Below are 56331 nucleotides of genomic sequence, written 5' to 3'. Positions count from 1 at the left end.
TGCGGCGATGCTGCGACGGCGGCGGGCGCGCGGCAATGGAACGACGCGAATGTCCTTGCGCTCAGCCTGCGTTCGACCTCGCGCGCGGAACTCCAGGAAATCCTGGATGCCTGGTTCGCCGGCGAGCCGAGCACCGAGGCCGACGACCAGGCCAACATCGCGCACCTGTCGGCGATCGAACGCGCCGACGAATCCTGAATTACGCCCGGTGCAGGGCGAAGATGCGCAGTTCGCGGGTGGTGCGGTCCTTATAGGCGGCGTACGCGCCGGTGATCTCGACGAAGCGGGCGAAGATCGCGTCCTTGGCGTCGGCCTCGACCGGGGTCGCCTGCACCGGGAGCCGTTGGCCCGCGATGGCGACCGTCGCGGCCGGGGTGGCGAGCAGGTTGGCGGTCCAGGCGGGGTGACGTTCCTGCCCGAAGTTGCTGCCGATCACATACAGGACGTCGCCGTCGTGCACGTAGAGCAGCGGCTGGGTGCGCGGCTGGCCGGACTTGCGGCCGATGGTGGTCAGCAGGATCACCGGGGCGCCGATCGGGCCGAGCACCGTGTACTTGGCGTCGGTGCGCTCGAGCAGGGCGCGATCCAGCGGGGTGATCTTGCGGATGAACCAGGAACCGGGCTTGGTCGCCGCGAACTTGTTTGCTAGTCGGGACACTGCGTTGGTGCGCGAACCCCACTGCCGGTTCGGAAACTGCTCAGCCATGCCCGAACTCTAACCCGATCGCGTAACTGATCTGGGCCGCGTGAACTAGGTGATCCGCGAACCGGGTGATCACAGTCTCGCCGGACGGCAGCAATATCGCTTGTTCAACGTCGCGCCGAACTTGTCTCACCCCTCTGCCATGATCTGTTCGCAGCGGGTCGGTATGGGGTCGGTGGAGGGTGGGATTGTGAAGCGGATCGTTGTTGTGAAGCTCGCGCCGAGCCCGGGGCAGTATGCGGCACTGAAAGCGACACTCGACTTGTGCAATGCGGGGGCAAACATGGTCGCGCGGTTCGCGCACTCCGCGACCGATCGTCGCCCGTTCGCGCTACAAAAGCAGGTATACGGCCACCTCAAAGCATCCGGGTTGTCCGCACAACCGGCGATCCGGGTGATCAAGAAGGTCGCCGACGCGTATGCGACCCGGCAAGCGAACTTGACCAACGGGAATTACGGTCCGCCCGGATCGAAACGATATGTCGCAGTCACCGGCAAGGCGATCAGGTTCCGTCAGGACGCGGGCCAACCGTTTGACGACCGGTGCCTGTCGTGGCAGATCGATCAATCGACGGTGTCGATCTGGACGACGGCCGGACGCCTGCGCGGCATCGGATTCGTATGCGCGCCATGGCAGCTGAAACAGCTGGCCGACCGCAAAGGCGAGTCGGATTTGATCCTCCGCAACGGCCAGTTCTACCTACACGCCACCGTCGACACCGACACACCGCCCCCGCTGATCCCCGCCGATGACCCCACCGGCTGGTTGGGGGTGGATCTGGGGATCGTGAACCTGGCGGTGACCACTGCCGATGACCCCGCCGACCTCGACGCTCGGTGGTCCGGTGGTGCGGTCACCGCACGGAGGAAGAGGCACCAAGCCTTGCGGAGCGCCCTACAGCGGGTAGGGACGAAGTCCGCGAAACGGAAACTGAAGGCCCGGCGCAGAAAGGAAACTCGGTACGCCACCGACATCAACCATCAACTCTCGAAAACTGTTGTTGCACAGGCGCAACGCACCGGTCAAGGAGTCGCGATAGAAGACCTGTCGGGAATCCGGGACCGGGTACGGCTCGCCAAGGACCAGCGGCAGCAACTACATTCCTGGGCGTTCGCACAGCTGCGTGACCAGATCACTTACAAGGCGCAAGCCGCGGGGCTGCCTGTACAGGTGATAAACCCGTGCAACACCAGCAGAACCTGTCACCGCTGCGGATACTTCGACCCGGCGAACAGACCCAGCCAAGCGTTGTTCCGGTGCCGCGATTGCGGGTGGACCGGCCACGCCGACCATAACGCGGCCATCAACATTGCCGCACTCGGACATCACAGCTATCGGGCCGCCCAATCAACCGCGCCTAAAGCAGCCACCCCTCTGACAGCCAGTTAGAACGTGAGCAGCAAACCCTCCGCTTTCCGGACTGGGTAGTTGATTAAGCTTTCGGACATGGCCGATCACACTCCGTCCACCGTCTACATCGCCTCGCCCGAAGGCGACACCGGGAAGTCGACGGTGGCCCTCGGGGTGTTGCAGATGTTGTGCGCGACTACCGCGCGGGTCGGCGTGTTCCGCCCGATCACCCGGTCGACCACCGAACCCGACTACATTCTCGAGCTGCTGCTCGAACACAGCACCGCCGACATCGACTACGCGCAGGCCACCGGCGTCACCTACGAGCAGGTGCACGCCGACCCGGACGCCGCGATCAGCGAGATCGTGATGCGCTTCCACGAGGTCGCGAAGGTGTGCGACGCGGTGGTGGTGGTCGGCAGCGATTACACCGATGTCGCCAGCCCCAGCGAGCTGCGCTTCAACGCGCGGATCGCGGTGAATCTCGGCGCGCCCGTGCTGCTGGTGGTGCGCGGCTCGGGCCGCACGCCCGCCGAGGTGAAGCACCTGGCCGAGCTGTGCCAGAGCGAGCTGATCCTGGAGCACGCGCAGTTGGTCGCGATCATCGCCAACCGCTGCGACCCGGACCACATCGACGACGTCGCCGACACATTGCGGACCTTGCCGGTGCCGACCTGGACACTGCCCGAGGTCCCGCTGCTGATCTCGCCGACCATGGCCGAACTCTGTAGCGCCATCGACGGCGAAATGTACAGTGGCGACCCGGAATTGCTGCAACGCGAGGCGCTCAAGGTCATGGTCGGCGGCATGACCGCGGAACACATTCTGGAGCGACTGGTCGACGGCGTCGTGGTGATCGCCCCGGGCGACCGCTCCGACGTGCTGCTCAGCGTGGTGAACGCGCATGAGGCAGAAGGCTTTCCGTCGCTGTCCGGCATCATCATGAACGGCGGCATGCTGCCCCATCCCGCGGTGGCGCGGCTGATGAGCGGCCTGAAGCCGAAGCTGCCGATCCTCACCACCGAACTCGGCACCTACGACACCGCGAGCGCCGCCTACCGCACCCGCGGCCGCATGTCGGCAGGCAGCCCGCGCAAGGTGGACACCGCGCTCGCGCTGATGGAGGAGCACGTCGACGCGGCGGAGTTGTTGCGCCGCATCGAGGTTCCGCTCACCACCGTGGTCACGCCGCAGATGTTCGAGTACCAGCTCATCGAACGCGCCAGGGGCGACCGCAAGCGCATCGTGTTGCCCGAGGGCGACGACGACCGCATCCTGCGCGCGGCCGGAAGGGTGCTGCAACGCAAGATCGCCGACCTGGTCATCCTCGGCGACGAGCAGTCGATCCGGGCCCGCGCCGCCGAACTCGGCGTCGACATCTCCGCCGCGCAGGTGCTCGATCCCCAAACCTCCGGGCACTTGGACGATTTCGCCAAGGAATACACCGAGATGCGCAAGCACAAGGGGATGACCGTCGAGCGGGCCCGCGAAACCATGGCCGACATCTCGTATTTCGGCACCATGATGGTCTACCGGGGGATCGCCGACGGCATGGTCTCCGGGGCCGCGCACACCACGGCGCACACCATCCGGCCGTCGTTCGAGATCATCAAGACGGTACCCGGTGTCTCCACCGTGTCCAGTGTGTTCCTGATGTGCCTGGCCGATCGGGTGCTGGCCTATGGCGACTGCGCGGTGGTGCCCGATCCGACGTCGGAGCAGCTGGCCGACATCGCCATCTCCTCGGCGGCCACCGCGGCCCGGTTCGGCATCGAGCCGCGGATCGCCATGCTGTCCTACTCGACCGGCGAGTCCGGCAGCGGCGCGGACGTGGACAAGGTGCGGGTGGCGACCAAGCTGGTCCGCGAGCGCGCGCCGCAGCTGCCGGTGGAAGGGCCGATCCAGTACGACGCGGCGATCGAGCCGACCGTCGCGACCACCAAGCTGCCCGATTCCGAAGTGGCCGGTAAGGCAACGGTATTCGTGTTTCCCGATCTGAATACCGGCAACAACACCTATAAGGCGGTGCAGCGCAGCGCTGGCGCGATCGCCATCGGCCCGGTGTTGCAGGGTCTGCGCAAGCCGGTCAACGACCTGTCGCGCGGCGCGCTGGTCGCCGACATCGTCAACACCGTGGCGATCACCGCGATCCAGGCGCAGGGTGAGTGACGGTGTCTATCGCGACACAGCCGGTTCGGGCCGCGGAACAGGCGGTCCGCGCGCGTGGTTGCTGAGGGAGTGCGGGAACACCGCCGAACACGGGAGGCGTGATGACTGAGGCTGCCGACGACCTGGTGCTGGTGATCAATTCCGGCTCGTCGTCGATCAAGTACCAACTCCTGGACCCGGAGTCGGGCGCGGTGACCGCGTCCGGCATGGTCGACCGGATCGGTGAGCACAACGCCGGAATCGAGCATCAGGCCGATGGCGCGACCACCGAGCGGCGCAGTGCCGTCGCCGATCACACCGCCGGGTTGCGACTGATCTTCGACATGTTCGCCGAGACCGGACACGACCTGGCGGCGGCCGGGGTTCGCGCAGTCGGGCATCGGGTGGTGCACGGCGGTGAGGTGTTCTATCAGCCGACGTTGATCGATGACGAAGTCGTCGCGGCCATCACCGAACTGTCTTCGCTTGCCCCACTGCATAATCCGGCGAACGTCGCGGGGATCGAAAGCGCGCGCGAGCTGCTGCCGGACGTGCCGCAGGTCGCGGTGTTCGACACCGCGTTCTTCCACGGCCTGCCCGATGCCGCCAAGACCTACGCCATCGACGCGAAAGTCGCTGCCGCGCATGGAATTCGGAAGTACGGTTTCCACGGCACCTCGCACGAGTACGTGTCCGGCCAGGTCGCCGAGTTCCTCAGCCGCGATCCCGCGGACTTGAATCAGATTGTCTTCCACCTGGGTAACGGCGCGTCGGCCTCGGCAATCCGCGGCGGCCACCCGACCGACACCACCATGGGCCTGACCCCGTTGGAGGGCCTGGTGATGGGCACCAGGTCGGGCGACATCGACCCCGGCATCATCGCGCATCTTGTGCGCTCGGCCCACCTCGACATCGACCAGGTCGACCAGCTGCTGAACCGCGACTCCGGCCTCAAGGGCCTGTCCGGCGTCAACGACTTCCGCGAACTCCAGGGCCTCATCGAAAACGGCGACGCCGCAGCGAAACTCGCCTATGACGTCTACATCCACCGCCTGCGCCGCTACCTCGGCGCCTACCTGATCGACCTGGGCGGCGTCGACGCCATCACCTTCACCGCGGGCGTCGGCGAGAACAGCCCCCAGGTCCGCGCCGATGCCCTCGCCGAGCTGTCCCGGTTCGGCATCGAGGTGGATCCCGCCGCCAACACCGCGAAATCCCGTACTGCTCGCCGCATTTCGCCGCCGGACGCAGAGGTGGCGGTGCTGGTGGTCCCCACGAACGAAGAACTGGCCATCGCCCGCGCCGCGCACCGCGTCGCCGAAACCGTCTGACCCGGAACGCGGCGAAGCCCGGTCGGGAGGGAATTGCCGACCGGGCCGGATCTGCCGCTGGGGCAGGCACATCGGCGGGCCCCGCTCGCCGCGCGGTCTCCGGAGGGCAGTCCGGTGACCTACCTCGGGAGCGGCGAGGGCATCGCTGTCCCGGTGGCATGCGGTGGTCCGGTGCGGGGTCTCGGTGGGCCTGCGCGAACCTGATCCGAGGGAGATTCTGCCGAACCCATCATGAGGATTTCGTGAGCGGGCTACACCCAGGTCTTGGCGCGGATCGAATTGGCCAGGTCTACCAGGGCATAGCGGTGATTGCGGCCGGGGGCGCTGCGGGCCAACGCGCGCAGACCCGCCTCGGTCCCCTCCCGTAGGCAGCGTTCGGTGAAGGGTGCGCCGAACAGCGTTGCGTCGGAACGTTTCGGCGTGTTGCCCGCCTGCAACCAGGCCAGCGCCGCACCGAGCACGAGGACCCGCATCTGCACTGTCCGACCCTCGCCTGTCGGCAGACTCGACACCCGGGACGCGGAGATATGCAGCGTGGACTCGTCGAGTTCGGCCACCGGGGCGGCGGTGAGCAGCAACAGCACCGCGGTCATCCGAGCGGTGGTGAAATGCCTTGATGCGGCCGGTACTTCGTCGAGCGCGTGCACCGCGTCCACCACCCGATCGACCGCCGCCAGCTGCCGCGCCAGCCCGAAGGCGGCGCTCACCACCGCGCGATCGGTCCGCCAGACGGTGTCGTAGAACTTCTCCGCGTAGGCCCGCCACTGCTCCGGATCGGCCGAATCCCACTGTTGCAGGACGAGTTCCGCGGTCGCGGCCAGCGCGAGCTTCGGGCCGATCTCGCCAGGCAGCACCCGCAGTACGTCGTCGAAGCTGGCGAAGGCCTGCTCGTACTCCACATCGAGCAGCAGGGCCAGGCCCCGATACCAGCTGACCCGCCAATCGTTCTCGGGTAATCGAGTGAGCAGATGCAGCACCGAGGACGACTCGCCGAGATCGAGGCGGACCCGCGCCTCGGCCAGCCGCAGCTCCAGATCCAAGGTCTCCGGCGCGTTGGCGGGGTCGGCCTCGGCCCGCGCCATGGCGGCCCGCAACGCCTCCAGCGACTCCGCAGGCTCGGCGTGCACCGTCGTCGCCAGCAGCGGCGCTGACGGATCGGCCGAGTCGAGCAGCGGAATAGGCAGTGCCGCAACCACATCCCGCGCCTCGAGCTGCTTGCTGCGGGCCCGTCCGTCGGCGTACGCGTCGGTCTGCCGGATCAGTTCCTCGGTGCCGAAACTGGCCCGCGGCGGGCTGAACACCGTCGACAGCTGAGGATGCTCGGTGGCGGTCTCCAGCGCGAGGATCTCCCGCAGCACCCCGGACAGCTGCGCAGACATGGCTCGGGCGGAGGGGAATCGGCGGTCCGGATCCGGATCGGTCGCGCACAGCAGCAGCCGATGGAAGAACTCGTAACGCGCCAGCACGGGATGGTCCGCGGGGTCCGGGATGCCGTCGAGATAGCGGCCCTGCTCCATCGGCATCTCGAGCGTGAGCACGGCCAGCGTGCGCCCGACGGTGTAGATGTCCGACGCGACGGTCGGTCCGGTCTTCGCGATCTCGGGTGCCTGAAAGCCCCTGGTGCCGTACAGGTTTCCATACGACTCGATGGTCGCGACCGCGCCGAGGTCGATCAGCTTCACCTGGTCCTCGGTGACCATGATGTTGTCCGGCTTGAGATCGTTGTAGGTCAGCCCGATCGAGTGCAGGTACTCCAGCGCGGGCAGGATCTCCAGCAGGTAGGCGATCGCCTCGGCGACCGGCATCCGGTACGGGCGCTGATAGGAGTTGAGGATCTCGCGCAGCGAGCGCCCGCCCACGTACTCCATGACGATGTAGCCGATCGGCGCACCGTCCTGATCGGTGTGCTCGACGAAGTTGTGGATCTTGACGATGCTGGCGTGCGCCACCTCGGCGAGGAACTGGCGCTCGGCGACGGCGACCGCTTGTGCCTCCGCGTCACCGGTGTGCAGCAGGCCCTTGAGCACCACCCAGCGATCGCTGACATTGCGATCGATCGCCAGATAGATCCAGCCGAGCCCGCCGTGCGCGATGCAGCCCTGCACCTCGTACTGGCCGGACACGACGTCGCCCTCGTGCAGCGACGGCCGGAAATCGTAAGGGGCGCCGCAGGTATCGCAGGTGCCGGTGGTCACCGCGGGCCGGATGGCGGTGGCCCGGCCGACCGGGTTGCCGCACCGCCAGCAGAACCGTTTGCCTTCGGAGACAACGGGATCGACCAGCACGGCGGCCCGCGGATCGGCCGGCTCGACCGTCGGGATCGGCACCAGCCCGCCGCCGAGCTTGCGCACCGTGGGCCGGGACCGGGCCGTGCGCACGCTGCGGCCGGAGGTCCGCATGGTCGCCGCCGAGTCCGGTTCGGAGTCGGTTCGCCAAGCGCCGATGATGGTTTCGGCCGAGGCCGCCTGGCTCGGCGTCGGCCGGGTGCCGCGCGCCAGCTCCGTGTGCACCGGCTCTTCGGACTCGTCGCCTGCCTTGCTCGGCGCAGGCTGACGACCTGGCGTCAGCTCGGTGCGCATCGGTTCCACGGCACCGTCGCCTGCCTCGCTCGGCGTGGGCCGACGACCTCGGGACAGTTCGGTATGGACCGGCTCCGCCGACTCGTCGGCCGCCGGCGGGGCGGCGGTGGCTTCGTCCGCGTCGGGGGTGGCGTCGTCGGCTGCGTTCATCGGCCGTCAGTCCACATAAGTCGGGGCGGGCGGACCGGGGGACGGGCCGAGCACGGACAACCACTGGCGATAGATGCGATCCCAGGTGCCGTCGTTGCGGATGCGATCCAGGGTGCCGTTCACGAAGCGCACCAGATCGTCGTCGCCCTTGGGAATGCCGATGCCGTACGGCTCGACGCTGATGCTGTCGCCGACCACCTGGGTGTACGGGTCCTGCGCGGCCAGCCCGGCCAGGATGGAGTCGTCGGTGCTGGCCGCGTCGACCTGGCGCTGCTGCAAGACGACCAGGCAGTCGGCCCAGGTCGGCACGGTGAGAATGGTGGCGGCGGGCTGATCGTGGCGCATGTGATCCAGCGAGGTGGTGCCGCGCACGATGCACACCCGCTTGCCCGCGAGATCGGCGATGCCGTTGATCCCGGAGTTCTTCATCGCCAGCACCCGCTGGTTCGAGCGCAGGTAGACGGTGGAGAACGTAACCTTCTGGCGCCGTTCGCAATTGATCGTCATGGTCTTCACGACGATGTCCACTTCGCGGTTCTGTAGCGCGCGTTCCCGGTCGGCCGAGCCGAGGGTGCGATATTCGATCAGGTCCGGACTGCCGAGCAGGTCGCGGGCGACCTCCCTGGCGATGTCCGGGTCGAAGCCGACGATGGCCCCGGAGGTCGGATCGCGGAAGCTGAACAGGTTGCTGCCCGCGTCCAGCCCGACCACCAGGCGGCCGCGGGCCCGGATCGCGTCGATGGTCGGCCCGCCGGCGCTGCTCGGGCGCAGGCTCGCCGTCGGATCGCCGCACTGCGGCGGCGCGGCCGTCGGCGTCGGCGAATCCGTCAGCACCGGAATGACTTTCGCAGGCAGCGGCGGTTCGGTGTACTTGGCCGTGCTGCTCGGCAGCGACGTCGGCGCGCCGCTGCTACAGCCGCCGACCAGGGCGACGGCGGCGAGCGCGACGGCGAGCAGGCCGTGCCCGGCCCTCATCGGTACTCCCGCAGCCGCGGCCACAGTCCCAGTCCGACACAGGCGGCCGCGACGATGCCGAGCACCAGCGCGCCCGGGCCCATGAAGGCGAGTACCTGAGCCGCCTGGGAAATGTTGTCGCGCAATGTGTTCCGTGTCTTGTCGATGCCCTGCTCCAGTGCCTTGTCCAGTGCGTCCACCTGCGCCGCGACGTCGGCCGCGCCCGGTCCGGTGGCCACCGCCGCCGCGCCGTTGAAGTCACCGCGCGCCAGCGTGTCGTTCATCCGCTGGTGCGCGACCCGCCAACGGCTCAGTGCCGGAATGGCATTGCGCACGTCGTCGGCGGCGGGCGCGGAACTCGGGTAGCCGCCGAGCAGGTCGGCGAGGCGGGCGATGTTCGCGTCGTAGGTCCGGTCGTAGTCGCCGGTGGCGTCCCGGCTGACCAGCTTCAGCGTTTCCGCCGAACGGGCCTGCTGGGCCAGGATCCGGCTCTCGGTGAGCCGGGAGGCGGGCACCGCACCGTCGTCGCGGCCGTGGATCATCGAGGTGGCCGACACCGCGCCCGCGATCACGGTCCAGGTCAACAGGATCAGCACCGCCGCCGACGCGAGCAGCAGTCCGGGATTGAGCACCCGGCGCCACCGCTTGGCCAGATCGAACTGGGCCCACACCAGCGCGCCCAGCGCGAGGATCACCAGCACGATGGCGGTCCACGGCGGCCGGACGTGATTGCGCTGCGCCTCGGTCACCGCCGCCTGCCGCCGGTTCTGTAGTTCCTCGGCCATCGGCAGCACGGCGGTCTGCATCTGGTTGGACGCTTCGCTCAAATAGGCGGCGCCGACCGGATATCCGCTGCGATTGTTCGCCCGGGCCGTCTCCACCACCCCGGTGTACACCGGCAGGCTGGTGGCGATCCCGGTGCGCAACTGGGTATCGGTGTTGTCGATCCGGCTGGGCGCGGTGCCCGAGGCCCGGCCGGTCTCCGCGACCAGTTCCGCGGCGGCCTCGCCGATCGCCTGGCTGTAGCGATCGCGCACCGTCTTGGGCTCCAGGCCGCCGGCGATGAACGCGGTGCTCGCCGCGGCGTCCGCGATGGACAGCGAGGTGTAGAGGCGGTGCGCGGAGTACGCGTCCGGCTCGGTGTCGTCGAGCAGCACATTCAGTGTCTGCTGCCGGTCGCCGACGGTCGCGCCGGTCACCCAGCCCGCGGCCACGCAGACCGTGATGAGCAGCAGCCCGATCGCGATCAGCCGGCCGGGCGAGGAACCGGCGAACAGGCGCAGCCGGGCCGGGTCGAACTGCTCGCGCACGAAGGCGACTCGCAGCGCGCCTGGGCTGTCCCGCGCGGCGAGCTCGGCGGTGGGCGAGGGCCGAAGTACCGCCGTCGCCTGCTCGATCCGAGCCATGTCCACCTCCCCAGTCTGGGCCGCATTCGCGGATTTCTCGACGGACCGACCGGATAAACGGTCACCCCGTGTGTGTCGTTGCGGAGTTTATTGTGGTCGTAGCGGTGCCGTGGCGTGTGAAATACCCCTGCTTGGCAGCGGGACGCGGCCCGGCGGCGGCAGATCGAGGATGGGTAGCAGATGCGTGGTGACGGTGACGGGTGGTCGCGCGACCCCGGTGGGTTGCGGCGTTGGGGCCGGTTCGGCGCCGCCGGACTGCTGCTGCGCGCCCCGCTCGCCGACGGCGGCTCGGCCGTGCTGATGCAGCATCGCGCGCCGTGGAGTCATCAGGGCGGCACCTGGGCGCTGCCCGGCGGCGCCCGCGACAGCCACGAGACCCCGGTGCATGCCGCGGTGCGCGAGGCGTGGGAGGAGGCGGGGATCGATCCCGCCGACGTCCGGGTGCGCAGCGAGCGGGTGACCGCGTCCGCGCCGAGCGGCTGGACCTACACCACCGTGATCGCCGACGCCGTGCTGACGTTGCCGACCGTCCGGAATCGGGAGAGCTCCGAGGTCGCGTGGATTCCGGAGGCCGAGGTCGACGCCAGGCTGCTGCATCCGGGCTTCGCCGTCGCCTGGCCGGTCTTGCGCGCCGCGCCCGCCCGGATCTGCCTCGACGAACTCGCGGAAGATCGGGACGTCGCCGCCGCACTGCCCCGCACCATCGACCTGGCCGACCAAGGATTCTTCTGGCTGCACACCGACCCCGACGGACCCGGCGGCTACGCGCGAATCGTCGATCCGGCGGCGATCGCCCCGCCCGAACCGGCACCGGGCAGCAGCACGGCTGTCGTCTCGCTCACCCGCGGCCAAGTCCTGTCCTGACCTCGGTATCCGCCCCATCGGATGCCCGGCCATCGGCTACCCGTTGGCGAGCAGCGCCGTCTTGAGTTGCCGCGCTGCGGCTTCCGGGTCGCGCGCCTCGGTGATCGCGCGCACCACGACGATGCGGTTGGCGCCGGCCGCGAGCACGTCGGGCAGGTTGTCCGGGTCGATCCCGCCGATCGCGAACCACGGGCGGGTCGGGTGCGCGTCGGAGGTGGAACGCACCAGCTCGATGCCGGCCGCCTGCCGTCCCGGCTTGGTCGGGGTCGCGTAGACCGGCCCGGTGCAGAAGTAATCGATGTGTTCGTCGATCGCGGCCAGTCCGGCCTGCGCGCGATTGTGCGTGGATCGCCCGATCACCACGTCCTGGCCGAGGATGCGCCGCGCGTACCAGGGCGGCAGGTCACCTTGTCCGAGGTGCAGCACGTCTGCGCCCGCGGCCAGCGCGATATCCGCGCGGTCGTTCACCGCGACCAGCGCGCCGTGCCTGCGGGCGGCGGCCTTCAACTCGGCCAGCGCGCCGAGCTCCGCGCGCGCCTCGAGCGGGCCGAACTTCGCCTCGCCGGGCGATCCCTTGTCCCTGAGCTGGATGATGTCGACCCCACCCGCGAAGGCCGCTTCGGCGAACTTGGCCAGATCGCCCTTGTCCCGTCTGGCGTCGGTACAGAGATAGAGGCGAGCGGAGGCCAGGCGCTCCCGGGGCGATGCGGGTCGGGCAGGGTGGGAGGGTTGCACGTCTTCGACCGTAGCCGCGCTACCGTGGGGAAGCGAACGGCGGCGCCACGCGAACGCCGCGCATCGGAGACAGAGGCAGGTGGAAAAGGATGCGGACGCTGGCCGTCGTGGGTGGCGGCGTCATCGGGCTCGGGGTGGCCTGGCGGGCCGCCGAGGCGGGCTGGTCGGTCACGCTGTTCGACCCCGCCGTCGGCTCCGGCGCCTCGTGGGTGGCCGGTGGCATGCTCGCTCCGCTGTCCGAAGGCTGGCCGGGTGAAGACCGGGTGCTCGCGTTCGGCGCGGCCGCGCTGGCCCGCTGGCCGGAATTCGCCGCCCGGGTCGAGACCGCCACCGGCCAATCGGTGTTCGTGGCCGACGCCACCCTGACCGTCGCCCTGGACGCCGCCGACGCCGCGGACCTGCGCACGGTCGCCGAGTGGGTCGGCGGCCGCGGCCACGAACTCCAGGTGCTCGATCGCGCGGGCGTCCGCGCGCTGGAACCGAACCTCGCGCGCACGGTCCGCGCCGGGCTGCACGCGCCCGCCGAACCCGCGATCGACAATCGACGCCTGGTCGCCGCGCTCCGCAGGGCCGCGACGGCCGCCGGCGTGCAGATCCGCGCCGAATCGGTCGACGCGCTGGACACCCTCACCCACGATCAGATCGTCCTGTCCGCTGGCGCGGCCTCCGCTCGGCTCTGGCCCGACCTGCCGGTCCGGCCGATCAAGGGCGAGATCCTGCGCCTGCGCCAACGCCCCGGCGTCACCCCCGCGCCACAGCGCGTCGTCCGGGCCAGGGTGCACGGCCGGGCCATGTACCTGGTCCCGCGCGCCGACGGAATCGTGGTCGGCGCAACCCAATACGAGGCCGGTTTCGACACCGCGGTGACCGTCGCGGGCGTGCGGGACCTGATCGCCGACGCCGAGGCCATCTTCCCCGGCATCGGCGAATACGAGCTGGCCGAGGCGAGCGCGGGCTCGCGCCCCGGCACCCCGGACAACCTGCCGTTGCTCGGCAGGCTCAGCGACCGGGTCGTCGCGGCCACCGGCAACGGCCGCAACGGCATGCTGACCCTGCCGCTCACCGTCGACGCGGTGCTCGCCCAGCTCGCCGGAACACCGTTGCCCGAGGCGGAACCCGCCGACCCGCAACGCTTTACGACGGCGCACCCGCCGTCGCCTTCGTCATCCGCAGGAGGAGTTCGATGACTTCGACATCCGTCCCCATCGGCGTCAGCGTGAACGGCACAGATCACGAATTCGCCGAAACCCTCACCGTCCGAGAGCTGCTCGGCCGCCTGGAGCTGCCGACGCAGGGCATCGCGCTCGCGGTGGACGGCGCGGTGTTCCCCAAGTCCCGCTGGGACGAGCCGGTCGGTCGCGGCTGGCAGATCGAGGTGCTGACGGCGGTCCAGGGTGGCTGAGTCTTACGCGCCGCTGCGGATCGCGGACCGCGAGTTCGGATCTCGCCTGATCATGGGCACCGGCGGCGCGGACAACCTGGCCGTGCTGGAGGAGGCGCTGGTCGCCTCGGGCACCGAACTCACCACCGTCGCCATGCGCCGGGTGGATGCCGCGGGCGGCACCGGCGTGCTGGATCTGTTGAAGCGCTTGAACATCGCGCCGCTGCCCAATACCGCCGGCTGTCGCACCGCGGCCGAGGCGGTGCTCACCGCGCAATTGGCTCGCGAGGCGCTCGACACCAACTGGGTCAAGCTCGAGGTGGTCGCCGACGAGCGCACCCTGCTGCCCGACCCGATCGAATTGATCACCGCCGCCGAGCAACTCGTCGACGACGGCTTCGTCGTGCTGCCCTACACCACCGACGACCCGATCCTCGCGCGCCGGCTCGAGGACGCGGGCTGCGTCGCGGTGATGCCGCTCGGCTCGCCGATCGGCACCGGACTCGGCATCGGCAACCCGCACAACATCGAGATGATCGTCGCCGAGGCCAAGGTCCCGGTGATCCTGGACGCGGGCATCGGCACCGCGAGCGACGCCGCCCTGGCCATGGAACTCGGCTGCTCGGCGGTCCTGCTGGCCACCGCGGTGACCAGGGCTCGTCAACCGGAGTTGATGGCGCAGGCCATGGCGTCCGCGGTGCGGGCAGGCTATCTGGCGCGCCAGGCGGGGCGCATTCCGAAACGATTCTGGGCACAGGCTTCCTCGCCTGCGCTCTGAGCTGGTCGGCTACCGAAAATCCCCGCTCAGGACGTCTATCAGGGTGGCGCTACCGGGTAGTAGGGGTAGCTGTCATCCCTGAGGATGATCGAACACGACACTTTGTAGTGACGCGCGTCGCGGCATTTTCGGGAATGCTGGTCACCATGATCGAGCTGAGAGGGCTGACCAAGCACTACGGGCAGACCGTCGCCGTTCAGGATCTTTCCTTCACCGTTCGACCCGGACAGGTGACGGGGTTCCTGGGCCCGAACGGAGCCGGTAAGTCGACGACGATGCGCATGATCCTGGGGCTGGACAAGCCAACCGCAGGCACCGCACTCATCCAGGGCAAGCCATACCGCGAATTGGACCATCCGCTGCGCACCGTCGGTGCGTTGCTCGACGCCAAGTGGGTGCATCCGAACCGTTCGGCGCGCGCCCACCTCGAGTGGATGGCCGCCTCCAACGACATCGCCAAGTCCCGGGTGGAGGAGGTGCTGCGGCTGGTCGGCCTGTCCGAGGTGGCGGGCAAGACCGCGGGCGGGTTCTCCCTCGGCATGTCCCAGCGGCTCGGCCTGGCCGGCGCGCTGCTCGGCGACCCGCAGGTGCTGCTGTTCGACGAGCCGGTCAACGGCCTCGACCCGGAGGGCATCCTGTGGATCCGCCGGTTCATGCAGCGACTGGCCACCGAGGGCCGCACCGTGCTGGTCTCCAGCCACCTGCTCTCCGAGATGGCGCAGACCGCCGAGCACCTCGTGGTGATCGGTCGCGGCCAGCTCATCTCCGACACCACCACCCAGGAATTCATCGAGCGCGCCTCCGAACAGTCGGTGCGCGTGCGCAGCCCGCAGCTCGACCAGTTGCGCAGCGTGCTCACCTCGAACGGGATGACCGTCCGCGAGGACGGCACCGGCACCGACGGCCCCGCGCTCGTGGTGGCCGGCGTGCCCAGCGACGCGGTCGGCAAGCTGGCCGGCGCGAACGAGATCACCCTGTTCGAGCTTGCGCCGCAACGTGCTTCGCTGGAAGAGGCGTTCATGCGGATGACCGGCGGCGCCGTGCAGTACCACGGCGAAGGCTTCGATCAGGCGATGGGAGGTGCGCTCTGATGGGCGTGCTGGCAGCAGAACGAATCAAGCTCACCTCGACCAGGTCGCCCTGGTGGTGCTCGGCCATCGTGGTCGCGCTCGCCCTCGGGCTGGCCGCGCTGTTCGCCCTGGTCACCAAGTCCGCGGGGGACAACCCCGCGGAGGGGACCCCGACGCTGGACGTGAGCACCGCGACCGCGGGCGTCGTCGGCTTCGGCGTGATGGTCCTGATGATCATGGCCGCGTTGACCGTGACCAGCGAATACCGCTTCGGCGTCATCCGCACCACGTTCCAGGCGGTGCCCAATCGCAGCAAGGTGCTGATCACCAAGACGCTGCTGGTCGGTGTCTTCAGCGCCGTGCTCACCACGATCCTGGCCTTCCTCGCGATCGGGGTGGCCAAGGCGATCGGCGGGTCCGCCCCCGCGGCGAACCTGACCCTGGACGGGCAGTGGCGCGCGGTCTACGGCATCCCGATCTACGCCTTCCTGATGATCGCCGTCGCGATCGGTGTCGGTGTCCTGGTCCGCCAGTCCGCCGCCGCGATCTCGCTGATCGTGTTGTGGTCCTTGCTGATCGAGCCGCTGCTCGGCGCGTTCGGCAGTTTCGGCCGCAATGTGGGACCGTTCCTGCCCTTCCAGAACGCGAGCCACTTCCTCGCCGTCTCGGAGTCCGGCGCCAACTGGCACTGGGGTCCGTGGGGCAGCCTGCTCTACTTCCTCGGCTTCACCGCGATCGTCTACGGCGCCGCGCTGATCATGATCAACCAGCGCGACGCGTAGCGACCCAAAATCGACCCGAGTTGCCTTCCCTCGCCACTCGGGTTCGGGGCGCCGACCTTGTCGGGAGGTCCGCGCGCCCCGTCACCGCCCCGCCACTGCCCGGCGGACGGTGTCACCATCGGCCCGGTGCGATCCCCTTCGCACCGGGCCGATGGGCTTTTTTCACGAGGGCGTGCCGCGCCCGCGCGGGGCCGCATTATTACTGGTCAATGGGGCATGTGAACATCACGGAAACTGTGAAACAGGTCGCTTCATCAGTGCTGGATCCGCGAGTACAGTTCGACTCAGCAACCAGCTCGTTATCCATCGGCGGCCCCAATGTTGTGCCCGCTCCGTCCGTCGGGAGGTAGCAGGTGGCGATGATCAGTGATCCGCCGACGACAGGTCGGCTGAGATACCCTCTGGGCGTGAGCGAAACACCTTCCGGCGGTGCTGCGCCCGGGTCGGAGCCGGAAGACCGAAACGGCCTCCCACCCGAGGTCGTGATCCCGCTGGTACCCGCGGACGGGGACGGACCTATCCGTCGTCCCGGGGCAGGCCTGCGCAAGGGCCAGCTGTCCGCGTTGATGAACGCGGCGAACAATCGGACGGACTTCATCGGCGTGCTCCGCAAGGCGCGCGAGCAGCTGCCCGGTGATCCCTCCTTCGGCGACCCGCTCTCGGTCACCGGCCCCGGCGGTGCGCGCGCGGTCGCCCGCGCCGCGGACAAGCTGGTCGGCGACACCCCGAGCGCGGCCAGGGAGATCGGCTTCGGCGCGCTCCAGGTCTGGCAGGCGATGCTGGAACGAGTCGGTCGCGGTAAAGGTAACGCGGAAGTAACTGTGATGTTCACCGACCTGGTGGCCTTCTCCAGCTGGTCGCTCTCCGCGGGCGACGAGGCGACGCTGGAGCTGCTGCGCCGGGTGGCCAAGGCCATCGAGCCGCCGATCGCCGAGCGGGGCGGCCAGGTGGTCAAGCGGATGGGCGACGGCGTGATGGCCGTGTTCCCGTCGGCCGAGCGGGCCGTGCGCGCCGCGATCAACGCCAAGCGCAACCTGGCCGAGGTCAAGGTGCGCGACTACCGCCCGCAGATGCGGATCGGGCTGCACACCGGCTCGCCGCGCGAGATCGGCGGCGACTGGCTCGGCGTCGACGTCACGATCGCGGCCAGGGTGATGGAGGCGGGCGGCAACGGCAACACCATGCTCTCCGAGGCGACGTTGCAGTCGCTCGAGCCCGAGACCCTCGCCGAGCTGGGTCACGCGGTCAAGCCCTACCGGCGCAGCTTCTTCGCCGCGCCGCTGAGCGGGGTCCCCGAGGACCTGCGCATCTTCAAGCTCTCCGAGCTCTGAGTCAGGCGCCGACCCACCAGAACACCGCCCCCGCGATGGCGAGCGCGGCCAGCACCGCCAGCACGATCGCGAACTTGCGCGCGGTTTTCCAGGTCGAATAGACGCCGCCGAGCAAGAAGCCGGCCAGCGCGAGCAGGATGATCACAGTGACGTCGGTGGACACTGTGCTTATTTTGCAGCGCCTGCGGCGCTGCGTGTTCGCGGCCCCCGGGAGACGGGCCGCGAACGGCGCTCGCAAAACTCGCGCGTGGTGGTCGAGTCGGAGGCGCTCGATCGACATCTGCCTGCTGCTATCTGACCCACAGGCAATTAACAAGCACGCATGCTTGCTTTTTTCTGGCGAGGGTGTGATGCTGGTCTCCGGAACGCGGACTTCACGGGTGCGGCACGCGGCTGCGCCCTGACGGTTCGCCGTTACAGGAGGCATTCCCGCTGATGAGTGTGCTGGCCGCCAACCCGGACGTGCTCCGGATCGGCAACTGTTCCGGTTTCTACGGTGATCGATTGAGCGCCATGCGCGAGATGCTCGAGGGCGGGCAGCTCGACGTGCTCACCGGCGACTATCTCGCCGAGCTCACCATGTTGATCCTCGGCCGCGACCGGATGAAGGATCCGAGCCTCGGCTACGCCAAGACCTTCGTGAAACAGATCGAGGACTGCCTCGGCCTCGCCCTGGAACGCAACGTGCAGATCGTCACGAACGCGGGCGGTCTCAACCCGGCCGGGCTGGCCGAACGCCTGCGCAAGGTGGCCGCGGACCTCGGCCTGGACGCGAAGATCGCGCACGTCGAAGGCGACGACTTGGTCGCGCGCGCAGGCGAACTCGGCCTCGGCGCACCGCTCACCGCGAACGCCTACCTCGGCGCCTGGGGCATCGTCGAATGCCTGAACGCGGGCGCGGACATCGTGGTCACCGGCCGGGTCACCGACGCCTCGGTGATCGTCGGCCCCGCGGCGGCCCACTTCGGTTGGGGCCGCACCGATTACGACGCGCTGGCCGGTGCGGTGGTCGCCGGGCACGTGATCGAATGCAGCACCCAGGCCACCGGCGGCAACTACGCGTTCTTCACCGAGCTGCCCGATCTGGGCAGGCCGGGCTTCCCGATCGCCGAAATCCGCAGGGACGGCAGCAGTGTCATCACCAAGCATGACGGCACCGGCGGCGCGGTCACGGTCGACACGGTCGAAGCGCAGCTCATGTACGAGATCCAGGGGACCAGGTACGCCGGACCCGATGTCACCTCGCGGCTGGACTCCATCGCGCTCAGCGCGGACGGCCCGGACCGGGTGCTGATCAGCGGCGTCGTCGGCGAGGCCCCGCCGGCCCAGCTCAAGGTCTCGCTGAACACCCTCGGCGGCTTCCGCAACGAGATGGAGTTCATCCTCACCGGCCTCGACATCGAGGCGAAAGCCGCTCTGGCGCAACGGCAGCTGGAATCCTGGCTGGCGGTGAAACCGGCCGAACTGGACTGGACGCTGGCGCGATTGGACCGGCCGGACGCCGACACCGAGGAGCAGGCCAGCGCGCTGCTGCGCTGCGTGGTGCGCGACCCGGACCCGAACAAGGTCGGCCGCGCGTTCTCCAGCGTGGCCGTCGAACTGGCGCTGGCCAGCTACCCGGGGTGCAGCTTTACCACGATGCCCGGCAACGGTTCTCCCTATGGCGTGTACTCGCCGGGGTTCGTCGACGCCACCGAGGTGCCGCACATCGCGGTGCTGCCGGATGGCTCCCGGGTCGACATCGCGCCGGCCACGGACACGCTGCCGCTGGCCGAGGTCGCCGAACCCGAGTTGCCGGAACCGTTGGCTGCCACCGAAACCCGCCGCGCCCCCCTCGGCGCCATCGCCCTGGCCCGCAGCGGCGACAAGGGCGGCAACGCCAATATCGGTGTTTGGGTGCGCACCGACGCGCAATGGCGTTGGCTGGCCCACACACTCACCGTCGATCGGGTCAAAGAGCTACTGCCCGAGACCGCCTCGCTGACGGTCACCAGGCACGTGCTGCCCAACCTGCGGGCGGTGAACTTCATCATCGAAGGCCTACTCGGTCAGGGCGTCGCCTATCAGGCGCGCTTCGACCCGCAGGCCAAGGGGCTCGGCGAATGGCTGCGGTCCCGTCATCTCGACATCCCATTGGAGCTGTTGCCATGACCGTGAGTCCTTGGAATTCCCCCGAGCGGCGCGAATTGCGTGCCACCGTAAGGGGTTTCGCAGAGCGGGATGTCCTGCCCTATATGGACGAGTGGGAGCGTGACGGGGAGATCCCGCGCGAGCTACACAAGAAGGCCGGCGCGCTCGGCCTGCTCGGCATCCAATTCCCCGAAGCCGTAGGCGGTTCCGGCGGCGACGGCATCGACGCGATGATCGTCTGCGAGGAACTGCACCAGGCGGGCGCCTCCGGCGGCCTGTTCGCGTCGCTGTTCACCTGCGGCATCGCGGTGCCGCACATGATCGCCTCGGGCAACCCCGACCAGATCGAGCGTTGGGTGCGACCGACGCTGGCCGGGGAGAAGATCGGCTCGCTCGCCATCACCGAGCCCGGCGGCGGCTCCGACGTCGGCCACCTCACCACCGCCGCGCGCCGCGACGGCGACCACTACATCGTCAACGGCGCCAAGACCTACATCACCTCCGCCTGCCGGGCCGACTACGTGGTCACCGCGGTGCGCACGGGCGGCCCGGGCTCCGGCGGGATCTCGCTGCTCCTGGTGGAGAAGGGCACGCCCGGCTTCACGGTCAGCCGCAAGCTGGACAAGATGGGCTGGCGCGCCTCCGACACCGCCGAACTGTCCTATGTCGACGTGCGGGTACCCGCGGAGAACCTGGTCGGCCCGGAGAACTCCGGCTTCTTCCAGATCGCGGGCGCGTTCGTCAGCGAGCGCGTCGGCCTTGCCGTGCAGGCGTATTCGAGCGCCCAGCGCTGTCTCGACCTCACCCTCGACTGGGTGCGCAGCCGGGAAACCTTCGGCCGCCCGCTGATCAGCAGGCAGGCCGTGCAGAACACGGTCACCGAGATGGCCCGGCGCATCGACGTCGCCCGCGTCTACACCCGGGATGTGGCGCAGCGCAGCGCGAACGGCGAGACCGACCTGATCGCCGAGGTGTGCTTCGCCAAGAACACCGCCGTCGAGGCGGGCGAATGGGTGGCCAACCAGGCCGTGCAGCTGTTCGGCGGACTCGGCTACATGCGCGAGTCCGAGATCGAGCGCCAATACCGCGACATGCGCATCCTCGGCATCGGCGGGGGCACCACCGAGATCCTCACCGGCCTGGCCGCCAAACGATTGGGGTACCAGTCATGACGACACTGCGCAGCACGCTGGACACCGCCTCGCCGGAGTACGCCGCGGCGGCCGAAGCCATGACGGCCAAGCTCACCGAGGTCGAGGGCGAGTTCGCCAAGGCGATCGACGGCGGCGGACCGGACAAGCTGGCCCGGCATCGCAAGCGCGGCAAGCTGACCGCGCGGGAGCGGGTCGAGCTGCTGATCGACGAGGACTCGCCGTTCCTGGAGCTGTGCCCGCTGGCCGGCTGGGGCAGCGAATTCCACGTCGGCGCAAGCACTATCGCCGGCATCGGCGTGGTCGAGGGCGTCGAATGCATGATCGTCGCGCCGGATCCGACCGTGCGCGGCGGCACCTCGAACCCGTGGACGCTGCGAAAGACGTTGCGCATCAACGACATCGTCCGGGAGAACCGGCTGCCGGTGATCTCCCTGGTGGAGTCCGGCGGCGCGGATCTGCCGACGCAGAAGGAAGTCTTCGTCCCCGGCGGCCGGATGTTCCGCGACCTCACCCAGGCCTCGGCCGCGGGCATCCCGACCATCGCGCTGGTCTTCGGCAACTCGACCGCGGGCGGCGCGTACATCCCCGGCATGTCCGATCACGTGGTGATGATCAAGGAACGCTCCAAGGTGTTCCTCGGCGGCCCGCCGCTGGTCAAGATGGCCACCGGCGAGGAGTCCGACGACGAATCGCTCGGCGGCGCGGACATGCACGCCCGGGTCTCCGGCCTGGCCGACTACTACGCGCTCGACGAGCAGGACGCGATCCGCATCGGCCGCTCTATCGTGCGCAGGCTCAACTGGCGCAAGCAGGGCCCCGCGCCGCGCGCCGAGGTGATCGAGCCGCTCTACGACCCCGAGGACCTGCTCGGCATCGTCCCGAACGACCTGAAGATCCCGTTCGACCCGCGCGAGGTGATCGCGCGCATCGTCGACGGCTCCGACTTCGACGAGTTCAAGCCGCTCTACGGCGGCAGCCTGGTCACCGGATGGGCTGAGCTGCACGGGTATCCGATCGGCATCCTGGCCAACGCGCGCGGCGTGCTGTTCTCCGAGGAGTCGCAGAAGGCCACCCAGTTCATCCAGCTGGCGAACAAGTCGAACACGCCATTGCTGTTCCTGCACAACACCACCGGCTACATGGTCGGCAAGGAGTACGAGCAGCGCGGCATCATCAAGCACGGCGCGATGATGATCAACGCGGTGTCCAACTCGAAGGTGCCGCACATCTCGGTGCTGATGGGCGCTTCTTACGGCGCCGGCCATTACGGCATGTGCGGCCGCGCCTTCGACCCGCGCTTCGTCTACGCCTGGCCCAGTGCGAAATCCGCCGTCATGGGCGGCGCGCAGCTGGCCGGCGTCATCTCGATCGTCGGTCGCGCGGCGGCCGAGGCCAAGGGCATGCCGTTCAACGAGGAGGCCGACGCCGGGATGCGCGCCATGATCGAGGCGCAGATCGAGGCCGAGTCGCTGGCCATGTTCATGTCCGGTCGCCTGTTCGACGACGGCGTCATCGATCCGCGCGATACCCGCACCGTGTTGGGAATGTCCTTGTCGGCCATTCACAATGCCCCGATCAAGGGCGCCGATGGCTTCGGCGTCTTCCGAATGTGAGGCCGGGGATGACCATTACGAATGTCTTAGTTGCCAATCGCGGGGAGATCGCCCGCCGCGTCTTCGCCACCTGTCGGCGGATGGGGATCGGCACCGTCGCGGTGTACTCCGACGCGGATGCCGCTGCCCCGCACGTCGCGGAAGCCGATGCGGCAGTGCTGCTTCCGGGTAATACACCCGGCGAGACCTACCTGCGCGGTGAACTGATCATCGAGGCCGCGCTGGCCGCCGGTGCGGACGCGATCCACCCCGGCTACGGATTCCTTTCCGAGAACGCCGATTTCGCCAAGGCGGTGCTCGCCGCCGGTCTGGTGTGGATCGGCCCGCCGGTCGAGGCCATCGAGCAGATGGGCTCCAAGGTCGCCTCGAAGAAGATGATGGACGCCGCCGGTGTCCCCGTGCTCGCCGAGCTCGATCCGGCCGAGGTCACCGACGCGCACCTGCCGGTGCTGATCAAGGCGTCCGCCGGTGGCGGCGGCCGCGGCATGCGCGTGGTGCGCGAACTCGGCGAACTCGAATCGCAGATCGAGGCGGCGCGGCGGGAGGCCGCGTCCGCGTTCGGCGATCCCACGGTGTTCTGCGAGCGATACCTGGAAACCGGTCGCCACATCGAGGTTCAGGTGATGGCCGATACGCACGGCACCATCTGGGCGGTCGGCGAGCGCGAGTGCTCCATCCAGCGCAGGCATCAGAAGGTGATCGAGGAGGCTCCCTCGCCACTGGTCGAGCGCACCGAGGGCATGCGGGAGCGGCTGTTCGAGGCGGCCCGGCTCGCCACCGGCGCGATCGGCTACACCGGTGCGGGCACGGTGGAGTTCCTCGCCGACGAGCGCGGCGAGTTCTTCTTCCTGGAGATGAATACCCGCCTCCAGGTGGAACATCCGGTCACCGAGTGCACCACCGGCCTGGATCTGGTTCGTCTGCAACTCGAGGTGGCCGCGGACGCCAAGCTGCCCGCCGAATCCCCGGGCATGTACGGACATTCGATCGAGGTCCGGCTCTACGCCGAGGACCCGGCGCACGACTGGCAGCCGCAGAGCGGCACCGTGCATCGCCTCGACATCCCGTCGGTGGTCACCGAATTCGATCTGCTGGACCGGCCGGGCGTGCGCCTGGACACCGGCGTGGTGGACGGCTCGGTCGTCGGCGTGCACTACGACCCGATGCTGGCCAAGGTCATCTCCTACGCCGAAACCCGGAGCGAGGCAGCCCGTTTGCTCGCCAACGCGCTGCACCGGGCGAAGATCCACGGCCTGGTGACCAACCGCGATCTGCTGGTCCGGGTGCTGCGCCACCCCGCGTTCCTGGCCGGCGACACCGACACCGCGTTCTTCGCCACCCACGGATTGGACACGCTGGCAGCGCCTTTGGTGTCCGCGGCCGATGAGGCGTTGTCCATCGTGGCCGCCGCACTGGCCGACGCGGCCGCCAACCGGGGCGCTGCCCGAGTCGGCGGCGGGCTGCCGAGCGGATGGCGCAACCTGCCGTCCCAGTCGACGCACAAGCTGTTCGAGAGCCGCACCAGCGGGACGCACGACGTCGGCTATCGCTTCACCCGCGGCGTCGTCTCGGTGGACGGTCACGACGGACTCGAACTGATCGAGGCCACCCCCGACCGCGTGGTGCTCGCCGTCCCCGGCGAACGCGGCTCGGTCCGCAGGCATTTCGCCGTCGCCCGGTACGCCGATCTGGTGTGCGTCGACTCGCCGCTCGGGCCGGTCAGCGTGCGCAAGCTGCCCCGATTCAGCGATCCGGCCGACCAGGTGGCCACCGGTTCGCTGCTCGCGCCCATGCCCGGCAGCGTGATCCGGCTCGGCGCCGAGGTCGGCAGCCGGGTCGAACAGGGCCAGCCCATTCTGTGGTTGGAGGCGATGAAGATGGAGCACACCATCGCCGCGCCCGCCGCCGGTGTGCTCAGCGCCGTCAACGTCACCGTCGGCCAGCAGGTCGAAGTCGGTGCCGTCCTCGCCGTAGTCGACCCTGCCGAAGGCACGGAAACCCAGGAGAACAAATGAGTTTCATCGAAACCGAAGAGCAGACCGCGCTGCGGTCCGCGGTCGCCGCGCTGGCCGCGAAGTACAACTACCGCGACTACGTGCTGCCGAAGGCCAGGGCCAACGAGCCGCTCACCGAATTGTGGGACGAGGCAGGCAAACTCGGCTTCCTCGGGGTGAACCTGCCGGAGGAGTACGGCGGCGGCGGTGCGGGCCTGTACGAGCTGGCGCTGGTCATGGAGGAACTCTCCGCACAGGGCGCGGGCCTGCTGCTGATGGTCGTCTCCCCGGCCATCTGCGGCACCATCATCACCAAGTACGGCACCGACGAGCAGAAGCAGCAGTGGCTGCCCAAGCTCGGCGACGGCTCGGCCAAGATGGTCTTCGGCATCACCGAGCCGGACGCGGGCTCCAACTCGCACCAGATCACCACCACCGCGCGCCGGGACGGCGACGACTGGATCCTCAACGGGCGCAAGATCTTCATCTCCGGCGTGGACCAGGCCGAGGCCGTGCTCATCGTGTCGCGCACCGAGGACCACAAGACCGGCAAGCTCAAGCCCGCCTTGTTCATCGTGCCGACCGATGCCGAGGGCTTCCACAAGACGCCCCAGGAAATGGACATCATCGAGCCGGACCACCAGTTCACCCTGTTCCTCGACGACGTGCGCCTGCCGTCGACCGCCCTGGTCGGCAAGGAGGACGCGGCGCTGATGCAGCTGTTCGCCGGCCTCAACCCGGAGCGGGTCATGGGCGCCGCGATGGCCATCGGCCTCGGCCGCTACGCCATCGACCGCGCGGTCGAGTACGCCAAGGAACGCACCGTGTGGAAGTCGCCGATCGGTGCGCACCAAGGCATTTCGCATCCGCTGGCCCAGGTGAAGATCGAGCTGGAGCTGGCCAAGCTGATGATGCGCAAGGCCGCGACGCTCTACGACACGGGCGACGAGATGGGCGCCGCCGAGGCCGCCAACATGGCGAAATACGCTGCGGCGGAGGCGAGTATCAAGGCGCTCGATCAAGCCATCCAGACGCACGGCGGCGCGGGCCTGACCAAGGAGTACGGCCTGGCCGCGATGCTGGCGGCCGCGCGCATCGGCCGCATCGCGCCGGTCAGCCGCGAAATGGTGCTGAACTTCGTCGCCCAGTACTCGCTGGGCCTGCCGAAGTCTTACTGAGAGGCTGTCGATGACCGAAACAGTGACCGGTCCGTTCGTCCGTTACGACGTAGCGGACGGCTTCGCGACGCTCACGCTCGATTCGCCGCACAACCGGAACGCGTTGTCGTCCAAGCTCGTTGCCGAACTTCTCCAGGGACTCGACGACGCGGCCGCCGACGACGCGGTGCGCGGCATCGTGCTCACCCACACCGGCAACACCTTCTGCGCGGGCGCGGACCTGTCCGAGGCGAGCAACGCCGATCCCGCGGTGGCCGCCGACGACCGCACCCGGGTGATGATCGGCGTGCTGCGCCGCCTCATCGCCACCCCGAAGCCGGTGATCGCGCAGATCGACGGCAACGTGCGCGCGGGCGGCATGGGCATCGTCGCCGCCTGCGATATCGCGGTGGCCGGGCCGGCCAGCAGCTTCGCCCTCACCGAGGTGCGAATCGGATTGGCCCCGTTCATGATTTCGCTGACCCTGCTGCCGCGCCTCACCGCGCGCGCGGCCGGCCGGTACTACCTGACGGGCGAGAAGTTCGACGCGGACGTCGCCGAGCAGATCGGGCTGATCACCACCGCCGCCGCCGACCCGGCGGCCGAGGTGGCGCGGCTGCGCGCCGAGCTACGCAAGGGCTCCCCGCAGGGGCTGGCCGAGAGCAAGCGGCTGGTCAACGCGGCCATGCTCGCGGAGTTCGACGTCTCGGCCGACGAACTCGCCAAACGCTCGGCGAGCTTCTTCGGCACCGCCGAGGTGCACGAGGGCATGACGGCCTTCCTGCAGCGTCGTCCGGCGAGCTGGGCAGAATAACCTCATGGCCACACCCCACGAACCCAAGCAGGACCGCAGCCGAGCCACCCGGCAGCGCCTGCTGGAGGCGACCATCGACTGCCTAGCCGAAACCGGCTGGGCGGCAGCGACCGTCGCGGTCGTCGCCGAACGGGCCGGGGTGTCCAGGGGCGCGGCGCAGCATCACTTCCCGACCAGGGAGGAGCTGATCACCGCCGCGCTGGAGTACATGTTCGACAGCCGGACCCAGCAGGCCAAGGACGAGGCGATCGCGGTCGCCGCCTTGGCCGACGGGGTCGGCCGGACCGAGGCCGTGGTGGCCGGCCTGGTCGAGTCCTACACCAGCCCGCTGTTCAAGGCGGCGCTGCAAGTGTGGACGCACGCGGCCGCCGATCCGGCGCTGCGGGAGCGAATTGTCCCGCTGGAGGCCAAGTTCGGCCGGGTCTCGCATCGGCGCGCGGTGGAGGCGCTCGGCGTCGACGACGCCGACCCGGTCACCCATCACCTCGTGCAGGCCACCCTGGACATGGCGCGCGGGCTCGGCCTGGCCGACGTGCTCACCGACGATTCGGCGCGCCGCAAGCAGATCGTCCAGCAGTGGGCGGCCACCCTGCACGCCGCGCTGAGTGCGCCGCGCGGACTCGCGCAAGCGCCCGGCGCCGAGTGATTTCCATCGCGCGATCGGTTCCGCCGCACCCGTGAGTTCCGCGCCTCGGACCCGCTCGATGTCCCTGATCAGGCCGCCGACCGGGGCGGATGAGCGCGCCCGAAGTGTGCCCCTACGTCCCCACTCAGCGCAGCGCAGCCGATCGGCGCGCAACAGTCCGTACGTGCCTTAGGGTCTGCCGTATGGACCATGCGGAGTACGGCGGGCTCGAGCAGACTCTCGGCCAGCCGATTGCCGGTAGCGCGCCGGCCGAATGGGGCTTCCAGAACCGCACCGACCTGCTCACCCTCGCCGACGGCGACCGGATGGTCCTGCAGCGCTACCGCAATCCGGACGACGCCGAACGCCGCCTGCGGATCATGCACACCCTGCTGGAACCGGCCGCCAAGCGCGGCATCGCCATTCCGCGCATCCGCCGCTTCGACCTCGACGCCGACCCGGCCTGGATCGTCTTCGACGCGCTGCCCGGCGTCCCGATTCCGGCCAGCGCCGAAATCGGCTTGGCCAGCCCGCAATTCCCGGTCATCGCCCGCGAGATGGGCACGCTGCTCGCGGCGTTTCGCCGGCTGCCCACCGCGGGCCTGCAACTCGACGACCTCTGGGCCAGCCCCACCCGTCTGGTGGAGAGCGCCACCGCCTGGGCCGGCCGGCTGAACCTCGCCGCCGCGCACCGCGGCACCCTGGACCGGATCTTGAAGTCGCTGCCCACGCTGTTCGCCGACCGCCCGACGGTCCTCGCGCACGGCGACTTCGCCCCGGTCAACATCCTCACCGACGGCGAAATCATCACCGGCCTGCTCGATTTCGAATCCGTCCGCCTCGCCGACCCGCTGTTCGACCCGGCGTGGTGGGCCTGGTCGGTCAGCTCCATCGACCCCGATGTCCCCGCCTGGCCCGATTTCCTGGCGGGCGCGGGCTTCGATCCGGACGATCCGGATCTTCCGCAGCGCATCGAGACCTTGCAGATCCTGCGCATGCTCGAACTGCTCGCCGAAAAGCCCGATCTCAGCTCGGTGGTCCGTGACGTGGTGCACGAGCGCCTGCTGTCCATGCTCAGCTGAGAACCGCCGCTACCTGCGCTTTCTGCGCGATGTCACACTCGTGATCGCTGCGTCGTCCTCTCTGTGAACGCGGAACACCGCATCGACACAGAGGAGCAGGAATCATGACGACGACCAAGAAGATCGCAGTGGCCGGGGCGACCGGACGGCTGGGTAAGCACGTGGTGGATGTGCTGACCGAGCAGGGCCACGAGGTGGTGGCGTTCTCCCGCAAGAACGGCGTGGACATCGAGACCGGCGCGGGCCTGGTCGAGGCCCTGGACGGCGTGCAGGTGGTCATCGACGCGTCCAGCACCCCGTCCGCCGATCAGGACGTCGCGACCGAGTTCTTCACCGCCGCCGCCCGCAACCTGCACGAGGCGGGCCAGAAGGCCGGCGTCGAGCGCCTGGTCGTCGTCTCCATCATCGGCATCGACAACGCCACCGCCGGTTACAACGCCGCCAAGCTGGCGCACGAGCAGCGCCTCCTCGACGGCCCGCTGCCGGTCCAGATCCTGCGCGCCGCCCAGTTCCACGAACTGGTCGAGGTGATGACCCAGTGGGGCACCCAGGGCGACGTCGCCTATGTCGCGAACATGCGCACCCAGCTGGTGGCCGCCCGCACCGTCGCCGAGGCCCTGGTCGACCTCGCCGTCAACCCGGCCCCCGAATCCACCGACGGCCCGTTCCCCGAAATCGCCGGCCCGCAGCCGGAAACCATGGCCGGCGCCGCGACGCTGCTGACCGCCCACCTGGGCAGCCCGCTGCGGATCATCGAGTCCAGCGACCCCACCAACCCGGACCGCGAGGCCTTCGAGGACGGCACCCTGCTCGCCCGGCCGCACGCCACCCTCGCGGGCCCCAGCTTCGCCGAATGGGTCGAGGCCACCTACCCGGCGGCGAAGTAGCCCCACAACACCAAAGATCCGCACCGCCTGCATATTCGGAGGCGGTGCGGAACTTTCGGGTCAGTGGGTGGTGAGGTCGTAGAGGGTCACGCCGTCTACTTCGGTAGCGGTGAAGTTCTCCTGCACCCACTGGGCGATCTGCGAACTGTAGGAGGGAGTGGAGTCCCGGTCGCCGCCCCGGCCGCCGCGTTCGCCGCCGATGAAGTAGTGGATCTTTCCCTGGGCCACATAGTCTTTGAACTGCGCGAGGGTGGGGGAGGGGTCGCTGCCGTTGAAACCGCCGACGGGCATCACCGGGAGTTCGGTGGCCAGCTGGAAGCCCGCGGCGCTGTTGGAACCGGTAGCCGCGGCTACCCAGGTGTAGGCGGCGCCGTTCTGCTCCAGCAGGGCGACCACTCGGTCGCTCGGCTTGCTCGCGCCGAGCAGACCGCCTGCGCCGCCCATCATTTCGCCGCCGTGACCGGTCGGCGCGCCGGGCATCGGGCCCTGCGGCGGCATCCCCGGCTGGCCGTTTCCACCGTTCGGGGTGCGGCCACCGCGACCATCCGGTTGCGGAGCGCCCGGGCCGCCGGGCATGCCGTTCATTCCTTCGGCCCACGGCGGCCGCTGACCGAACATGCCGAACCGTCCGACATTCGGCCCCGCCGACGGGATCGCGCCCGCGTGCGAGGTCGCCAGGGTGTCGACGGCGTACGCGGCCGGACCGGCCAGGCCGGTGAACGCGATGGCCAGCGCGGAGACGATCGCCAGCTTCCGCGGTGCCGGAACGAGCGCGGCGATCGTGGCGAGGATGCCGACGACCAGGATCGTCCACCGCAACCACGGCACCCAATGCACGCTGCGCGACAACAACATCCACGCCGTCGCCGTGGTCAGGCCGACGGCGAGCGCGAGCATCAGCCGGACCCACAGGCGGTGCCGTTCCCGCCACATCTGCACCGCACCGATGCCGACGAGCGCGGCGACCGCCGGAGCCAGAGCCACGGTGTAGTACTGGTGGAAGATCCCGGCCATGAAGCTGAAGGTCAATCCGGTCACCAACAGCCAACCGCCCCAGACGATCAGCGACGCCCGCTGCCGATCGGTGCGGGCAGCCTTGCCGCGCAACAGGATTCCGGCCACCAGGGCAACCAGCGCGGCCGGGATCAACCAGGCGATCTGACCACCCTGCGCCGCTTCGAACATCCGGGTGATGCCGGTGCTACCCCACATGCCGTTGCCGCCGGCGGGCAGATCCGCACCGCCGGGACCGACACTGCCGCTCTCGTCACCGGTGAGCCGGCCGAGCCCGTTGTAGCCGAGGGTGAGTTCGAGGATCGAATTGTTCTGCGACCCACCGATCCACGGCCGCGACGAAGCGGGCCACAGCTCCACCGCCAGCAACCACCAGCCCGCGGCCACCACCATGGCGGCACCCGCGGCGAGCAGTTGCAAAAGCCGTTTGCCGAGCTTCGGCGGTCCCGCGATCAGGTAGGCCAGGGCCAGCGGCGGCACGACCAGCAGCACCTGTAATTGTTTGGTGAGAAAGCCGAATCCGACGAACGCGCCGGTGAGCACCAGCCATCGCCAGCGGCCGTCCTCGATCGCCCGCGTCATCGCCCACACCGCGGCGACCATCAGGAACACCAGCAGCGCGTCCGGATTGTTGAACCGGAACATCAGCACCGCCACCGGCGTCACCGCGAGCACCAGCCCGGCGAGCAACCCGGCGGCCGGTCCGAACGGCCTGCGCACCGTCGCCCACAGCAGGGCCACGCTCGCCACGCCGAGCAGCACCTCCGGCACCAGGATGCTCCAGCTGTTCAGCCCGAACGCCCGTACCGAGAGTTCCATCAGCCACAGCGAGGCGGGCGGCTTGTCCACGGTGATCGAGTTCGCCGCATCCGAGGAGCCGAAGAAGAACGCCTTCCAGGAGACCGAACCCGCTTGCACCGCAGCGGAATAGAACGAGTTGGCCCAGCCGTTCGCGCTGAGATTGCACAGATACGCGATGCCGGTGCCGAGCAGCAGCACCGCCAATGCCGGGTATTCCCACCGGGTTTTACGTTCGGGCGCGGGGGTCGCCGGTGCCGCGGTGGGCGGCGCCAGGGTCGCGGTCATCGAGCGGCTCCTTCGGCATCGAGCGCCACCGGCTCGGACGTATCGGTCGAATCGGACTGCACGGAGATCGCCGTTCGCCGAGCCGGATTCGGGGTATTCCGGAAAACCCAGCGCAACCCGACGAAGCGCAGAATCGTGGCCAGCAGATTGGCCAGCACCAGCACGAGCAGCTCCAGATGCACCGACGCGTCCGGCGCCCAGTGATGCAGGGTGAACAGCGACCCACTGGTCAACGCCAGCCCGATGCCGAAAATGACCAGTCCTTGGAACTGATGCGACACCGCGCCGGTCGCCCCGCGCACGCCGAACGTGAACGCCCGGTTGGCCGCCGTATTGGCCACCGCGGTGATCAGCAGCGCCAGGAAGTTGGCCACCTGCGCGTCCGTGAATGATTGCAGCACAACGTAAAGCAGCAGATAGGCCAGCGTGCTCAACACGCCGACGATCGCGAACCGGACCAGCTGCCCGACCATCCCGAGCGGCACGCCTGGGACCAGCGGCTCGCGCCCGACCGCCCTGCGCAATTCCTCCAGCGGCAACGCCCCGGTGGCCAGCGCCCGGGTCAGCCGCCCGATGCCGAGCAGGTCTTTCCGCGCGGTGTCGACGATGTCGACCCGGCTGTCCGGATCGTCGATCCAGTCCACCGGCACCTCGTGGATGCGCAGCCCGGCCCGCTCGGCGAGCACCAGCAGTTCGGTGTCGAAGAACCATTCACCGTCGCGCACCAGCGGCAGCAGCTGCCGCGCCACCTCGCTGCGCATCGCCTTGAACCCGCACTGCGCGTCCGAAAAGCGTGCTTGCAGTGAGGCTTTCAGCAACAGGTTGTAGCAGCGGGAGATGATCTCGCGCTTCGGCCCGCGCACCACCCGCGAGGACGAGCTGAGCCGGGTCCCGATCGCGAGGTCGGAGTGCCCGGTGATCAGCGGCGCCACCAGCGGCAGCAGCGCGTTCAGGTCGGTGGACAGGTCCACGTCCATGTAGGCGACCACCTGCGCGTCGGAGCGTTCCCACGCCGCCCGCAGCGCCCGCCCGCGTCCCTTGGCGTCCAGGTGCACCACCCGCACGCCGTCCAGCTCCTGTGCCAGCAGCTCGGCCACTTGCAGGGTGGCGTCGGTGCTGGCATTGTCGGCTACCGTGATCCGTGCCGGAAACGGGAACCCCTGGCGCAGATAGGCGTGCAACCTGCGCACACACACGCCGAGGTCGGTCTCTTCGTTGTAGACGGGTATCACCACGTCCAGCACGGGTGTACCCGGTGTCTCGGCTAATTCCGCCGCCGCGACGGTCACAGTCTCGGTCATGAAGACCACCCTCGACGGTCCGGTTGTCACGGAGCTGGGCCTCAGCTGTGAGGTTCCTGGGGGCACGCGACCAGGGCCGATCGGTCCCGGCGTGTGCGGCCGTAGCGTACGGTCGGGGGTAGCGGGACCGTTCAGGTCCTCCGAGCAAAGGACCACGTTTGTCCGACAAGTCTCCGCGCAGCTCGATGTCGAAGAAGTCCGGGAAATCGCTGAAAGAGAAGCGGACGGACAAGAAGATGAAGTCCGCCCCCGAGCAGAGCATCATCGATCCGAAAAAGCGCTGACCCACCGCTGAGCGAGGCGCGTGGTCTCCTCGCTCAGCGGATTTGTTCCGCGCCCTGCGGCCGACCCGTTCGGCCGCACGGGAATTCGGGCAAATCAGGCGTGTACCTGCGCCTCCGCATCGACCACCGGCGCCGCCGGCTTGCTCCGCCGCATCAGCAGTAGTACGACCGCGCCGCCGAGCAGGCCGATCACGCCGCTGACCGCGAGCGTGCCCTGCACGCCCGCTGCGGCCGCCGCCCGCACCGCCTCCGCCAGCGCGGACCGCGCCTCGGCCGGAACCTGCTGCACCAGCATCGCGGACTGACCGCCCCCGACCGCCCGTGCCGTGGCCTCCGCGTCCGGCACCGCGCGCTCGTCGAGCACCGCCGCCGCCCGCGCGGTGAATACCGAACCCAGCGTGGCGATTCCGAGCGCGAAGCTCAGCTGCTGCGCGGTATTGACCGCGCCCGTTGCCATTCCGGCCCGCTGCCACGGAACCGCCGCCATTGCCGCCGAACTCAGCGTCGCGGTGGCCAATCCGACGCCGAGCCCGACCGCCAGGAAGCCGGGAATCAGTGCGGCCCAACCGGCTTCGCCGTGCACCAGCAGCGCGCCGACCACGCCACCGATGCCGGTCGCGAACAGCCCACCCGCGATGATCGGTCCGCGATTCTCGCCGTGCAGGAACCGCCCGATGCTGCCGGACACCAGAAAAGCCATGACGGACAACGGAAGTCCCACCGCCCCGGCTTGGATCGCGGTGAGCCCGAGCACCGACTGCATCCAGATCTGGGTGTACATCAGCGCGCCGAACGCGGCGAAGAACAACGCACCCGCCGCGACGAGCACGCCGACGAACGAACGGTCCCGCAGCAGCGCCAGGTCGAGCATCGGCTGCGCAGAGGCCCGTTCGACCATCAGGAACACCACCAGCGACACCGCGGCGACCAGTAGCAACCACCAGGTGAGCGCATTGGACCAACCGTGTTCGTTCGCCCGGATCAGCGCATAGGTCGCCGCCGCCGCGCTCACGGTGAACGCCGCCATGCCCGCCACATCGACCCGGCCGCGGTGCGGTCGTTTCCCCTCGGCGAGCACCCACCCGCACAGCGCCATCGCCACCGCGCTAACCGGCAGGTTGACGAAGAAGATCCAGCGCCACGATGCGAGATCGGTGAGCACGCCGCCGATGATCGGCCCGATCGCGCTGGACGCGCCCGCGACCGCACCCCAGACGCCGTACGCCGTGCCCTGATCCCGCCCGCTGTAGGAACTGTTCAGCAGGGCGAAGGTGGTGCACGCCATGGTTGTCGCGCCGATGCCCTGCACCACCCTGGCCGCGATGAGCACCGCCGGATTCGGGGCGATCCCGCAGACCAGCGAGGACACCGCGAACAGGACCAACCCGGCCATATAGGTCCGCCGATGCCCGGCCAGGTCGGCGATCGAGCCGGCCCCGAGCATGAGCGCGGCCATGGCCAGGGCGTATCCGTCGACCACCCATTGCAGCGAGCTGAACGACGCGTTCAAGTCGTTGCGCATATCGGGTAGGGCGACGTTCACGATGGTGACGTCGATCAGCAGCATGAAGGTGCCGAGACACACCGTCAGCAGCGGCAGCCATTTACGCAAAGCCGTTGTCCTCTCAGGGAATTCGTGGACGGGAGACGGCGTCGAGTATCCGCAGCGGCGACCGGAACGGTCGCCCAGTTCGGAACAGGGCGTAGATTTCCTCCTTGTGAGCGCCTCTGGAATAGGTAAAAACTCCATCTTGGACGGCGTCGATACGCAGATCGTGCAGGCCCTGCAATTGGATCCCCGGGTTTCGTTCAACCGCGTCGCCGCCGAACTGGGTGTCGCGGAACAGACCGTCGCCCGCCGCTACCGGCGGTTACGCCGCGACGGCGTGGTCCGGGTGATCGGCGCGGTCGACTCCCGCGCGCTCGGCGAGAACGACTGGATCATCCGGGTGCACTGCCGGCCGGACGGCGCGCGGCAGGTGGCCGAGGCCCTGGCGCGCCGCGACGACGCCGCCTGGGTCAGCATCGCGGCGGCCGGTGCCGAGGTGAACTTCTCGCTGCACCCGCGCACCCCGCAGGACCGCGACGACCTGCTGGTGCAGCGGCTGCAACGCACCGCGCCGGTGCACGACATCGCGGCGGCGATGATCCTGCACCGCTTCGTCGGACCCACCGTCGTGGACTGGCGCGGTCGGCAGGTGGCCCGAAAAGTCGCCGAGAATGGCCCGGCACCAACGGATTACGCCGAATCGGATCTGGAGCTGCGCGACGAGGACGCCCTGCTGCTCGAACTGCTGGCCCGCGACGGGCGCGCCGGCTTCTCCGTCCTGGCCCGCGCCACCGGCATGAGCATCGGCCGGGTGGCCCGCCGGATCGCCGCACTGCAAGCGGCGGGCATCCTCTACTTCGACCTCGACCTCGCCCCGGCCGCACTGGGATCCAGCCTCTCGGCCTTCCTCTGGCTCCGGGTCGCCCCGGCGCAGCTGGACGCGGTCGGCCGCGCCATCGCCGAGCACGACGAAACCGCCTATGCCGCAGCGGTTACCGGACCGTTCAACATCTTCGCCGTGCTGACCGCGGACACCGCCGACGACCTGTACCACTACGTGACCATCAAGATGGCCACCCTGGACGGCGTGCACAGCTTCGAGCTGACCCCGGTGCTCGAACGACTCAAGCAGGCCGGCTCGCGCACCACCGCGGGCCGGCTGAACCCACCGCCGCCGGTGCCGCCGCGCGCGGCCCGGCGGCGCTAGGCCTAGAGCGCGATACCGAACCGCGCCGCCGCCTGCCGCCCGGCCCGGTACAGCGGGACGCCGAGGTCCTCGTAGGCCGGGCCGAGCAGGCGCGGGATCAGGTCGAAGACCCTGGCATCGGGACCGATCAGCACCCGCGCCTTGTTCTTCTCCACACCGTGCAGGATGATCTTCGCCGCCGCACCGGGACTGGTCAGCGTGAGCGCGTCCCAGCCGCGGCGCAGCGTCTCGAGGTCCACGTCGTCGGGCAGCCCGCGGGCGCTCACCGCGATATTCGTGGTCACCCCGCCGGGGTGCACGCAGGTGACCCCGACCGGATGCCGGGCGATCCGCATCTCCTGCCGCAGCGCCTCGGTGAACCCGCGCACCGCGAATTTGGCCGCGTTGTAAGCACTTTGGGAGGGCACGCCGACGAGGCCGAACACCGAGGAGATGTTGACGATGTGGCCGTCGCCGGAGGCGATGAGGTCGGGCAGGAACGCCTTGGTGCCGTGCGCGACGCCCCAGAAGTTGATGTTCATCAGCCAGTCGAAGTCGTCCCACTCCATGTCTTCGACGTCGGCCCCGAGCGCGACGCCCGCGTTGTTGAAGACCAGGTTCACCCGCCCGAATTCGCCGCGAACATCCGCCGCGTGGGCGTAGACCGCGGCCCGGTGCGCGACGTCCAGCTCGTACGGAATGGCTGTGGCGCCGAGCTTTTCGCAGCGGCCCGCGGTATCGGCGACCGCCTCGGTGTTGATGTCGGACAGCGCCAGCTGGGCGCCGCGGCGGGCCAGTTCCAGGGCCAGTCCCCGGCCGATGCCGGAGCCTGCGCCGGTGATGACGGCGACCTTGTCTTTGAAGTTCTTCACTGAACATCCTCGGGGTTTCGGGCTGGGGCCGGTCGGCCGTTGGTCAGGGCCGTGGGAAACGTCTGGGCCGGAAGGTCTTCCAGCACCGCGGTGCGGCGGGTCGGGGAACTCGGTGCGGGACCGAAGAATTCGTACTCTGCGGGATCGAGCCGCCGGGTCTGCATCCAGTACTGCCAGGTGAACCCGGACCACAGCGTGCGATTGTTCCCGTGCTCGTCGAGGTACCAGCTCTGGCAGCCGCCGGTGTTCCACACCGAGCGCGCCAATCCGCGTTGCAGCCGGGCATTGAAGTGATCCTGCGCCGCCCGCCGCGGCGTCAACGCGAGCGCGCCCTGCTCGCGCACCTGCCGAATGGCTTGCAGCACATAGTGGATCTGCGCCTCGATCATGAAGATCATCGAGTTGTGGCCGAGGCCGGTGTTCGGGCCGACCAGGAAGAACGCGTTGGGCATGTCGGCGACCGTGATCCCGCGATGGGCCTGCACGCCTTCCCGGTCCCAGCGCTCGGTCAGGTCGACGCCGTGCAGCCCGACCATCGGCAGATTCTTGAACGAGTCGATGACGTGAAAGCCGGTGCCGTAGATGATCACATCGACCTGGCGCTCGACGCCGTCGGCGGTGACGATGCCGTCCGCGGTGAACCGGTCGATCCGCTCGGTGACCAGTTCGGTCTTCGGATCGGCGAGCGCCGGATAGTAGGTGTCGGAGCCGAGCAGCCGCTTGCAGCCGGCCCGGTAGTCCGGCGTAACCTGCGCGCGCAGCACCGGATCGGCGATCTGCCGCTCGATGTGCCGGCGGCCGACCCGCTCCAGCACCTTCAGCAGTCCGGGCCGCCAGTTCATCGCGTAGCCGCCGACCTCGGCGCCCCAATAGATGCCATTGCGCAGCGCCAGGCGCAGGCCGGGTATGCGGCGCAGCGCATTCCGGAATCTCGCGGAGAACTCCACATCCGCGCGCGGCATCACCCACGGCGCGGTGCGCTGGAACACGGTCAGCTCGGCCACCTCGCCGACGATCTCCGGCACGAATTGGATTGCGCTGGCGCCGGTTCCGATCACGGCGACCCGCTTGCCGGCCAGGTCGACCCCGTGCTCCCACTGCGCCGAGTGGAACGTGGGCCCGGTGAAATCCGCGCTGCCGCGGAACTCCGGAATGCTCGGAATGTGCAGTGCCCCTACCGCGGACACGAGGAACCGCGCGACATACTCCTGACCGTCCGCGCTGAACGCGTGCCAGCGCCCCTCGCCCTCGTCCCAGTAGCCGTGATCCATCCGCTGGTGGAAGCGGATGTGCGGACGCAGCCGGTACTTCTCGGCGACTTCCTTCAGGTAGTCGAAGATCTCCGGCTGCCCGGAGAACAGTCGTCGCCAATTCGAGCGTGGCTCAAAGGAATACGAATACAGGTGGCTCGGGATATCGCAGGCGCAACCGGGATAGGTGTTGTCCCGCCAGGTGCCGCCGATCTCGCCGGCCTGCTCCACGATGAGGTAGTCATCGAGGCCGGCCTGGTCGAGCGCGATGCCCATGCCGAGGCCGGAGAAGCCGCTCCCGACGATCAGGACTCGGGTGTGGATCGCGGACACCATCGTCCCCACCGGCTCTCTGTGCTAAATATCCAATACCACCGGTTCCGTGTACTTTTCCGAGTGTGTCCCACGCCTCATCCGATGTCAACGCCCCGACCCGGTCATCGGTACCGCTGGTAGCAGGTAGCATCCGGAATTGTGATGCGCAGCGGGCGAAAATTAGACGAGGTGCCACGCAAGCGCGTCGACGCACGCACGGAGCGCTGGCGCGAGCACCGGCTGAAGGTGCGCGAGGAGTTCGTCGACGCGGCGTTCCGCGCGCTGGACAAGTTCGGGCCGGAAGTCAGCATGGGCGATATCGCCAAGGAGGCCGGCGCGGCGAAACCCAAGCTGTACCGGCATTTCGAGGACAAGACCGACCTCTACAACGCGATCGTCGACCGGGTCCGGGACATGCTGTGGGAGCAGTTGATCTCAGGCGTGGATCTGACCAACGACTCGGCCCGCGAGCTGGTCCGGCGCGGTGCCGCGGAGTACGCGCTCGTGGTGTCGGAGCACCCGAACGTCTTCCGCTTCATGCTGCACAGTCATTTCGCGCAGCAGTCCGACGATTCCGAACGCGCGCTGCAATCGGCCCGGCAGTCGGCGAAGCGGGCCGCCGATCTGTTCGCCGAACTGGCGGCCGACACGTCGGTCGACGTGGACAGCGTGGAACTGGTGATTTATTCGATCTTCGGCGCGGTCGGCTCGGCCACCGATTGGTGGCTCGGCGCGAACCGATTGAAGACACAGCCGATGCCGATCGAGAAGTTCGTCGCCTATCTCGCGGAAACCATCGCCGCGCTGACCGCGGCCAATGCCCGGCTCAACGGCATTGTCATCGACACTGATCTGCCACTGCACCTAGCCTTTTCCGGCGAGTAGCGCCTTGCTCTGCCGGCCGCGGCATGGTCGGGGCCGGCGCTGAAACGGTGGTCGCATCCGCCCGAACGACGTTGTTCTGGCTCGGCCACTTCGTCGAGGCCTACCGCGTTTGCGACACCGCTATTGTCTCAGCACCCACCGACAAGAATCGGCCCCCTAAGGGGCTTTCTAACTGGGGAATCGACAGATTCCGGGTTCAGTCGCTGTGCAGACGCCAGAGCGGGGAAACCGGACCGTGGCCCGCGCCGAGATCGTAGGAAGCGGCGAGGCAGCGATAGGTCCAATCCTTGGCGAACTCGACCGCCTCGGGCACCGAATATCCGTTGGCCAGCGCGCAGGCGATCGCCGCGGCCAGGGTGTCGCCGCCGCCGTGGTCGTTGGTGGTGCCGATCCGCGGCGCGGTGAACTCCAGGAACTTGTCGCCGTCGAACAGCAGATCGGTGCTGTGCTCCGAGGAGCGCAGATGTCCGCCCTTCACGATCGCCCACTGCGGGCCGAGCTTGTGCAGCGCCTCCGCGGCCAGCCGGGCCGACGCGTCGTCGGTGACGTCGATGCCGGTGATCAGCCGGACCTCGTCCAGGTTCGGCGTCACCACCGTGGCCAGCGGGATCAGCGTGTGCCGGACCGCGTCCAGGGCCTCCTCGTGCAGCAGCGGGTCGCCGTGCATGGAGGCGGCGACCGGATCGACGACCAGCGGAATGTGCCCGTCGCGGCCGATGCCCACCTCGCGGCACACGTCCGCGACGGCCTCGATGATGGCGGTGGAGGCCAGCATGCCGGTCTTCACCGCGCCGACGCCGATATCGGTCGCCACGACGCGCACCTGACCGGCCACGATGGACGGCGGGATCTCGTGGAAGTCGCTGACCCCCATCGAGTTCTGCACCGTCACCGCCGCGACCGCGACGCAGGCGTGCACCCCGCACAGCGCCATGGTGCGGGTATCGGCCTGGATTCCGGCGCCGCCGCCAGAGTCGGTTCCGGCAATGGTGAGCACCCGGACGGGGGTCTGCCCGTCGGGGGTCAATGGCAACAGCTTCACGAGACAAACCCTACGACCGTCCGCCCGCATTGCCACGCGCAACCGGCGACCTGGAGTGCTGAAGGAAAATGAAAACCATTATCATTAAGATATGACCACCTCCGACCTGCTTCCCGTCACCGTGCTGTCCGGCTTCCTGGGGGCGGGCAAGACCACGCTGCTCAACCACATCCTGGCCAACCGGGAGGGCCGCCGGGTGGCGGTCATCGTCAACGACATGAGCGAGGTGAATATCGATGCCGCGCTCGTCGCGGGTCAGGGCCATCTCGATCGGACCGAGGAGAAACTGGTCGAACTGACCAACGGCTGCATCTGCTGCACGCTGCGCGAGGACCTCATCGAGGCGGTGGGCCGGCTCGCCCGCGAAGGACGCTTCGATCAACTTGTCATCGAGTCGACCGGCATCTCCGAGCCGATGCCGGTGGCCGCGACCTTCGACTGGGAGTTCGAGGACGGGTTCAAGCTCGGCGATATCGCGCGACTGGACACCATGGTGACGGTGGTCGACGCGTCCACGTTCCTGGCCGAGGTGGCCAAGGGGCAGGCGCTGGCCGAGCGGAATCTGCAAGCGGGCGAGGGGGATTCGCGCACCATCGCCGACTTGCTGGTGGATCAGGTGGAATTCGCCGATGTGCTGCTGGTGAACAAGACCGATCTGGTCGGCACGGCGGCGGCCGGGGCGGTGGAAGCGACTGTGCGCAAGCTGAATCCGCGCGCCCAGGTGCTGCGCACGACCAATGGCGTCGTCGACCTGGCCGACGTGCTCGGCACCGGCCTGTACAACCCGGTGGTCGCCGCCGAGGCGGAGGGCTGGGACGAAGAACTGGCGGGCGGGCATACGCCGGAGACCGAGGAGTACGGCATCCGCAGCCTCACCTACACCGCGGACCGGCCGTTTCATCCGCAGCGGCTGTCCGAGGCGCTCGGCGAACTACGCGGGTTGTTGCGCAGCAAGGGTTTCTGCTGGATCGCCAGCCGGCCCTCGCTGGCGGCCATCTGGTCGCAAGCCGGGCCCAATCTCGTCTTCGAGCCCGCCGCGTGGTGGTCGGCGCTGGAAGTGCCTGCGGGACAGGAGATCGTCTTCATCGGGATCAACCTCGATCGGGACCGGGTCCGTGCGTTGCTCGACGACGCGTTGCTCACCGATGCGGAATTCGCCGCGGGACCTGTCGAATGGGCGGGCTACCGGGATCCGTTCCCGGCCTGGGGCGAACTGCACGAGCACGCCTGAACGGCCGCGACCCACGCTGGGTGCGTGGGTCGCGGCAGGTCCGGCTCGAACGCGCGGCACGGTGGCGGGCCTCAGTGGGAGATGCCGGGTGCCTGGTGCAGGTAGGTGCGGTCGTTCAGCTGCTCGAGCATGAAGTCGGCGATGTCGGCGCGGGAGATCTTCAGCGACAGCCCGCGCTCGTCGGCCGGGAAACCGCGCCGGAAACCGCGGGTGCGCGGCCCGTCGGTGAACGCGCTCGGCCGCACGATCGTCCAATCCAGCTCGCTGGCCTGGACATACAGCTCCTGCTGCACGTGGTCGGCATACGCCTGGCGCAGCAGCATGCCGAACATCAGGTACTTCCACACGAAGTTCAGGTTGCCCCGGCTGTCTCCGACGCCGAGGGTGGTCTGCACGATCAACCGCTTCACCCCGGTCCGGTCCATCGCCGCGAGCACCGCGCGGGTGCCCTCGGCCCGGATCACGCCCTTGCGTCCCGCGCCGAGCGAGATCAGCACCGCGTCCTGGCCGACGACCGCCCGCTCGACCGAATTCGTATCCAGCACATCACCTTCCACGATGTGCAGCCGCTCGTGCCGCTGCTCGAGGCCGGCCGCGCTCCGGGTGAACGCGGTGACCTCGTGGCCCTCCTCGATGGCCTGCGCGACCACCAGGCGGCCGACCGTGCTGGTGGCTCCGAAGACTGCGATCTTCATGGTGTTCTCTCCCTTGGTGAAAGCTGTTGCTCTGTTGGTGAATCAAGTACAACAGCGCGGAGTGAGACGAACCATCGCCGTGAGTCTCGATGACATAAGCGACTGTCTCGCGTCAGCCGAGTTGCGCGACGAACTCGCGGATGTCGCCGACCAGAATCTCCGGCGCCTCGTGCGCGGCGTAGTGCCCCGCCGCGTCGTTCGGCCCGCCCTGCGCGGTACCGGCGTCGTAGGAGTTCCAGCGGACGATGTTCTTGTGGTCGCGCTCGGCGAAGCGGCGGATCGACTGGAAGTCGCCCTTGAACATGGCCAGCGCGGTGGGCACGGTGGTCGGTCCGGCCGGCTGCTCGGTGGCGTGCGCGTCTTCGTAGTAGAACCGGGTGGACGAGCTCGCGGTGCCGGTCAGCCAGTAGATCGCCACGTTGCCGACGACGAAGTCGTGGTCCAGACCCTCGCCCATCAGCTGCGCATTCCAGCCCAGCAGGCCGATCGGCGAGTCGGTCAGCGCGTAGGCCAGGGTCTGCGGCTGCTGGCTGAGGAAGGTGTTGAACGCCATTTTGTTGTCGTGGAACCACTGCAGGTGGCCCAGTGCCGCCATGTCCTCCCCGGACATGTCCTCGAACTCGGCCGGATCGCCGGACGGGAACGAAAACAGTTGCGTCACATGGACTCCGATCAGCTTGTCCGGCGCGAGCCGGGCCATCTCCGGCGCGATCATCGAGCCTGCGTCGTTGCCGATGCTGAGATAGCGCTGGTAGCCGAGCTGATCCATCAGCTCCACCCACGCCTTCGCGGTGCGCACCCGGTTCCAGCCGGTGCTGCGGGTCGGGCCGGAGAAGCCGAAGCCCGGCAGCGACGGGATGACCAGGTGGAATGCGGGTGCGTCGGCCGACTCCGGCTCGGTCAGCGGCGCGATGACGTCGAGGTATTCCAGGATCGAGCCCGGCCAGCCGTGGGTCAGGATGGCAGGCACGGCGTCCGGCCGGGACGAGGTGATGTGCAGGAAGTGGATCTCCTCGCCGTCGATCTCCGCGGTGAACTGCGGGTAGGAGTTCAGCCTCGCCTCCAGCGCCCGCCAGTCGAAGCTCTCCAGCCAGTACTGCGCGAGCGTCCGGACCCGATCTCCGGGCACGCCGTAGGCATCGCCGACACCCGGCAGTTCGCTCGGCCACAGCGCCCGGCGCAGCCGGTCGGCCAGATCATCGAGCTTGGCCTGGGGGACGTCGATCTGGAACGGCTTGATGGTGCTCATGGTTTTCTCCTCGTAGAACGAAATGCTTGGGGGTTTGCCGCGGCCCACACCGGGAGGGCGTGGGCCGCGGTCTGAATGCGGAACGCTCAGCGGTACTGGGCGAAGAACTCGGTGATCTCGCCGGACATCAGCTCGGGCCCGACGTGGTGCAGGTAGTGGGTGTACACATCGTGGGTCCGCCACGAGACGATGTTGCTGTGATCCCGCTCGGCGAAGCGGCGGATGCCGTGGAAGTCGCCGTTCGATCCGGACAGCGACAGCGGCACCGTGATCGGCCCGGTCGGCTTGTCCGCCTGAGCCTTCTCGAAGTAGTGCCGGATCGCGGAACCCGCTGTGCCGGTGAGCCAATGGATCGCGATATTGGTCAGCACGAAGTCGTCGTCGAGATCCGGCCCGAGCAGCTGGCCGTTCCAGCCGACCAGTCCGGCCGGCGAATCCACCAGCGCGTGCGCCAAGGTCTGCGGCTGCTGTGACTGCAAGATGTTGAAGCCCATCTTGTTCTTGACGAACCAATCGAGCGTCGCCAGCGACTGCGCCTCGTCCTCGGTGAGGTCGGCCATTTCGGCCGGGTCGCCGGTCGGGAACGAGTAGATCTGCGAAACCTGCACGGCGACAACGTGCTCCGGATCGACGCGGCCGAGTTCGGGGGAGATCTGCGCGCCGCCGTCATTGCCGACCGCGCCGTACTTGTCGTACCCGAGCCGGCGCATCAGCTCGGCCCAGGCCTTGGCGATCCTGGTGTCGTGCCAACCGGATTCCGTTGTCGGACCGGAGAATCCGTACCCCGGCACCGAGGGGATCACCAGGTCGTATCCGGCCGCGGTGAGCGGCTCGATGACGCCGAGGAACTCGACGAAGGTGCCCGGCCAGCCGTGGGTCAGGATCAGCGGGAAGGCGTTGTCCTGCTGCGACCGCACGTGCAGGAAGTGGATCCGCTGCCCATCGATCTCGGTGGTGAACTGCGGGTAGGCGTTCAGCGTCGCTTCGACCTTGCGCCAGTCGAACCCGTCGCGCCAGTAATCCACCAGGTGGCGGACCCGGTCGACGCTCACCCCGTAGGTATCGCCCGAGCCGGGGATCTGATCGGCCCAGCGGGTGCGGGCCAGCCGCGCCCGCAGATCGTCGAGGTCGGCCTGGGGGACGTCGATGCGGAAGGGGGTGATGGTGGTCATCTGAACTCCTTGCGAAACGGAATGCTTCGTTCTGTTTGAAACCGTAGCAGAACGGATCGTTCCGTTTCAAGTGCTATTCTCAAAACATGCCGAAGTCACCCGATACGCCAGCTCAGAAGGCGTTGCCCGGGCGGAAGGCGCAGGCGGCCCGCAACGACGGGCTCATCCTGGACGCCGCCCGCGCCGTGTTCCTCGCCGACGCCAACGCGCCGATCGCCGCCGTCGCCGAACGGGCGGGAGTAGGGATCAGCGCGCTCTATCGCCGCTACCCGAGCAAGGAGGTCCTGTTACGCACGCTCTGCTACGAAGGGCTGCGTCGCTACAACACGGAAGCCGATGCGGCACTGGAGGATTCGGACGGCTGGCAGGGCCTGGTCGGCTTCCTGGAACGGGTCGTCGACGCCGACGTGCACTCGCTGACCGTGCACCTGGCCGGCACCTTCACCCCCGATGAATCTATCCTGCCCGACGTCCTGCACTCGGCCGAGGCGAACGACGAGTTGGTGCGCCGCGCGCAGGCCAGCGGCCGGCTGCGCCCTGGAGTCACCTCGGAAGATCTCGGCCTCATCCTGGAATCCTGTGCGGCCATCTCGATGCCCGACCCCGACCGCACCGCCCAGCTGCGCCGCCGCGTGCTGGCCATGCTGGTGGACGGCCTGTCCGTGGACGGTGATCTGCCCGGCCCCCCGCCCAAGGCGGGAGAGTTCGCTTGGCGCTGGGAGCGGCGGCCATGAGCCGTCGTCGGCGACCGGCGAAGTCTTCCGCCTACCGCGGACGGTCGGCTACGACCGGGTGGTGAGGAACAGGGTCTGCGTGCTGCGGCCCAGCGGGCCCTTCTCGTCGAAGAGGGCCGATTCGGCCAGGCCGATGCCGTGCGGCTGCGGGTAAGTGGCGGCGTCCAGACAGACCCACTCGCCGGCCGGTTGGCGGTGCAGGGTGACGGTGAGGTCGGTGTTGATGAACAGGTAACCGGCCCAGTCGAGGACGGAACTGACGCCGTTGCCGGAGTCGGCGGCGGCCAGGGTGCGTTCCAGCGGGCTCGGGTCGGTGCCCGCGACGATCGGGTACTTCAGCCGGATCCAGCAGATCGCCGGGCCCGCGTCGATGAAAGAGCCGGTGACGAAGCGGTATTCGATTCCGGTGTGGAAGCCGATGGCTTGATCCGAGGGGAACGGGGTCGCGCCGGGTGCGTGTTCCGGGCCGGGGCGGGCGCCGGTCGGCAGGATGTGTTCGGGGAGTTGGAGTTCCGGGTCGGCGCGCTTGAAACGCCATGCGTTGGCCTGCATTACCGGGCCGCGGTCGGTGGACAGCGTCGCCTCGATCAGCTCCACGCTGCGTCCTGCTCGCGCGACGCGGGTCTGCACGGTCAGCGGCTCCAGCGGGATCGGGCCGAGGATCTCCACGGCGACACGGCCGACCTGAAATCCCGCGCGCGGTTCGCAGCGCTCGATCGCGTGGCCGAGCAGCGCGGAGGGCGGGCCGGCATGTTGCGCGTCCGGCGACCACGGGCCCCGCGTCAGTTCGGTGGAGACGAACCGGTGCGGGTCGTTGTCGTCGGGTAGGTAGAAGGCGTCGCTCACGTCGTTGTCCGTCCGTCGGACCAGCAGCATTGCCGGTCTGCGCAGTGTTCGGTCTACGAATTCTGCAACGACGGTTTCCGGAGCGGGATTCCGGCCGGTGATCTTGCGCGAGTCAAGCCCGGCCGAAGGCGAGGGCCACGTTGTGGCCGCCGAAGCCGAACGAGTTGTTCAGGGCGTAGTCGATGCGCTGCGCGCGGGCCGCGCCGCTGACGATGTCGAGCTCGATCTCCGGATCGCGATTGTCGAGATTCAGTGTGGGCGGGACGATTTGGTCGCGCAGAGTCAGCATCGTGATCAGCGATTCGAGCGCGCCCACCGCGCCGATCGAGTGTCCTAGTGCGGATTTGGGCGCGTAGATCGACGCGTCCGGCGTCACGGCGGCGATCGCGTTTGCCTCCGACGCATCGCCGATCGAGGTGGAGGTCGCGTGCGCGTTGACGTGCTGGATGTCCGAAACCTGAAGCCCCGCAGTGGCTATCGCCTTGCGCATGGCCCGCGCCGCGCCGACGCCCGCCGGTTCCGAGGCGACGATGTGGTAAGCGTCGGAGGTGATTCCCGCGCCGAGCACCCGGCCGTGGATTTCCGCGCCGCGGGCTCGGGCGTGCCGCTCCGATTCCAGCACCATCAGCGCGCCCGCCTCGCCGAAGACGAATCCGTCCCGGTCCCGGTCGAAGGGTCGCGACGCCCGCTCCGGTTCGTCGTTTCGGGTGCTCATCGCCCGCATCATGGCGAAACTCGCGATGGGCACCGCGTCGATGTGGCCCTCGACGCCGCCGGCCACCGCCACGTCGGCCTCGCCGGTGCTGATCAGCCGCCACGCCTGGGCGATCGCCTCGGAGCCGGACGAGCAGGCCGACACCGGCGTGTAAATCCCTGCCCTGGCGCCGATTTCGAGGCCGACGGTGGCGGCGGGACCGTTCGGCATGACCATCGGCACCGACATCGGCGACACCTTCCGATAGCCGCCGGCCCGCATCGCGTCGACCGCGTTGATCAGCGCGTCCCCGCCGCCGAGCCCGGTGCCGATGGCGACCGCGAGCCGGTCGCCGTCCAGCTCAGGAGCCCCGGCGTTGCGCCAGACCGCGCGGCCGAGCACCAGCGCCAGCTGTTCGACATAGGACAGCCGGCGCTGTTCGATCCTGGTCAACTGCTCGCCCGGACGGGACTTCAGCTTCCCGCCGATCCGCACCGGCAGGTCGTACTCGGCGACGAAGTCCTCGGTCAGCACGCCGATGCCGGTGTGCCCGAGCAGCAGCTCCGACCAGGTTGTATCCATGTCCTCGGCCATCGACGTGGTGGCCGCGTAGCCGGTGACGACCACGGAATCCCGAGTTTCTGAAGCGATTGTTACAGTCACGATGTCATGGATACCTGTAGCAGTCGCTACAGTCAACTCATGGCCCGTCCCCTCGACCACGCCAAACGCGCCGAACTGCTCGCCGCCGTCGTGCGCTATATCGCCGACCACGGCCTCGCCGAGCTGTCCCTGCGACCGCTCGCGGCCGAGCTCGGCACCAGCTCGCGGATGCTGATCTACTACTTCACCACCAAGGAGGAGTTGCTGGTCCAGGCGTTGGCCACCCAGCGTCCGGACCTCGCGGCGCTGTTCTCAGGGGTTTCCGATGCCACCGAGTTGCGTGCGCAGCTGTGGGGGTTCTGGACCGCGAACACCTCCGGTGACGGCCGGACCAGCGTCCGGGTCATGTTGCAGGTGCTCGGCGCCGCGTGCGCTGCGGACAGTCCGTACGCCGATTACGCCAAGACGGCCATCGCGACGTTCGTCGAGTCGCTGGCCGGCGGACTGCGCGGATTGCCGTCCATCGATGATCCGGAACTCGTGGCGACACTGCTTGTTTCGGGGTTGCGCGGGATCCTTCAGGACCGCCTGATCACCGGCGATGTCGAGCGCACCGATCGCGCTGCCCGCCTGCTGATCGACCAAGCCCTCCGGTAGTCGTTCCGTGCGGAGCGCCTGCCGATGTGCGAAGAAGTCGTCCGGCGGCGCGGTTACTTGGTGTTTGCTGGAGTGCGGTGAATGCTGAGCTGGGGCGAGCGAGGAGGCGGGATGGCGGCGAGCGGGCCGGAGACGAGTGGCGACGTATCGACGGTGGGCAGCGTCCGGTGGGTGATGCTCGCCGTGCTGTGTGCCAGCCTGCTACTGGTGGCGATGGATGCCACGATTCTGAACGTCGCCCTGCCGTCGCTGATCGCCGATCTGCGGGTGGGGCAGCTCGAACAGCTGTGGATCATCGACGTGTACGGGTTGGTGCTCGGCGGTTTGCTGATCACCACGGGCGCGGTCGGTGACCGGGTCGGCCGGAAGTTGTTGTTCCTCACGGGTTTCGTGCTTTTCGGCGTGGCCTCGGTGGTGGCGGCGACGTCGCAGAGCGCGTGGCAGTTGATCGCGGGCCGGGTGCTGCTCGCCATCGGCGGCGCGATGGTGATGCCGTCGACGTTGTCGCTGATCCGGAACATCTTCACCGATGCGCGGGAGCGCACGCTGGCGATCGGCATCTGGGCCGCGGTGGCGGGCGCCGGCGCGACCATCGGCCCGATCGTCGGCGGGGTGATGGTGGAGCACTTCGGCTGGGCGTCCGCCTTCTGGTTGAACGTGCCGGTCGTGCTGCTGACCGTAGCGGTCGGTGCCTGGTTGCTGCCGGAATATCGTGCGCCGCAATTGGGTTCGCTCGATTGGCCGGCCGCCGCGTTGTCGATCGTCGGTATCGTCGGATTGGCCTGGGGGATCAAGCATGTCGCCAAGGGCACGCCCGCCCCGGTGGACTGGGCCATCCTGATTCTCGGTGTGCTGCTGCTCATCTGGTTCGCGCGCCGGCAGCTCGCCGCCGCCGATCCGTTGCTCGACGTGCGGTTGTTCCGCAACGGCGCGTTCTCGGCCGCCGCGCTCGCCACGTTGCTCGCCATGCTCGCGATCGGCGCCGCGCTGTTCCTGATCTCGTTGTGGTTGCAGTACGTGCACGGTTACTCGCCGTCCGAGGCGGGTCTGCGCACCTTGCCGTCGGCGTTGACGCTGCTGGTCGCGTCATTGGCGACCCCGTGGTTGATGCAGCACATCGGCGTTCGGGCGGTGCTCGCCATCGGGCTCGGCGCGCTCGCCATCGGGTTCCTCGGGCTGGCACTCAGTCCCGAGCCGACCACGTATCCCGTTGTCGCACTGGTACTTGCGTCCTTCGGTCTCGGCGACGGACTGGCGATCACCGCGGCGGCTGCCGTTCTGGTTTCCGCGGTTCCGCCCGAACGGGCCGGGCAGGCAGGCGCGGTGTCGGAGACCAATTACGAACTCGGCATGGGGCTCGGCGTCGCGCTGCTCGGCAGCATTCACGGGCGGATCTTCACCGAGAACATGATCGGCCTGCCGTTGCGTGGTGAAAACCTCGATGAGGCAAGGGAATCCATCGGCGGCGCGGTGGAAGTAGCCGGCCGCCTGGACAGTGCGCCGCGCGAGCAAGTGCTCGAGGCAGCCCGGCACGCGTTCGATGTGGCGCTCACTACTACCGCCTATGTTTCAGCGGCGATCGTCGCCGTGGTGGCGGTTGTCGCGGTCTGGTTGGTGCCCAAGGGTTTCCGGGTCACCGGCTCCCACTGAGTGGTGTTTCGCGCAGCTCAACGCGGGTCGGCCGGGTATGCGTGGGCGAAAACGCGGCGCATCAACTCGGACAGCTGGGCGCGTTCCTGCGGGTTCAGCGGTGCGAGGATATCGTCGCCGACCTGATCTGCTTCCTTGTCAAGAGCGGTCAGCGCCGCACACCCGGCGCGGGTGATCCGCACGGTCATCCGCCGTCGATCGGCCTCGTCCCGCGCCCGCTCGACCTGACCCGCGGCGGCCAGCTCATCGACCACCTTGGTCACATCACTCGGATGAATGGCGAGCCGCTCGGCGAGATCCCGCTGCGCATGTGCCCCGAAGTCGGCCAACGCCGCGAGTATCGCCATGTGCCACAGCCGAAGCCCGCGCTCGGCCAGCCGATCCGCGAACCGCCCCCGCGCCACCTTCCCCACCCGCGACAACAGGTAGATATCCAGCCCGAGCAAGCTCGGCGGCAGCGCATGTCCAGAGTCCATCGACCTATTGTAGGGCGAGACCTATAGTAGGTCTGACCCTACTAATTGGAGACCCCGTGGACGCCCTACACCCGAGACTGCTCGTCACCCACTTCGCCGAATGCTTCACCTTCTACGCCGCAGTCCTCCCCGACCTCATCGGCGCCAACCTGATCAAAGGCACCCCCGAAGGCCCCTACGCCAACTGGGACGTAGACAACCAAGCCGCCCTGATCCTCTTCGACCGCACCGCCATGGCCAAGGTAGCCGGAACCACCACCCTCCCAACCCAATCCACCCCCACCCAAGACACCGTCATGTTCGTCTGCCGAGTAAAAGACGTAGACACAGCCCACACCCTCTGCCTTCAAAACGGCGCAACCCCCGTCACCGCCCCCACCAACCGCCCCGACTGGTCCCCCAACCTCCGCACCGCCCACCTCCGCGATCCGGCCGGCACGCTGATCGAACTCCAGTCCTACTAACGGCTTTCGACTGGCGCAGCCGTAACCCGGAAGCGCTGTGGATGGTCGAGACTCATTGGCGCGGCTGGGTTTGCGCCGTCCACTGATGCCCGTCGAACCAGCGCAGAAGCGCCGGATTCGCATTGTCCGGGTACCAGCCCGGCGCGATCGAGCCGACCGGTTGCTGCCCCGATCGCGGCCGCGAACTGGACTTCACGGCGAGAAATACGACGCCGGCGATTCCTCCCACGATCGCAAGGAGGACAAGCAGGATGAGAATGTGCCAGATGCTGAGTGCTCCCATCCGCTCAGTATTCACCGGGATCGGCTGAGCGCGGTGCGTATCGTCAGGCGTCCTGACATCGCGTCGATCGGTCCGGAACCATATGCGAAAGTGGGCAGCGTGAACCGGGATTGGGAAGAGCGGGTGGCTGCGGCCTGGGCTGCGTTCGACGACTATGACGAGGCTCGGGCGGGGGAGTTTCGTGCGGTGATCGATGCGTTGGTCGCTGAACTGCCCGCGGATCATCCACTCGGCCGGTTCGAGCAGGCGTGCGCGTGGGATTCAACGGGGCACTCGGACAAGGCAATTCCGCTGTATCGAGAGGCGCTGGCTCGCGGCCTGGACGGTATTCGACGCCGCCGGGCCACGATCCAGTTGTCGAGTTCACTGCGAAACATCGGCCAGGCGGCGGAGGGCGTCGAACTCCTGACGAAGGAACTCGACGCCCAGTCCGACGAACTGGACGACGCCGTACGCGCATTCCTGGCCCTCTGCCTCGCCACCCTCGGCCGCGACCGAGAAGCCCTCGCGCACACCCTCACCGCCCTCGCCCCCCACCTACCCCGCTACCAGCGCTCCACGGCGAACTACGCTCTTGCCCTGGTCGATCCGGCGCTGGACTGACGAACAGCCTGGGGCGCGCGGTCAGTCAGCCGTGCCGTCGGCCGGGACCTCGGCGAACGATCCGCCGATGGCGGGATCCGGTCCTTCGGCCTTGATGCTGATGTCGCTGCTGACCTTGTCGCCGTGGTTGCCGGCACCCAGATCGGTCTTGATGGTGACGAACGTCGGCTTTCCAGTGCATTCGAGGTTCTCGACGGACCCGCTGCCTTTGGCACCGGAGTTCTTGTAGGTCACCTTGACGGTGATCGTCGCGGTATCACCCTCGGTGCAGTCATATGCGGCAATGACCGAACCGTCCTTGTGCAGGACCTTGAACACCGCGGCGTTCGCGTCGCCGTCGGCCGCCTCTGCGTATGCGACGGGGGCGGCGAACGCCGCGATGGCACTCGAAAGGGCAAGCGCGCCAGCAAGTTTCCGCATGGAAGTCATCCTTCTCGTCGGGTCGTGCGGTGGTGCGTCAATGGATTCGGTCCAGTTGACCGCGACGCCGTATCCCTCCGCATTCGTTGCCGCCGAGATTTCAGATGGGCACGGACCTGTCGGCGCTGAGGATGACGGTCAGCGGAAGTTCAGGATGAAGTCGTAGGTCCCTTCTTTGCCTGCGGGGACGGTGCGGACCGTCATCAGCAGGCGGCGGTCGAAGATGGAGTCGGTGTTGTTTCTCGGTTCGCCGGGGAAGTACAGCTGGGTGGTCAGGATTCGCTGGTTGGGGGCCTGCACCTTGACGTGGATGTGGCGGGTGCGGCCCGGGTAGAGGCCGGGGACGATGGTCGACAGGCTGAAGTGGCCGTTTGCGTCGGTGAACTGGTGTCCCCGCCACTTGTAGCCCGTGTTGTCGTACGCGCCGTTGTTATCGGCTTGCCAGAAGTCCAGTAGGGCTTGGGCGACCGGGCGGCAGGAACGGGTGAACACGTAGCCGCTGACCGACAGGCGGGTGCCGGGCGCGCCGGGTATCACCAGGTCGCTGGTCAGGGGCGAGTTCGGCTTGAAGTAGGGGCCTTCGGTCTGCGCGATGGTCGGAGCGTCCCCGTCGTGGCAGGCGGGGGTCGGCTCGAGATCCTCCGGCAGGGCTTGCTGGGTTTCGCCGGGGCTGCCGGTGCTGGTCGCGGCGCCGGCGGTCAGCGCCGCGGCGGCGGGTACGGCGAGCAGACCCAGTTGCAGCAGGCGTTTGCGGGTAATCGCCTGGGGGATATCATCATCCAGAGAGTCGTTGGTAGTCATGGTTTCGATCTCCTCGGGGAACGGGACGGGCTGGAATTCACATTCGGCATTCGCGATGTACCTGTGGCAGGCGGCAATGAACAACTTCGCGGCAACCAGGTAGGCCGCGCCGTCGCCTGAACAGCCGGGCATGCGTGCTGCTCAGTGATCAAACACCTTGTCGGCGAATGCATTTCAAGTTCGAATGTGAACAACACGATATGTCTCGGCCTTGGGGGCGGGCAACGGCCCGGGCACTCAGCGTTGCGAGAGCGGACGCTCTGAATGTCGAAAGATCCAGTGACACAATATAATTGGTGATTTCCGCGCGACTTGCGGCAGCGAGTCCCCAATGGCTCCCCAGTGGGTCGCTTTCGGAAATCGCCGATGCTACGGCCGTCGTATCCGAAATTGCTCTGCAACAGCTTCAAGATCTCGATTAACGGATCCGGAAAGAAATCTGGAAATTCATACGCCGCGGATGTCGAGAACGCTCGAACGGCTCCGTCCCTGGGGTACAAGCAGTCACGAAGAGCGTGCCTGAACCGACCAACCGGCCAGAATGGGCCGCTACGAACCTGAGGAGAACAACATGACGATCCGCCGGATGGACCACGTCGGCATCGTGGTCGAGGACCTCACCGCCGCTGTCGCGTTCTTCGTCGAACTGGGCCTGGAACTGGAGGGCGAGGCAACGGTCGGCGGCCAATGGGCCGACGACCTGCTCGCGCTGGACGGCGTCTTGGCGGACATGGCCGTCGTGCGGACCCCGGACGGCCACAGCCGCATCGAACTCTCGACGTTCCGCTCGCCGACGACCACCGACACCGCGCCCAAGTCGGCGGTGAACACCCCGGGTATCCCGCGCCTGACCTTCGCCATCGATGACGTCGACGAGGTCGTCGCCCGCCTGCGCGCCCGCGGCGGCGAACTCGTCGGCAAGGTGGCCCGATACGAGGACTACTGCCGATACGCCTACGTCCGCGGCCCTGAGGGCGTCATCATCGGGCTGGTCGAGGAACTCGGCTGACCTCCGCCGCTAGGCCGGAAGGACTTCGGCGCAGGCCCTAGGGTGCCGAGCAGGCGGCAGTTTCCAAGACCCGGAAGCCTTCGTTGTAGCGATCGTCCATCAGGTCCTGGTTGAGGGCGACGGTGACGGCGCGCCCCGTAGTGGGGACTACGCCGTCGAAGGTCAATGCGCCCGAGAGCCCGCCGGTGTGACCCCACAGTTCGTTGCCGCAGGACATGGTCATTCGTGCCAGGCCGAGGCCATAGGCCAACTTGCTGTCCACTCCGGTGGGCCGGACGGATTTCATTTCCGCCAATTGCGCGGGTGGGAGCAGCCTTCCGTCCAGCAGAGCGATGAAGAACTGGTTGAGGTCTGCGCCGGAGGCGACCATAGCCCCGGCCGCGCCGGCCCACGAGACGTTCTGGCTGGTGTAGTCGGCCCGCACGCCGTCGATTTCGGTGTAGCCCTTGGGATGCGGGCCGCGAATGTCGACTTCATCGGGGCCCGGGTAGTAGGTGTCGCGTAAGCCGAGTGGCTCGATGATGCGGTGGGTGATCTCCGCGCCGATCGGGTTTCCGGTGATCCTCTCGATCACCATCCCGGCGACGGCGTAGTTCGTATTGGCGTATGCCCATTGCGCACCGGGCTCGAAATCGGCGGGTGCGGTGAGCGCGGTGCGGATCGCTTCGGCGATATCCGTTGTCCCCCAGCGGACTCGCTCGGTCAGGGCGGCGAGCTGGCCCGGCTCGGGTGGCGTCCCGAACTCGGCCGCGTATTCGGGGAGTCCGCTGGTGTGCTGCAACAGGTTTCGGATCGTGATCCGATCGCCGTCGATGCCCGGCCCGTGCACCACGCCCGGAAGATACCGTTGCACCGGCGTATCCAACTCGACCTTGCCCTCGGCCACCAATTGCAGCATCACGGTGGCGACGAATGGCTTGGTGTTGCTGGCAATCCGGAGCCGAGCGTTGTCGGCGAACGGGCTTCCGGTGGTCAGGTCGGCGACACCCGCGGTGACGGTCCAGGTGTGGCCGGCCTCGGTGACCACCGCCTGCGCACCCGGATAGCCTTGGCGCACCGCGTTATTCAGCGCGGCGGTGATCTGTTTCCGGCCCGCTTCCACGGCACGGGGCGAATCGTCCACGCCGCACGACGCGGCGATCAAGGCCGTCATCCCCAGCATCACAAGTTTCCTCCGCATCCCAATGAAACTAGGGATGCGAGACCTGCCGCGAGAAGCCTGCCGCCTACCCGACGTCTGGTGGTGCTGGCACTACTGCCGGAACCTGTGCCGACTGCCGCGTTCGAAAACTGCCCCTCCACCCTCGAACGTATGTTCGATAGAATGGAACCCGGTAGGTACCCGACCGGGAGCGAGGGGTCATGCGGGAGTCGTCCTCGGGGTTATTGAAGTTGCTGGTCAACGAGGTCGCAGTGCGACACGGGTATGGCTGTGAGAAGTCGGGGGACGAGTTCGTGTTCGCCGGGCGCGGCGGCGGCCGGGTGGTGTTGCCGTGTACACGGTTGGAGCGGCGGGTCGCCCGGGCGCCGCGGCAGCTGTGGTCGACGATTGTCGGGGATCGGCTGGATATGCAGATCACGGATCTGGCGGCCGGGCATCTCGACGTGTCGCGCCTGGAGTCGGTGCGGTCGATGCTGCGGACCCGGCTGTGTTCGGCGCGCACCAAGGGGTTGATCAATGATGTGCGCCGGTTGGTGGCGCCGGGCCTGTTGCAGCGGGTGCTGATCGACTTCGGCGACATCATGGCGCCGGTCACCTACGCCAATGCGCAACGTTGGGGCGCAAGGGAATCGGACCTGTTCGCGATCGCCGAACGCAACACCCAGGCCGAAGGTGGGCTCGACTTGATGGCCGCTGATATCGACGGCATGGACGATGTAGATATCCAAATGCTCTACGGGGCATCGGATTTCGTCACCGCGCACGTCCGCTGGCTGGATGACTATCCGGTCGTCGGCCCGTGGGGCGCGCTGCTCGTCATTCCAGGACACACCCACCTGCTGGTCCATCCGATCACCGGCCCAACGGTTTTCGCGGGAACCAGCCTGCTCGCCGAACTCCTGGTCGCGGGAGAGGTCCGGTCGAAGCCGGTCAGCCGCTCGATCTACTGGTGGCGCAACCGAATCGCCATCGATATCGCCGCCACCATTCAGGGCAGTGGCGAGTCGATGGAAGTCGTCCCGGCCGACCACCTCGAATCACTGCTCGAAATCATGCGCCGGGACTGACCGGCCGGTTCCCGCACGCAGGGGGTGCGGGAACCGGATCCGTTGCCGGACAGCCGAATCCGTGACTACGTGACGATCGGCAGGTACACCGCGTTGCCGCTGTCGACGAACTCGGCGGACTTCTCCGCCATCCCCGCCTCGATCGCCTCGACATCGGTCAGCTGGTTGCGCGCGGCGTACTCACGGACGTCCGCGGAGATGCGCATCGAGCAGAACTTCGGCCCGCACATCGAGCAGAAGTGCGCGGTCTTGGCCGGCTCGGCGGGCATCGTCTCGTCGTGGTACTCCCGCGCCGTGTCCGGATCCAGGGACAGCGCGAACTGGTCGCGCCAGCGGAATTCGAACCGCGCCTTGGACAATTCGTTGTCCCGGTCCTGCGCGTGCGGATGCCCCTTGGCCAGGTCGGCGGCGTGCGCGGCGATCTTGTAGGTGATCACGCCGACCTTGACGTCGTCTCGGTTGGGCAGCCCGAGGTGTTCCTTCGGGGTGACGTAGCAGAGCATCGCCGTGCCCGCCTGCGCGATGATCGCCGCCCCGATGGCCGAGGTGATGTGATCGTAGGCGGGCGCGATATCGGTGGCGAGCGGGCCGAGGGTATAGAACGGCGCCTCCTCGCACAGCTCCTCTTCGAGCCGCACATTCTCCACGATCTTGTGCATCGGCACGTGGCCGGGACCTTCGATCATCACCTGCACGCCAAAGGATTTCGCGA

54 protein-coding genes (2 of these 54 cut by a window edge) are annotated in these 56331 nt (G+C 68.4%); 31 read left to right on the top strand and 23 right to left on the bottom strand.

What is annotated here, in order from left to right; translation table 11 throughout:
• On the top strand, positions 1-198 hold the 3' end of the coding sequence (locus AB0M22_RS12140; RefSeq protein WP_364724418.1) for an RpiB/LacA/LacB family sugar-phosphate isomerase. It extends 255 nt beyond the left edge of the window; the window shows 198 of its 453 coding nt (coding positions 256-453); its start codon lies off the left edge, out of view; its stop codon occupies positions 196-198.
• A gap of 1 nt (position 199) precedes the next feature.
• Here AB0M22_RS12140 and AB0M22_RS12135 read toward each other — a convergent pair whose 3' ends face one another.
• Positions 200-706 carry a nitroreductase family deazaflavin-dependent oxidoreductase gene (locus tag AB0M22_RS12135; RefSeq protein WP_364724416.1) on the bottom strand — a complete coding sequence of 169 codons (507 nt, stop codon included), beginning with the start codon at positions 704-706 and terminating at the stop codon, positions 200-202.
• 187 nt (positions 707-893) lie between these two features.
• On the opposite strand from AB0M22_RS12135, the gene AB0M22_RS12130 reads away from it, so the two are divergent.
• The 3 genes from AB0M22_RS12130 (at position 894) to AB0M22_RS12120 (ending at position 5533) form a co-directional block, all read left to right on the top strand.
• Complete coding sequence (locus AB0M22_RS12130; protein WP_364726851.1) at positions 894-2093, top strand: transposase; 1200 nt, start codon at positions 894-896, stop codon at positions 2091-2093.
• A 57-nt stretch (positions 2094-2150) separates the two neighbouring features.
• A complete protein-coding gene (gene pta / locus AB0M22_RS12125; RefSeq protein ID WP_364724414.1) occupies positions 2151-4223 on the top strand; it encodes a phosphate acetyltransferase in 2073 nt (690 codons plus the stop codon).
• A gap of 101 nt (positions 4224-4324) precedes the next feature.
• Positions 4325-5533, top strand: a complete 1209-nt coding sequence (locus AB0M22_RS12120) for an acetate kinase (RefSeq protein ID WP_364724411.1) — start codon at positions 4325-4327, stop codon at positions 5531-5533.
• Positions 5534-5784: 251 nt separating this feature from the next.
• Here the strand turns inward: AB0M22_RS12120 and AB0M22_RS12115 are convergent, their stop codons facing one another.
• Genes AB0M22_RS12115 through AB0M22_RS12105 form a run of 3 tightly spaced genes read right to left on the bottom strand, consistent with a single transcriptional unit; the run spans position 5785 to position 10622 of the window.
• Positions 5785-8262 carry a serine/threonine-protein kinase PknG gene (locus tag AB0M22_RS12115; protein ID WP_364724408.1) on the bottom strand — a complete coding sequence of 826 codons (2478 nt, stop codon included), beginning with the start codon at positions 8260-8262 and terminating at the stop codon, positions 5785-5787.
• 6 nt (positions 8263-8268) lie between these two features.
• Positions 8269-9237 (bottom strand): glutamate ABC transporter substrate-binding protein, encoded by a 969-nt coding sequence (locus tag AB0M22_RS12110; RefSeq protein WP_364724406.1) that lies wholly within the window; start codon positions 9235-9237, stop codon positions 8269-8271.
• Complete coding sequence (locus tag AB0M22_RS12105) at positions 9234-10622, bottom strand: hypothetical protein (RefSeq protein ID WP_364724403.1); 1389 nt, start codon at positions 10620-10622, stop codon at positions 9234-9236. The genes AB0M22_RS12110 and AB0M22_RS12105 overlap by 4 nt, the downstream gene beginning before the upstream one ends.
• Positions 10623-10802: 180 nt before the next feature.
• Here AB0M22_RS12105 and AB0M22_RS12100 point away from each other — a divergent pair, with 180 nt between their 5' ends.
• Positions 10803-11486 (top strand): NUDIX hydrolase, encoded by a 684-nt coding sequence (locus AB0M22_RS12100; protein WP_364724400.1) that lies wholly within the window; start codon positions 10803-10805, stop codon positions 11484-11486.
• 36 nt (positions 11487-11522) lie between these two features.
• Here the strand turns inward: AB0M22_RS12100 and thiE are convergent, their stop codons facing one another.
• Positions 11523-12221 (bottom strand): thiamine phosphate synthase, encoded by a 699-nt coding sequence (thiE, locus tag AB0M22_RS12095; RefSeq protein ID WP_364724397.1) that lies wholly within the window; start codon positions 12219-12221, stop codon positions 11523-11525.
• An 89-nt stretch (positions 12222-12310) separates the two neighbouring features.
• Between thiE and thiO the strand changes: the two genes are divergently transcribed.
• From thiO to AB0M22_RS12065, 6 genes are all read left to right on the top strand, one after another.
• Positions 12311-13408, top strand: a complete 1098-nt coding sequence (thiO, locus tag AB0M22_RS12090; RefSeq protein WP_364724394.1) for a glycine oxidase ThiO — start codon at positions 12311-12313, stop codon at positions 13406-13408.
• Entirely contained in the window at positions 13405-13623 is a 219-nt protein-coding gene (thiS, locus tag AB0M22_RS12085) for a sulfur carrier protein ThiS (RefSeq protein WP_150400045.1), read from the top strand. The genes thiO and thiS overlap by 4 nt, the downstream gene beginning before the upstream one ends.
• A complete protein-coding gene (locus AB0M22_RS12080; protein WP_364724391.1) occupies positions 13616-14380 on the top strand; it encodes a thiazole synthase in 765 nt (254 codons plus the stop codon). The genes thiS and AB0M22_RS12080 overlap by 8 nt, the downstream gene beginning before the upstream one ends.
• 146 nt (positions 14381-14526) lie before the next feature.
• Complete coding sequence (locus AB0M22_RS12075) at positions 14527-15471, top strand: ATP-binding cassette domain-containing protein (protein ID WP_364724388.1); 945 nt, start codon at positions 14527-14529, stop codon at positions 15469-15471.
• On the top strand, positions 15471-16232 hold the full coding sequence (locus AB0M22_RS12070) for an ABC transporter permease (protein ID WP_150400042.1): 762 nt from the start codon (positions 15471-15473) through the stop codon (positions 16230-16232). Before AB0M22_RS12075 ends, AB0M22_RS12070 begins: the two co-directional genes overlap by 1 nt.
• Before the next feature lie 566 nt (positions 16233-16798).
• The gene (locus AB0M22_RS12065) at positions 16799-17563 is read left to right on the top strand and encodes an adenylate/guanylate cyclase domain-containing protein (RefSeq protein ID WP_364726848.1); all 765 of its coding nucleotides are present in this window, start codon (positions 16799-16801) and stop codon (positions 17561-17563) included.
• A 1-nt stretch (position 17564) separates the two neighbouring features.
• On the opposite strand, the gene AB0M22_RS12060 is transcribed toward AB0M22_RS12065, so the two are convergent.
• Entirely contained in the window at positions 17565-17726 is a 162-nt protein-coding gene (locus AB0M22_RS12060) for a hypothetical protein (RefSeq protein WP_223884772.1), read from the bottom strand.
• Positions 17727-17998: 272 nt separating this feature from the next.
• On the opposite strand from AB0M22_RS12060, the gene AB0M22_RS12055 reads away from it, so the two are divergent.
• From AB0M22_RS12055 to AB0M22_RS12015, 9 genes are all read left to right on the top strand, one after another.
• On the top strand, positions 17999-19714 hold the full coding sequence (locus tag AB0M22_RS12055; RefSeq protein WP_364724385.1) for an acyclic terpene utilization AtuA family protein: 1716 nt from the start codon (positions 17999-18001) through the stop codon (positions 19712-19714).
• Entirely contained in the window at positions 19711-20865 is a 1155-nt protein-coding gene (locus AB0M22_RS12050; RefSeq protein ID WP_364724383.1) for an acyl-CoA dehydrogenase family protein, read from the top strand. The genes AB0M22_RS12055 and AB0M22_RS12050 overlap by 4 nt, the downstream gene beginning before the upstream one ends.
• On the top strand, positions 20862-22460 hold the full coding sequence (locus AB0M22_RS12045) for a carboxyl transferase domain-containing protein (protein WP_364724380.1): 1599 nt from the start codon (positions 20862-20864) through the stop codon (positions 22458-22460). The genes AB0M22_RS12050 and AB0M22_RS12045 overlap by 4 nt, the downstream gene beginning before the upstream one ends.
• An 8-nt stretch (positions 22461-22468) precedes the next feature.
• Positions 22469-24475, top strand: a complete 2007-nt coding sequence (locus AB0M22_RS12040; RefSeq protein ID WP_364724378.1) for a biotin carboxylase N-terminal domain-containing protein — start codon at positions 22469-22471, stop codon at positions 24473-24475.
• Positions 24472-25632 carry an acyl-CoA dehydrogenase family protein gene (locus AB0M22_RS12035; RefSeq protein WP_364724375.1) on the top strand — a complete coding sequence of 387 codons (1161 nt, stop codon included), beginning with the start codon at positions 24472-24474 and terminating at the stop codon, positions 25630-25632. Before AB0M22_RS12040 ends, AB0M22_RS12035 begins: the two co-directional genes overlap by 4 nt.
• A gap of 10 nt (positions 25633-25642) precedes the next feature.
• Positions 25643-26425 (top strand): enoyl-CoA hydratase family protein, encoded by a 783-nt coding sequence (locus tag AB0M22_RS12030; RefSeq protein ID WP_364724372.1) that lies wholly within the window; start codon positions 25643-25645, stop codon positions 26423-26425.
• Positions 26426-26429: 4 nt separating this feature from the next.
• On the top strand, positions 26430-27071 hold the full coding sequence (locus tag AB0M22_RS12025) for a TetR/AcrR family transcriptional regulator (RefSeq protein ID WP_364724370.1): 642 nt from the start codon (positions 26430-26432) through the stop codon (positions 27069-27071).
• Between the two features lie 182 nt (positions 27072-27253).
• A complete protein-coding gene (locus AB0M22_RS12020; RefSeq protein ID WP_364724367.1) occupies positions 27254-28132 on the top strand; it encodes an aminoglycoside phosphotransferase family protein in 879 nt (292 codons plus the stop codon).
• Positions 28133-28236: 104 nt separating this feature from the next.
• Positions 28237-29019, top strand: a complete 783-nt coding sequence (locus AB0M22_RS12015; RefSeq protein WP_364724364.1) for an NAD(P)H-binding protein — start codon at positions 28237-28239, stop codon at positions 29017-29019.
• A 60-nt stretch (positions 29020-29079) separates the two neighbouring features.
• Here AB0M22_RS12015 and AB0M22_RS12010 read toward each other — a convergent pair whose 3' ends face one another.
• Positions 29080-31119, bottom strand: coding sequence for a glycosyltransferase family 39 protein (locus AB0M22_RS12010; protein WP_364724361.1), 2040 nt, complete (start codon positions 31117-31119; stop codon positions 29080-29082).
• Positions 31116-32420, bottom strand: a complete 1305-nt coding sequence (locus AB0M22_RS12005; protein ID WP_364724358.1) for a glycosyltransferase — start codon at positions 32418-32420, stop codon at positions 31116-31118. The genes AB0M22_RS12010 and AB0M22_RS12005 overlap by 4 nt, the downstream gene beginning before the upstream one ends.
• 158 nt (positions 32421-32578) lie before the next feature.
• On the opposite strand from AB0M22_RS12005, the gene AB0M22_RS12000 reads away from it, so the two are divergent.
• Positions 32579-32704, top strand: coding sequence for a hypothetical protein (locus AB0M22_RS12000; protein ID WP_364724355.1), 126 nt, complete (start codon positions 32579-32581; stop codon positions 32702-32704).
• 94 nt (positions 32705-32798) lie between these two features.
• On the opposite strand, the gene AB0M22_RS11995 is transcribed toward AB0M22_RS12000, so the two are convergent.
• The gene (locus tag AB0M22_RS11995) at positions 32799-34316 is read right to left on the bottom strand and encodes an MFS transporter (RefSeq protein WP_364724353.1); all 1518 of its coding nucleotides are present in this window, start codon (positions 34314-34316) and stop codon (positions 32799-32801) included.
• A 139-nt stretch (positions 34317-34455) separates the two neighbouring features.
• Here AB0M22_RS11995 and AB0M22_RS11990 point away from each other — a divergent pair, with 139 nt between their 5' ends.
• On the top strand, positions 34456-35460 hold the full coding sequence (locus AB0M22_RS11990) for an Lrp/AsnC family transcriptional regulator (RefSeq protein WP_364724350.1): 1005 nt from the start codon (positions 34456-34458) through the stop codon (positions 35458-35460).
• Positions 35461-35462: 2 nt separating this feature from the next.
• On the opposite strand, the gene AB0M22_RS11985 is transcribed toward AB0M22_RS11990, so the two are convergent.
• Positions 35463-36311: an SDR family oxidoreductase gene (locus tag AB0M22_RS11985; protein ID WP_364724348.1), complete on the bottom strand. Its 849-nt coding sequence runs from the start codon at positions 36309-36311 to the stop codon at positions 35463-35465.
• Positions 36308-37897, bottom strand: coding sequence for an NAD(P)/FAD-dependent oxidoreductase (locus tag AB0M22_RS11980; protein ID WP_364724345.1), 1590 nt, complete (start codon positions 37895-37897; stop codon positions 36308-36310). Before AB0M22_RS11980 ends, AB0M22_RS11985 begins: the two co-directional genes overlap by 4 nt.
• Before the next feature lie 168 nt (positions 37898-38065).
• Here AB0M22_RS11980 and AB0M22_RS11975 point away from each other — a divergent pair, with 168 nt between their 5' ends.
• The gene (locus AB0M22_RS11975; RefSeq protein ID WP_364724342.1) at positions 38066-38761 is read left to right on the top strand and encodes a TetR/AcrR family transcriptional regulator; all 696 of its coding nucleotides are present in this window, start codon (positions 38066-38068) and stop codon (positions 38759-38761) included.
• 196 nt (positions 38762-38957) lie between these two features.
• Here the strand turns inward: AB0M22_RS11975 and thiD are convergent, their stop codons facing one another.
• Positions 38958-39803, bottom strand: a complete 846-nt coding sequence (gene thiD, locus AB0M22_RS11970; protein ID WP_364724339.1) for a bifunctional hydroxymethylpyrimidine kinase/phosphomethylpyrimidine kinase — start codon at positions 39801-39803, stop codon at positions 38958-38960.
• 91 nt (positions 39804-39894) lie between these two features.
• Here thiD and AB0M22_RS11965 point away from each other — a divergent pair, with 91 nt between their 5' ends.
• Positions 39895-41034, top strand: a complete 1140-nt coding sequence (locus tag AB0M22_RS11965) for a GTP-binding protein (protein ID WP_364724336.1) — start codon at positions 39895-39897, stop codon at positions 41032-41034.
• A 71-nt stretch (positions 41035-41105) separates the two neighbouring features.
• Here AB0M22_RS11965 and AB0M22_RS11960 read toward each other — a convergent pair whose 3' ends face one another.
• From AB0M22_RS11960 to AB0M22_RS11950, 3 genes are all read right to left on the bottom strand, one after another.
• Entirely contained in the window at positions 41106-41729 is a 624-nt protein-coding gene (locus AB0M22_RS11960) for an SDR family oxidoreductase (protein WP_364724333.1), read from the bottom strand.
• Between the two features lie 112 nt (positions 41730-41841).
• Entirely contained in the window at positions 41842-42978 is a 1137-nt protein-coding gene (locus AB0M22_RS11955; RefSeq protein WP_364724331.1) for an epoxide hydrolase family protein, read from the bottom strand.
• A gap of 86 nt (positions 42979-43064) precedes the next feature.
• Entirely contained in the window at positions 43065-44150 is a 1086-nt protein-coding gene (locus tag AB0M22_RS11950; protein WP_364724328.1) for an epoxide hydrolase family protein, read from the bottom strand.
• Positions 44151-44236: 86 nt separating this feature from the next.
• On the opposite strand from AB0M22_RS11950, the gene AB0M22_RS11945 reads away from it, so the two are divergent.
• Positions 44237-44884 carry a TetR/AcrR family transcriptional regulator gene (locus AB0M22_RS11945; RefSeq protein WP_364724325.1) on the top strand — a complete coding sequence of 216 codons (648 nt, stop codon included), beginning with the start codon at positions 44237-44239 and terminating at the stop codon, positions 44882-44884.
• A 48-nt stretch (positions 44885-44932) separates the two neighbouring features.
• On the opposite strand, the gene AB0M22_RS11940 is transcribed toward AB0M22_RS11945, so the two are convergent.
• Together AB0M22_RS11940 and AB0M22_RS11935 are read right to left on the bottom strand one after the other, a co-directional pair.
• Positions 44933-45730, bottom strand: a complete 798-nt coding sequence (locus tag AB0M22_RS11940) for a thioesterase family protein (protein WP_364724322.1) — start codon at positions 45728-45730, stop codon at positions 44933-44935.
• Between the two features lie 112 nt (positions 45731-45842).
• The gene (locus AB0M22_RS11935) at positions 45843-47087 is read right to left on the bottom strand and encodes a KasA/KasB family beta-ketoacyl-ACP synthase (protein ID WP_364724320.1); all 1245 of its coding nucleotides are present in this window, start codon (positions 47085-47087) and stop codon (positions 45843-45845) included.
• Positions 47088-47126: 39 nt separating this feature from the next.
• Here AB0M22_RS11935 and AB0M22_RS11930 point away from each other — a divergent pair, with 39 nt between their 5' ends.
• On the top strand, positions 47127-47684 hold the full coding sequence (locus AB0M22_RS11930; protein ID WP_364724317.1) for a TetR/AcrR family transcriptional regulator: 558 nt from the start codon (positions 47127-47129) through the stop codon (positions 47682-47684).
• 111 nt (positions 47685-47795) lie between these two features.
• The gene (locus tag AB0M22_RS11925) at positions 47796-49334 is read left to right on the top strand and encodes an MFS transporter (RefSeq protein ID WP_364724314.1); all 1539 of its coding nucleotides are present in this window, start codon (positions 47796-47798) and stop codon (positions 49332-49334) included.
• 17 nt (positions 49335-49351) lie between these two features.
• On the opposite strand, the gene AB0M22_RS11920 is transcribed toward AB0M22_RS11925, so the two are convergent.
• Positions 49352-49810: a MarR family winged helix-turn-helix transcriptional regulator gene (locus AB0M22_RS11920; protein ID WP_364724312.1), complete on the bottom strand. Its 459-nt coding sequence runs from the start codon at positions 49808-49810 to the stop codon at positions 49352-49354.
• A 56-nt stretch (positions 49811-49866) separates the two neighbouring features.
• Here AB0M22_RS11920 and AB0M22_RS11915 point away from each other — a divergent pair, with 56 nt between their 5' ends.
• Positions 49867-50274, top strand: coding sequence for a VOC family protein (locus tag AB0M22_RS11915; RefSeq protein WP_364724309.1), 408 nt, complete (start codon positions 49867-49869; stop codon positions 50272-50274).
• 52 nt (positions 50275-50326) lie between these two features.
• Here the strand turns inward: AB0M22_RS11915 and AB0M22_RS11910 are convergent, their stop codons facing one another.
• A complete protein-coding gene (locus AB0M22_RS11910; protein WP_364724306.1) occupies positions 50327-50572 on the bottom strand; it encodes a DUF2510 domain-containing protein in 246 nt (81 codons plus the stop codon).
• An 84-nt stretch (positions 50573-50656) separates the two neighbouring features.
• Here AB0M22_RS11910 and AB0M22_RS11905 point away from each other — a divergent pair, with 84 nt between their 5' ends.
• Entirely contained in the window at positions 50657-51160 is a 504-nt protein-coding gene (locus AB0M22_RS11905; RefSeq protein WP_364724303.1) for a tetratricopeptide repeat protein, read from the top strand.
• A 21-nt stretch (positions 51161-51181) separates the two neighbouring features.
• Here the strand turns inward: AB0M22_RS11905 and AB0M22_RS11900 are convergent, their stop codons facing one another.
• Positions 51182-51580 carry a hypothetical protein gene (locus AB0M22_RS11900; protein ID WP_364724301.1) on the bottom strand — a complete coding sequence of 133 codons (399 nt, stop codon included), beginning with the start codon at positions 51578-51580 and terminating at the stop codon, positions 51182-51184.
• A gap of 138 nt (positions 51581-51718) precedes the next feature.
• Positions 51719-52513 (bottom strand): dioxygenase, encoded by a 795-nt coding sequence (locus tag AB0M22_RS11895; RefSeq protein WP_364724298.1) that lies wholly within the window; start codon positions 52511-52513, stop codon positions 51719-51721.
• Between the two features lie 439 nt (positions 52514-52952).
• Here AB0M22_RS11895 and AB0M22_RS11890 point away from each other — a divergent pair, with 439 nt between their 5' ends.
• On the top strand, positions 52953-53390 hold the full coding sequence (locus AB0M22_RS11890; protein ID WP_364724296.1) for a VOC family protein: 438 nt from the start codon (positions 52953-52955) through the stop codon (positions 53388-53390).
• A gap of 37 nt (positions 53391-53427) precedes the next feature.
• On the opposite strand, the gene AB0M22_RS11885 is transcribed toward AB0M22_RS11890, so the two are convergent.
• The gene (locus AB0M22_RS11885; protein WP_364724293.1) at positions 53428-54552 is read right to left on the bottom strand and encodes a serine hydrolase domain-containing protein; all 1125 of its coding nucleotides are present in this window, start codon (positions 54550-54552) and stop codon (positions 53428-53430) included.
• A gap of 200 nt (positions 54553-54752) precedes the next feature.
• On the opposite strand from AB0M22_RS11885, the gene AB0M22_RS11880 reads away from it, so the two are divergent.
• Complete coding sequence (locus tag AB0M22_RS11880) at positions 54753-55619, top strand: hypothetical protein (RefSeq protein ID WP_364724290.1); 867 nt, start codon at positions 54753-54755, stop codon at positions 55617-55619.
• Between the two features lie 65 nt (positions 55620-55684).
• On the opposite strand, the gene thiC is transcribed toward AB0M22_RS11880, so the two are convergent.
• Positions 55685-56331 carry the final stretch of a phosphomethylpyrimidine synthase ThiC gene (thiC, locus tag AB0M22_RS11875; protein ID WP_364724287.1) on the bottom strand. It continues 1003 nt past the right edge of the window, so only the last 647 of its 1650 coding nucleotides appear in the window; the start codon falls outside the window, past its right edge — the gene reads right to left on this strand; its stop codon occupies positions 55685-55687.

Source organism: Nocardia sp. NPDC051756 (genome assembly GCF_040681495.1).
GTDB lineage: Bacteria > Actinomycetota > Actinomycetes > Mycobacteriales > Mycobacteriaceae > Nocardia.
This window is presented reverse-complemented; position numbering and strand designations above follow the sequence as displayed.

Excerpts from the sequence above, each read along its gene's own strand:
- AB0M22_RS12135 (WP_364724416.1), bottom strand. The coding sequence starts at position 706 with ATGGCTGAGCAGTTTCCGAACCGGCAGTGGGGTTCGCGCACCAACGCA.
- pta (WP_364724414.1), top strand. The coding sequence starts at position 2,151 with ATGGCCGATCACACTCCGTCCACCGTCTACATCGCCTCGCCCGAAGGC.
- AB0M22_RS12120 (WP_364724411.1), top strand. The coding sequence starts at position 4,325 with ATGACTGAGGCTGCCGACGACCTGGTGCTGGTGATCAATTCCGGCTCG.
- AB0M22_RS12115 (WP_364724408.1), bottom strand. The coding sequence starts at position 8,262 with ATGAACGCAGCCGACGACGCCACCCCCGACGCGGACGAAGCCACCGCC.
- AB0M22_RS12110 (WP_364724406.1), bottom strand. The coding sequence starts at position 9,237 with ATGAGGGCCGGGCACGGCCTGCTCGCCGTCGCGCTCGCCGCCGTCGCC.
- AB0M22_RS12105 (WP_364724403.1), bottom strand. The coding sequence starts at position 10,622 with ATGGCTCGGATCGAGCAGGCGACGGCGGTACTTCGGCCCTCGCCCACC.
- AB0M22_RS12100 (WP_364724400.1), top strand. The coding sequence starts at position 10,803 with ATGCGTGGTGACGGTGACGGGTGGTCGCGCGACCCCGGTGGGTTGCGG.
- thiO (WP_364724394.1), top strand. The coding sequence starts at position 12,311 with ATGCGGACGCTGGCCGTCGTGGGTGGCGGCGTCATCGGGCTCGGGGTG.
- thiS (WP_150400045.1), top strand. The coding sequence starts at position 13,405 with ATGACTTCGACATCCGTCCCCATCGGCGTCAGCGTGAACGGCACAGAT.
- AB0M22_RS12075 (WP_364724388.1), top strand. The coding sequence starts at position 14,527 with ATGATCGAGCTGAGAGGGCTGACCAAGCACTACGGGCAGACCGTCGCC.
- AB0M22_RS12070 (WP_150400042.1), top strand. The coding sequence starts at position 15,471 with ATGGGCGTGCTGGCAGCAGAACGAATCAAGCTCACCTCGACCAGGTCG.
- AB0M22_RS12065 (WP_364726848.1), top strand. The coding sequence starts at position 16,799 with ATGAACGCGGCGAACAATCGGACGGACTTCATCGGCGTGCTCCGCAAG.
- AB0M22_RS12055 (WP_364724385.1), top strand. The coding sequence starts at position 17,999 with ATGAGTGTGCTGGCCGCCAACCCGGACGTGCTCCGGATCGGCAACTGT.
- AB0M22_RS12050 (WP_364724383.1), top strand. The coding sequence starts at position 19,711 with ATGACCGTGAGTCCTTGGAATTCCCCCGAGCGGCGCGAATTGCGTGCC.
- AB0M22_RS12045 (WP_364724380.1), top strand. The coding sequence starts at position 20,862 with ATGACGACACTGCGCAGCACGCTGGACACCGCCTCGCCGGAGTACGCC.
- AB0M22_RS12040 (WP_364724378.1), top strand. The coding sequence starts at position 22,469 with ATGACCATTACGAATGTCTTAGTTGCCAATCGCGGGGAGATCGCCCGC.
- AB0M22_RS12035 (WP_364724375.1), top strand. The coding sequence starts at position 24,472 with ATGAGTTTCATCGAAACCGAAGAGCAGACCGCGCTGCGGTCCGCGGTC.
- AB0M22_RS12030 (WP_364724372.1), top strand. The coding sequence starts at position 25,643 with ATGACCGAAACAGTGACCGGTCCGTTCGTCCGTTACGACGTAGCGGAC.
- AB0M22_RS12025 (WP_364724370.1), top strand. The coding sequence starts at position 26,430 with ATGGCCACACCCCACGAACCCAAGCAGGACCGCAGCCGAGCCACCCGG.
- AB0M22_RS12020 (WP_364724367.1), top strand. The coding sequence starts at position 27,254 with ATGGACCATGCGGAGTACGGCGGGCTCGAGCAGACTCTCGGCCAGCCG.
- AB0M22_RS12015 (WP_364724364.1), top strand. The coding sequence starts at position 28,237 with ATGACGACGACCAAGAAGATCGCAGTGGCCGGGGCGACCGGACGGCTG.
- AB0M22_RS12010 (WP_364724361.1), bottom strand. The coding sequence starts at position 31,119 with ATGACCGCGACCCTGGCGCCGCCCACCGCGGCACCGGCGACCCCCGCG.
- AB0M22_RS12005 (WP_364724358.1), bottom strand. The coding sequence starts at position 32,420 with ATGACCGAGACTGTGACCGTCGCGGCGGCGGAATTAGCCGAGACACCG.
- AB0M22_RS11980 (WP_364724345.1), bottom strand. The coding sequence starts at position 37,897 with ATGGTGTCCGCGATCCACACCCGAGTCCTGATCGTCGGGAGCGGCTTC.
- AB0M22_RS11965 (WP_364724336.1), top strand. The coding sequence starts at position 39,895 with ATGACCACCTCCGACCTGCTTCCCGTCACCGTGCTGTCCGGCTTCCTG.
- AB0M22_RS11960 (WP_364724333.1), bottom strand. The coding sequence starts at position 41,729 with ATGAAGATCGCAGTCTTCGGAGCCACCAGCACGGTCGGCCGCCTGGTG.
- AB0M22_RS11955 (WP_364724331.1), bottom strand. The coding sequence starts at position 42,978 with ATGAGCACCATCAAGCCGTTCCAGATCGACGTCCCCCAGGCCAAGCTC.
- AB0M22_RS11950 (WP_364724328.1), bottom strand. The coding sequence starts at position 44,150 with ATGACCACCATCACCCCCTTCCGCATCGACGTCCCCCAGGCCGACCTC.
- AB0M22_RS11945 (WP_364724325.1), top strand. The coding sequence starts at position 44,237 with ATGCCGAAGTCACCCGATACGCCAGCTCAGAAGGCGTTGCCCGGGCGG.
- AB0M22_RS11930 (WP_364724317.1), top strand. The coding sequence starts at position 47,127 with ATGGCCCGTCCCCTCGACCACGCCAAACGCGCCGAACTGCTCGCCGCC.
- AB0M22_RS11925 (WP_364724314.1), top strand. The coding sequence starts at position 47,796 with ATGGCGGCGAGCGGGCCGGAGACGAGTGGCGACGTATCGACGGTGGGC.
- AB0M22_RS11920 (WP_364724312.1), bottom strand. The coding sequence starts at position 49,810 with ATGGACTCTGGACATGCGCTGCCGCCGAGCTTGCTCGGGCTGGATATC.
- AB0M22_RS11900 (WP_364724301.1), bottom strand. The coding sequence starts at position 51,580 with ATGCGGAAACTTGCTGGCGCGCTTGCCCTTTCGAGTGCCATCGCGGCG.
- AB0M22_RS11895 (WP_364724298.1), bottom strand. The coding sequence starts at position 52,513 with ATGCCCGGCTGTTCAGGCGACGGCGCGGCCTACCTGGTTGCCGCGAAG.
- AB0M22_RS11890 (WP_364724296.1), top strand. The coding sequence starts at position 52,953 with ATGACGATCCGCCGGATGGACCACGTCGGCATCGTGGTCGAGGACCTC.
- AB0M22_RS11885 (WP_364724293.1), bottom strand. The coding sequence starts at position 54,552 with ATGCTGGGGATGACGGCCTTGATCGCCGCGTCGTGCGGCGTGGACGAT.
- AB0M22_RS11880 (WP_364724290.1), top strand. The coding sequence starts at position 54,753 with ATGCGGGAGTCGTCCTCGGGGTTATTGAAGTTGCTGGTCAACGAGGTC.